General features: G+C 57.3%; 56 protein-coding genes (2 of these 56 only partly in view). 23 read left to right on the top strand and 33 right to left on the bottom strand.

Annotated elements, in window-relative coordinates:
* Positions 1-769, bottom strand: partial view of a methionine ABC transporter ATP-binding protein gene (locus KFJ24_RS16340; RefSeq protein ID WP_250832162.1) — the 5' portion only. 239 nt of this gene lie to the left of the window's left edge; the window shows 769 of its 1,008 coding nt (coding positions 1-769); it begins with the start codon at positions 767-769; its stop codon lies off the left edge, out of view.
* A 224-nt stretch (positions 770-993) separates the two neighbouring features.
* Here KFJ24_RS16340 and KFJ24_RS16335 point away from each other — a divergent pair, with 224 nt between their 5' ends.
* On the top strand, positions 994-2,382 hold the full coding sequence (locus tag KFJ24_RS16335) for an HDOD domain-containing protein (RefSeq protein WP_250832161.1): 1,389 nt from the start codon (positions 994-996) through the stop codon (positions 2,380-2,382).
* 81 nt (positions 2,383-2,463) lie between these two features.
* Here KFJ24_RS16335 and KFJ24_RS16330 read toward each other — a convergent pair whose 3' ends face one another.
* Entirely contained in the window at positions 2,464-3,075 is a 612-nt protein-coding gene (locus tag KFJ24_RS16330) for a hypothetical protein (protein WP_250832160.1), read from the bottom strand.
* Between the two features lie 128 nt (positions 3,076-3,203).
* The gene (locus tag KFJ24_RS16325) at positions 3,204-4,697 is read right to left on the bottom strand and encodes an amidase (RefSeq protein WP_250832159.1); all 1,494 of its coding nucleotides are present in this window, start codon (positions 4,695-4,697) and stop codon (positions 3,204-3,206) included.
* Between the two features lie 52 nt (positions 4,698-4,749).
* On the opposite strand from KFJ24_RS16325, the gene KFJ24_RS16320 reads away from it, so the two are divergent.
* Together KFJ24_RS16320 and KFJ24_RS16315 are read left to right on the top strand one after the other, a co-directional pair.
* Entirely contained in the window at positions 4,750-5,877 is a 1,128-nt protein-coding gene (locus KFJ24_RS16320; RefSeq protein ID WP_250832158.1) for a transglycosylase SLT domain-containing protein, read from the top strand.
* Complete coding sequence (locus KFJ24_RS16315) at positions 5,868-6,638, top strand: sulfite exporter TauE/SafE family protein (protein WP_250832157.1); 771 nt, start codon at positions 5,868-5,870, stop codon at positions 6,636-6,638. The genes KFJ24_RS16320 and KFJ24_RS16315 overlap by 10 nt, the downstream gene beginning before the upstream one ends.
* A 3-nt stretch (positions 6,639-6,641) precedes the next feature.
* Here the strand turns inward: KFJ24_RS16315 and KFJ24_RS16310 are convergent, their stop codons facing one another.
* Positions 6,642-9,008: a diguanylate cyclase domain-containing protein gene (locus tag KFJ24_RS16310; RefSeq protein WP_350455580.1), complete on the bottom strand. Its 2,367-nt coding sequence runs from the start codon at positions 9,006-9,008 to the stop codon at positions 6,642-6,644.
* 541 nt (positions 9,009-9,549) lie between these two features.
* Between KFJ24_RS16310 and KFJ24_RS16305 the strand changes: the two genes are divergently transcribed.
* Positions 9,550-10,053, top strand: a complete 504-nt coding sequence (locus tag KFJ24_RS16305; RefSeq protein WP_350455579.1) for a hypothetical protein — start codon at positions 9,550-9,552, stop codon at positions 10,051-10,053.
* Between the two features lie 410 nt (positions 10,054-10,463).
* Here KFJ24_RS16305 and KFJ24_RS16300 read toward each other — a convergent pair whose 3' ends face one another.
* Both KFJ24_RS16300 and KFJ24_RS16295 read right to left on the bottom strand, forming a co-directional pair.
* Positions 10,464-13,619 (bottom strand): efflux RND transporter permease subunit, encoded by a 3,156-nt coding sequence (locus KFJ24_RS16300; protein WP_250832156.1) that lies wholly within the window; start codon positions 13,617-13,619, stop codon positions 10,464-10,466.
* Positions 13,619-14,695: an efflux RND transporter periplasmic adaptor subunit gene (locus tag KFJ24_RS16295; protein WP_250832155.1), complete on the bottom strand. Its 1,077-nt coding sequence runs from the start codon at positions 14,693-14,695 to the stop codon at positions 13,619-13,621. Before KFJ24_RS16295 ends, KFJ24_RS16300 begins: the two co-directional genes overlap by 1 nt.
* A gap of 189 nt (positions 14,696-14,884) precedes the next feature.
* On the opposite strand from KFJ24_RS16295, the gene KFJ24_RS16290 reads away from it, so the two are divergent.
* Complete coding sequence (locus tag KFJ24_RS16290; protein WP_250832154.1) at positions 14,885-16,252, top strand: WS/DGAT/MGAT family O-acyltransferase; 1,368 nt, start codon at positions 14,885-14,887, stop codon at positions 16,250-16,252.
* On the opposite strand, the gene KFJ24_RS16285 is transcribed toward KFJ24_RS16290, so the two are convergent.
* The 4 genes from KFJ24_RS16285 to KFJ24_RS16270 form a co-directional block, all read right to left on the bottom strand.
* Positions 16,253-16,657, bottom strand: coding sequence for an NINE protein (locus KFJ24_RS16285; protein WP_250832153.1), 405 nt, complete (start codon positions 16,655-16,657; stop codon positions 16,253-16,255).
* A 142-nt stretch (positions 16,658-16,799) separates the two neighbouring features.
* Positions 16,800-17,582 (bottom strand): class II glutamine amidotransferase, encoded by a 783-nt coding sequence (locus tag KFJ24_RS16280; protein WP_250832152.1) that lies wholly within the window; start codon positions 17,580-17,582, stop codon positions 16,800-16,802.
* A 51-nt stretch (positions 17,583-17,633) separates the two neighbouring features.
* On the bottom strand, positions 17,634-18,740 hold the full coding sequence (locus KFJ24_RS16275) for a GGDEF domain-containing protein (protein ID WP_250832151.1): 1,107 nt from the start codon (positions 18,738-18,740) through the stop codon (positions 17,634-17,636).
* 106 nt (positions 18,741-18,846) lie between these two features.
* Positions 18,847-19,662, bottom strand: coding sequence for an SDR family NAD(P)-dependent oxidoreductase (locus KFJ24_RS16270; protein WP_250832150.1), 816 nt, complete (start codon positions 19,660-19,662; stop codon positions 18,847-18,849).
* 257 nt (positions 19,663-19,919) lie between these two features.
* Here KFJ24_RS16270 and KFJ24_RS16265 point away from each other — a divergent pair, with 257 nt between their 5' ends.
* Positions 19,920-20,378, top strand: a complete 459-nt coding sequence (locus tag KFJ24_RS16265; protein ID WP_250832149.1) for an NfeD family protein — start codon at positions 19,920-19,922, stop codon at positions 20,376-20,378.
* A 2-nt stretch (positions 20,379-20,380) separates the two neighbouring features.
* Complete coding sequence (locus KFJ24_RS16260; RefSeq protein WP_250832148.1) at positions 20,381-21,415, top strand: SPFH domain-containing protein; 1,035 nt, start codon at positions 20,381-20,383, stop codon at positions 21,413-21,415.
* A gap of 28 nt (positions 21,416-21,443) precedes the next feature.
* On the opposite strand, the gene yfbR is transcribed toward KFJ24_RS16260, so the two are convergent.
* Complete coding sequence (gene yfbR / locus KFJ24_RS16255; RefSeq protein ID WP_250832147.1) at positions 21,444-22,037, bottom strand: 5'-deoxynucleotidase; 594 nt, start codon at positions 22,035-22,037, stop codon at positions 21,444-21,446.
* A 107-nt stretch (positions 22,038-22,144) separates the two neighbouring features.
* Here yfbR and KFJ24_RS16250 point away from each other — a divergent pair, with 107 nt between their 5' ends.
* On the top strand, positions 22,145-22,969 hold the full coding sequence (locus KFJ24_RS16250) for a substrate-binding periplasmic protein (protein WP_250832146.1): 825 nt from the start codon (positions 22,145-22,147) through the stop codon (positions 22,967-22,969).
* On the opposite strand, the gene KFJ24_RS16245 is transcribed toward KFJ24_RS16250, so the two are convergent.
* Positions 22,966-25,773 (bottom strand): DUF748 domain-containing protein, encoded by a 2,808-nt coding sequence (locus KFJ24_RS16245; RefSeq protein WP_250832145.1) that lies wholly within the window; start codon positions 25,771-25,773, stop codon positions 22,966-22,968. The two genes, KFJ24_RS16250 and KFJ24_RS16245, sit on opposite strands and share 4 nt — an antisense overlap.
* An 85-nt stretch (positions 25,774-25,858) precedes the next feature.
* On the bottom strand, positions 25,859-27,142 hold the full coding sequence (locus KFJ24_RS16240; RefSeq protein WP_250832144.1) for an MHYT domain-containing protein: 1,284 nt from the start codon (positions 27,140-27,142) through the stop codon (positions 25,859-25,861).
* A 225-nt stretch (positions 27,143-27,367) separates the two neighbouring features.
* Here KFJ24_RS16240 and pdxH point away from each other — a divergent pair, with 225 nt between their 5' ends.
* The 5 genes from pdxH to KFJ24_RS16215 are packed head-to-tail and all read left to right on the top strand — an operon-like array spanning position 27,368 to position 30,152.
* Positions 27,368-28,003 carry a pyridoxamine 5'-phosphate oxidase gene (pdxH, locus tag KFJ24_RS16235; RefSeq protein WP_250832143.1) on the top strand — a complete coding sequence of 212 codons (636 nt, stop codon included), beginning with the start codon at positions 27,368-27,370 and terminating at the stop codon, positions 28,001-28,003.
* Positions 27,972-28,736 (top strand): 4'-phosphopantetheinyl transferase family protein, encoded by a 765-nt coding sequence (locus KFJ24_RS16230; RefSeq protein ID WP_250832142.1) that lies wholly within the window; start codon positions 27,972-27,974, stop codon positions 28,734-28,736. The genes pdxH and KFJ24_RS16230 overlap by 32 nt, the downstream gene beginning before the upstream one ends.
* A 20-nt stretch (positions 28,737-28,756) precedes the next feature.
* Positions 28,757-29,338, top strand: a complete 582-nt coding sequence (locus KFJ24_RS16225; RefSeq protein WP_250832141.1) for a DNA-3-methyladenine glycosylase I — start codon at positions 28,757-28,759, stop codon at positions 29,336-29,338.
* A gap of 56 nt (positions 29,339-29,394) precedes the next feature.
* Positions 29,395-29,700: a DUF6482 family protein gene (locus tag KFJ24_RS16220; protein WP_250832140.1), complete on the top strand. Its 306-nt coding sequence runs from the start codon at positions 29,395-29,397 to the stop codon at positions 29,698-29,700.
* A complete protein-coding gene (locus KFJ24_RS16215; protein ID WP_250832139.1) occupies positions 29,697-30,152 on the top strand; it encodes a DUF3429 domain-containing protein in 456 nt (151 codons plus the stop codon). The genes KFJ24_RS16220 and KFJ24_RS16215 overlap by 4 nt, the downstream gene beginning before the upstream one ends.
* 7 nt (positions 30,153-30,159) lie before the next feature.
* Here the strand turns inward: KFJ24_RS16215 and KFJ24_RS16210 are convergent, their stop codons facing one another.
* The 8 genes from KFJ24_RS16210 to KFJ24_RS16175 all read right to left on the bottom strand — a co-directional run bounded on the left by KFJ24_RS16210 (position 30,160) and on the right by KFJ24_RS16175 (position 40,746).
* Positions 30,160-31,158 carry a sigma-70 family RNA polymerase sigma factor gene (locus KFJ24_RS16210; RefSeq protein WP_250832138.1) on the bottom strand — a complete coding sequence of 333 codons (999 nt, stop codon included), beginning with the start codon at positions 31,156-31,158 and terminating at the stop codon, positions 30,160-30,162.
* Between the two features lie 252 nt (positions 31,159-31,410).
* Positions 31,411-32,862 (bottom strand): aspartate kinase, encoded by a 1,452-nt coding sequence (locus KFJ24_RS16205; RefSeq protein ID WP_250832137.1) that lies wholly within the window; start codon positions 32,860-32,862, stop codon positions 31,411-31,413.
* A 51-nt stretch (positions 32,863-32,913) separates the two neighbouring features.
* The gene (ectB, locus tag KFJ24_RS16200; protein WP_250832136.1) at positions 32,914-34,182 is read right to left on the bottom strand and encodes a diaminobutyrate--2-oxoglutarate transaminase; all 1,269 of its coding nucleotides are present in this window, start codon (positions 34,180-34,182) and stop codon (positions 32,914-32,916) included.
* A 196-nt stretch (positions 34,183-34,378) separates the two neighbouring features.
* Positions 34,379-34,894, bottom strand: a complete 516-nt coding sequence (ectA, locus tag KFJ24_RS16195) for a diaminobutyrate acetyltransferase (RefSeq protein ID WP_250832135.1) — start codon at positions 34,892-34,894, stop codon at positions 34,379-34,381.
* 149 nt (positions 34,895-35,043) lie between these two features.
* Positions 35,044-35,994, bottom strand: coding sequence for a hypothetical protein (locus KFJ24_RS16190; protein ID WP_250832134.1), 951 nt, complete (start codon positions 35,992-35,994; stop codon positions 35,044-35,046).
* A 9-nt stretch (positions 35,995-36,003) separates the two neighbouring features.
* Entirely contained in the window at positions 36,004-37,407 is a 1,404-nt protein-coding gene (locus KFJ24_RS16185) for a sodium:solute symporter family transporter (protein ID WP_250832133.1), read from the bottom strand.
* 93 nt (positions 37,408-37,500) lie between these two features.
* The gene (locus KFJ24_RS16180; RefSeq protein ID WP_250832132.1) at positions 37,501-38,475 is read right to left on the bottom strand and encodes a radical SAM protein; all 975 of its coding nucleotides are present in this window, start codon (positions 38,473-38,475) and stop codon (positions 37,501-37,503) included.
* 75 nt (positions 38,476-38,550) lie between these two features.
* A complete protein-coding gene (locus KFJ24_RS16175) occupies positions 38,551-40,746 on the bottom strand; it encodes an FAD-dependent oxidoreductase (protein ID WP_250832131.1) in 2,196 nt (731 codons plus the stop codon).
* 188 nt (positions 40,747-40,934) lie between these two features.
* Here KFJ24_RS16175 and KFJ24_RS16170 point away from each other — a divergent pair, with 188 nt between their 5' ends.
* From KFJ24_RS16170 to KFJ24_RS16160, 3 genes are read left to right on the top strand one after another with little or no spacing between them, the layout of a single operon-like run.
* Positions 40,935-41,555 (top strand): RNA polymerase sigma factor, encoded by a 621-nt coding sequence (locus KFJ24_RS16170; RefSeq protein ID WP_250832130.1) that lies wholly within the window; start codon positions 40,935-40,937, stop codon positions 41,553-41,555.
* Positions 41,549-41,809 carry an anti-sigma factor family protein gene (locus KFJ24_RS16165; protein ID WP_250832128.1) on the top strand — a complete coding sequence of 87 codons (261 nt, stop codon included), beginning with the start codon at positions 41,549-41,551 and terminating at the stop codon, positions 41,807-41,809. The genes KFJ24_RS16170 and KFJ24_RS16165 overlap by 7 nt, the downstream gene beginning before the upstream one ends.
* 27 nt (positions 41,810-41,836) lie before the next feature.
* Entirely contained in the window at positions 41,837-42,022 is a 186-nt protein-coding gene (locus KFJ24_RS16160; RefSeq protein ID WP_250832127.1) for an EthD family reductase, read from the top strand.
* A 24-nt stretch (positions 42,023-42,046) separates the two neighbouring features.
* On the opposite strand, the gene KFJ24_RS16155 is transcribed toward KFJ24_RS16160, so the two are convergent.
* The 5 genes from KFJ24_RS16155 to nrtS all read right to left on the bottom strand — a co-directional run bounded on the left by KFJ24_RS16155 (position 42,047) and on the right by nrtS (position 45,532).
* Positions 42,047-42,799 carry a DUF6969 family protein gene (locus KFJ24_RS16155; protein WP_250832125.1) on the bottom strand — a complete coding sequence of 251 codons (753 nt, stop codon included), beginning with the start codon at positions 42,797-42,799 and terminating at the stop codon, positions 42,047-42,049.
* A 67-nt stretch (positions 42,800-42,866) separates the two neighbouring features.
* On the bottom strand, positions 42,867-43,709 hold the full coding sequence (locus KFJ24_RS16150) for a c-type cytochrome (protein ID WP_250832124.1): 843 nt from the start codon (positions 43,707-43,709) through the stop codon (positions 42,867-42,869).
* Positions 43,710-43,824: 115 nt separating this feature from the next.
* Complete coding sequence (locus tag KFJ24_RS16145) at positions 43,825-44,772, bottom strand: DUF3179 domain-containing protein (protein ID WP_250832122.1); 948 nt, start codon at positions 44,770-44,772, stop codon at positions 43,825-43,827.
* Positions 44,769-45,131: a glutaredoxin family protein gene (locus tag KFJ24_RS16140; RefSeq protein WP_250832120.1), complete on the bottom strand. Its 363-nt coding sequence runs from the start codon at positions 45,129-45,131 to the stop codon at positions 44,769-44,771. The genes KFJ24_RS16145 and KFJ24_RS16140 overlap by 4 nt, the downstream gene beginning before the upstream one ends.
* 74 nt (positions 45,132-45,205) lie before the next feature.
* Entirely contained in the window at positions 45,206-45,532 is a 327-nt protein-coding gene (gene nrtS, locus KFJ24_RS16135; protein WP_250832118.1) for a nitrate/nitrite transporter NrtS, read from the bottom strand.
* A 152-nt stretch (positions 45,533-45,684) separates the two neighbouring features.
* Here nrtS and KFJ24_RS16130 point away from each other — a divergent pair, with 152 nt between their 5' ends.
* The 3 genes from KFJ24_RS16130 to KFJ24_RS16120 all read left to right on the top strand — a co-directional run bounded on the left by KFJ24_RS16130 (position 45,685) and on the right by KFJ24_RS16120 (position 48,631).
* Positions 45,685-46,440: a YiiX/YebB-like N1pC/P60 family cysteine hydrolase gene (locus KFJ24_RS16130; RefSeq protein WP_250832116.1), complete on the top strand. Its 756-nt coding sequence runs from the start codon at positions 45,685-45,687 to the stop codon at positions 46,438-46,440.
* 189 nt (positions 46,441-46,629) lie between these two features.
* Positions 46,630-47,325, top strand: coding sequence for a hypothetical protein (locus tag KFJ24_RS16125; RefSeq protein WP_250832115.1), 696 nt, complete (start codon positions 46,630-46,632; stop codon positions 47,323-47,325).
* Between the two features lie 82 nt (positions 47,326-47,407).
* A complete protein-coding gene (locus KFJ24_RS16120; RefSeq protein WP_250832114.1) occupies positions 47,408-48,631 on the top strand; it encodes an ADP-ribosylglycohydrolase family protein in 1,224 nt (407 codons plus the stop codon).
* Positions 48,632-48,671: 40 nt separating this feature from the next.
* Here the strand turns inward: KFJ24_RS16120 and KFJ24_RS16115 are convergent, their stop codons facing one another.
* The 6 genes from KFJ24_RS16115 to KFJ24_RS16090 all read right to left on the bottom strand — a co-directional run bounded on the left by KFJ24_RS16115 (position 48,672) and on the right by KFJ24_RS16090 (position 53,562).
* A complete protein-coding gene (locus KFJ24_RS16115; protein WP_250832112.1) occupies positions 48,672-49,370 on the bottom strand; it encodes an SDR family NAD(P)-dependent oxidoreductase in 699 nt (232 codons plus the stop codon).
* 46 nt (positions 49,371-49,416) lie between these two features.
* On the bottom strand, positions 49,417-49,629 hold the full coding sequence (locus KFJ24_RS16110; RefSeq protein ID WP_250832110.1) for a hypothetical protein: 213 nt from the start codon (positions 49,627-49,629) through the stop codon (positions 49,417-49,419).
* A complete protein-coding gene (locus KFJ24_RS16105; RefSeq protein ID WP_250832109.1) occupies positions 49,629-50,843 on the bottom strand; it encodes a YeeE/YedE family protein in 1,215 nt (404 codons plus the stop codon). Before KFJ24_RS16105 ends, KFJ24_RS16110 begins: the two co-directional genes overlap by 1 nt.
* Positions 50,844-50,854: 11 nt before the next feature.
* Positions 50,855-51,814, bottom strand: a complete 960-nt coding sequence (locus KFJ24_RS16100; protein ID WP_250832107.1) for a sulfurtransferase — start codon at positions 51,812-51,814, stop codon at positions 50,855-50,857.
* Between the two features lie 411 nt (positions 51,815-52,225).
* Positions 52,226-52,918, bottom strand: coding sequence for a TVP38/TMEM64 family protein (locus KFJ24_RS16095; RefSeq protein WP_250832681.1), 693 nt, complete (start codon positions 52,916-52,918; stop codon positions 52,226-52,228).
* Between the two features lie 89 nt (positions 52,919-53,007).
* Entirely contained in the window at positions 53,008-53,562 is a 555-nt protein-coding gene (locus KFJ24_RS16090) for a carboxymuconolactone decarboxylase family protein (protein ID WP_250832106.1), read from the bottom strand.
* Positions 53,563-53,679: 117 nt separating this feature from the next.
* Here KFJ24_RS16090 and KFJ24_RS16085 point away from each other — a divergent pair, with 117 nt between their 5' ends.
* On the top strand, positions 53,680-54,282 hold the full coding sequence (locus tag KFJ24_RS16085) for a TetR/AcrR family transcriptional regulator (protein WP_250832105.1): 603 nt from the start codon (positions 53,680-53,682) through the stop codon (positions 54,280-54,282).
* Positions 54,283-54,427: 145 nt separating this feature from the next.
* Positions 54,428-54,580 (top strand): hypothetical protein, encoded by a 153-nt coding sequence (locus KFJ24_RS16080; protein ID WP_250832104.1) that lies wholly within the window; start codon positions 54,428-54,430, stop codon positions 54,578-54,580.
* 246 nt (positions 54,581-54,826) lie between these two features.
* Here the strand turns inward: KFJ24_RS16080 and KFJ24_RS16075 are convergent, their stop codons facing one another.
* Positions 54,827-55,450 (bottom strand): YbhB/YbcL family Raf kinase inhibitor-like protein, encoded by a 624-nt coding sequence (locus KFJ24_RS16075; RefSeq protein WP_250832103.1) that lies wholly within the window; start codon positions 55,448-55,450, stop codon positions 54,827-54,829.
* Positions 55,451-55,625: 175 nt separating this feature from the next.
* Here KFJ24_RS16075 and KFJ24_RS16070 point away from each other — a divergent pair, with 175 nt between their 5' ends.
* Together KFJ24_RS16070 and KFJ24_RS16065 are read left to right on the top strand one after the other, a co-directional pair.
* A complete protein-coding gene (locus tag KFJ24_RS16070) occupies positions 55,626-56,057 on the top strand; it encodes an ankyrin repeat domain-containing protein (RefSeq protein ID WP_250832102.1) in 432 nt (143 codons plus the stop codon).
* 5 nt (positions 56,058-56,062) lie between these two features.
* Positions 56,063-56,422, top strand: partial view of a spermidine synthase gene (locus tag KFJ24_RS16065; protein WP_250832679.1) — the 5' portion only. It continues 381 nt past the right edge of the window; only the first 360 of its 741 coding nucleotides appear in the window; its start codon is at positions 56,063-56,065; its stop codon lies beyond the right edge, outside the window.

Raw genomic sequence — 56,422 nt, 5'->3', positions numbered from 1 at the left:
GATCTTTCTGCAACTGCTCACCGTCGATGCTCTCGCTTTCGAAGACAAAATCCCGGGTGGTTGGGTGCTGTGGGTGCAGGAAAACTTCGCTGACCGGTCCCATCTCCACTACGCGACCGGCATCCATGACCGCGACCCGGTCACACACCCGCCGTACCACGTCCATTTCGTGGGTGATCAGGACAATCGTCAGGCCCAGCTCCCGGTTGATATCCGCCAACAGCCTGAGCACTGATTGGGTGGTTTGTGGATCGAGCGCACTGGTGGCTTCGTCACACAACAGAATGGTGGGACGACAGGCCAGGGCCCGGGCGATACCCACCCGCTGTTTCTGGCCACCGGATAGCTGTGACGGGTATTTATTGGCGTGGTCGGCCAGGCTAACCCGCTCCAGGAGTTCCTGAACCCGGTCGCGGATTTCCGCTTTCGGATAGATGCCCGCCAGCTTCATTGGGAAGGCAATATTGTCCGCCACCGTTTTGGAGGACAACAGATTGAAATGCTGGAAAATCATGCCAACCTTGCGGCGGAACGCACGCAGTTCAGCGGCGCTGTAATCGGTAATGTTCTCGTCGTCGATCAATATGCGACCGCCGGTCGGCGGTTCGAGCCGGTTGATCAGACGCACCAGCGTGGATTTGCCCGCGCCGGAATGGCCGACGATGCCAAACACCTCGCCGGTTTCTATGGCCATATCGGTTGGATGCAGCGCGGGGATCGCCCGGCCGGCTACCTGATACGACTTCTGTACCTGGTCAAATACAATCACGGTCAGCGCCTTGTGGGTGCAGCATTAAAAGCCGGCGATTATAGCCCATTCGCGAGCCAAACCCGAACCGACCAGCTTGGTAGTTGCCCTTACACAAACGGTTACCTGACACCGCATCCCGGTGTGCACTAGACTGCCCTGTCACAAACAGTCATAACTTTCCGGCACGCGCTGCCCTGAGGCTCCCCCAAGTGACCAGCCATAACGACAGAATGCCTTCACGGATGAACTCGACCCAGGCATGGGTCAGCTATCTGAGCAAAGTGGAACTGCCGGTACTGGCAAATACGCTCCAGCGCATCGGTGAGCTGGCACACAGCCGCAATAGCACGGTCAATGAACTCGCCAGCGTGATTCTCAATGATGCCCAGCTCACCTCCCAGGTACTGCGGCTGTCCAACACCGTGTTCTATAACCAGACCCGGACCCAGGTAAGCACCGTGAGCAGGGCCATTACCCTGATCGGATTCGATGCTGTGAAATCCATGGCCATTTCATCCCTGATCGTGGACTCAATGCTGCAACGGAACGACCGGCCACACCTGCTGCGTTGCCTGGCCCGGGCTATTCACGCCGCCGTCCAGGCTCGTTGCCTGATGCCAAAACGCAACGAAACAGCACTGGAAGAGGTTTTTATCGGCGCCTTGCTGATGAATATCGGGGAGCTGGCGTTCTGGTCATGCGAGACCGAGCAGGCCACTGAACTGGAGCAGCGACTCCGATTGGAAGAGCCGCCGGTGGAGGCTCAGAAAGCGGTTCTGAGCACTACTTTTACTGAAATTACCCGGGGTCTTGTGGACGCCTGGTCGTTGGGGCCATTCATCAGGGATGTTGTTTCACCGGGGCAGGCCAACTCCCCTGCAGCCAGCCTGGTCCGAAACTCCGTGGAAATGGCGCGCCTTTCAGAAAACGGATGGCGCGGTGCCGAAATGGACAAGGTGTTGGAGCGCCTGGGCAAGGATATCGGTGAGACAACAGGGGCAGTGCGTGATCAGATCAAGGTCAACGCCACCGAGGCAACCCGGGTCGCCGTATCCCTTGGGATTCCGCAAGTCACCGCATTGATGCCCGGCAATCAGCAGGACACCGACAGCGCGGCCGGAAAGGCACCGGACATGGACCCGGAGCTTCAGCTTCAGATTCTCCGGGACCTGACCCAGAGCCTTGCTGAAAAGCCGGATATCAACGAAGTCTGCCAGTTGGTGATCGAAGGCATTCACCGGGCCATCGGCATGCAGCGGGTTGCCCTGTTAATGACTGACCGCAGCGGACGGGAGCTGGTCCCGCGCAAGCTCAGCGGTCGCGGCACAGAGGAGTGGGGAGGCAACTTTACAGTCAGCCGGGATGGCAACGGTCCACTGGGCAGTCTTTTGCCCGGTGCCAGCTGCTCCATTTACCGGCCTGGGCCCAATGCCAAAGCAATGGCCTACGACCGCTGGCTGGGCCGGGTACCCGCTCTGATCGGCCCATTAAAGGCCAACGGCCGTCTGGTTGGCCTGTTCTATGCCGATAATGCGGGCGGCGACTACGTGCCATCGGAACAGCAGTTAACTGCGTTCGGGCATTTTATCCAGAACGCCCAGCTGTGCCTCACGCTGATGGCTACCCATTAGGGAAAGATTTTTCTCGCAAATGATGTCTTGAGACAGAACTCCGACCGCCCCTGAGGAGTCGGCGGAGTTCGTGTTTTCAGGTCAGTGCAGTGCCCGCATCTGACGAGGATACAGCGCTGCGCTAACTTCCGGTTCCTCCAGAAGGTCGGCCAGTTCCCGGTCAACGGAGGTTTCCTCGCCCTCATCGGGAAGAGGCTCAAACAGGGTGCTGAGCCAGGAGGTGACAGACGGTGCCTCATGCCGTTTGTAGTCAGTGGACAGTGCCTTAATGCGGCGGAAGCCGATAATGCGCTGATGCTTTGGATCCCGAATCTGCTCAAAGCCACGCCAGTACACATGATCCCGTGTATGGAGCTGGACGAACAGGGTGTCTATGGGCCCGTTGCCACTTTCGTCAGAGTCCTCAGGAACTTTCTCCTCTGCGCTCTCGGCTTCCAGTTCAGGTTTTTTGTGACGGATGGTAGTCCAGGCCGGGTAAAGCACTGCCACCGCATCCGCTTCCACGTGCTCGCGGGCTGCGCGGAGGATCAATCCCCAGCGGGCCTTGTCGGCATCGGTTTCAAGAGAATTGATGGGCAAATCGTAGCTTTGCTCACTGGACAGGACGATGGCCATCATCGGGGCGTCAAGCTCCCCCATGGCCTCGGCCTGTGCTACTGATACCAGATCATCGATTGCCATCGGTTGGTTCATAATACGCTCGCCTCCTCGATGCCATCAGGGTCTGTCAGGAAGAAAGGGTCTCCCTGTCTGACAGCATAGCCTGTTCCGCACTCAAAGATAAACGTGGAGTTTCAACAAGCGGATCACAACCCCCCCCCCTAATCGTCGAACGCGGTCTCCAGCTTCTCGTAATGACCAAACCAGGGATTTGCCTCTTCCAGCTGAGCTGCCAGTTGCAGCATACGAGCCTCATCGCCATGGCGGCCTCCGAGCTGCACACCCACCGGCAACCCTGCGGCGGTCCAGTGCATGGGTACCGACATAGCCGGTGTCCCGGTAAGGTTTGCCAGCTGGGTGAACGGGGTACGCGCCAGGCTTTCCATCGCCATCTGGTCCACCTGTCCCGTCCGGTGCAACAGTTTGCCGGCTTTAAGGGTCAACATCAGCCGGGCAGTCAGTTTCAGGTGAGCTGGTGTTTCCAGTTCACCGATCCGGGCCGGCAGCTGGCCGGTGGTGGGGCAAAGGTAGAGGTCATAACCCTCAAAAAAGGCGCCCAGGGCTCTGGCAAAATCATTCCACTGCTGTCGACGACGAACATAGTCGGGCAGAGGCATGGTGTTGCCCAGCATGCCAATCAGACGGGTATCCAACTCGAAATCGTCATCCGCGGCGCCGAACTGCTCCCGGGCCCTGGCCATCAGTGCGGAAACCTCACCAAAATACAGCCCGAGGTAACAGCGTGCCAGAGCCATGCCATCAAATTCCGGACGGGCGTACTCCACCTGATGCCCCAGATTTTCGAGAATCCGCGCCGTCGATTCCACGGCGGCCACGCAGTCAGGTGCCACAGCTGTGTCGTATGGCGAAGAGGTGAACACACCGATTTTCAGGGTGCCGGGCGACTGCTGCATCAGATCAGCATACTTACCGGCCGGAGCCGGGATCTGGAACGGGTCACCGGAAGCGGGCCCACCAAGTACATCCAGCATGGCAGCGCTGTCCCTGACGGTACGGCTGACCACATGGTCCGTGGATGCTCCCGTCCAGGCCTCCCCGACAAACGGTCCGCTGGAGATTCTTCCGCGAGAGGGCTTCAGGCCAAACAGACCGTTGTAGGCAGCCGGAATGCGGATAGAGCCACCACCATCGTTGGCACCGGCCATGGGAACAATTCCCGCAGCCACGGCCGCCGCAGACCCGCCGCTGGAACCACCCGGTGTGAGCCCGGTATCCCAGGGATTTCGGGAAGGCCCCCAGAGCGCCGATTCCGTGACCGCCTTGAGCCCGAATTCCGGCGTTGCAGTGCGCCCCAGAAATACCAGTCCGCCTTTCCGCGCGCGGCGAACGAACTCGGAATCCTGAGGTGCAATATTCTTCACCAGACCACGGCTACCGTAGGTGCAAGGATGGCCCGCCTGCTCTTGCGCCAGGTCCTTTAAAAGCAGAGGCACGCCAGAGAACACCGACTGCTCCGGAAATTCCTGGCCCAGCGCTTCGGAAAACTGGGGGTAACAGATGGCATTCAGGGTACCGTTAACATGGGTTGCCCGTTCCACAGCAGCCTCGCATACTTCCCGGGAGGTCATTTCCCCCCTCCTGACCAGGTCGGCCAGTGCCGTCGCGTCGTATCGCAGATACTCGGATTGTTTCATGATCGATGCCATTTGCTATTGTGTTATCAGGAAAGTCAGCGGATTGCCATGTATGAACTGTAGACTCAAGAGCTTACGACAGCTTTGCCTGTTTTTCATCCTGGTTGGCGCTGTTCTGAATCAAGCCCGGGCGGAGCCGGATCCGCCTGAACCTGAAAATGACTGGACACAGGTCGTCCGGTCCTCGCCTTACTGGGTGAGCCAGGGGGTTTACAGCAATATTCTCACGATCCGGGGCTGGGTGCTGAAAGAGTCAGGGTACTGTGCCGAAATTGACCGCCACATCCTGTTCGATATGCGCGGACAGTTTCTCTCCTGGATTGCCGATGGCGCCAGTCGGGACGATACCCAGGCCCAGCTCAACGACACCCGTCGTTCGCTCTACGAGCGCGACCGCACGGATACCTGGGTACCGGGAAGCGAGTACCAGACCGGCTACCCGTTTGCCCTCGCCTGTGACCAGCCCCATGTCAACCTGGACGAGGCCGTGGCGCGCTACCTCGGAACGCTTCCGGCAGACCGTATCTGGGGGGCCTGGGACGACCTGTCATACGCAACAAGTGAGCAACCGGGCTCACTGCACGAAGCGCTGATGTACGTCTACGGTAAGCGTCTTGATGAGGGCCGCCTGACATTGCCGGACGCATTACCCCGCTATCTGGCCGGCCAGATTCTGATCGAGAGCGGAGGCCAGGCCCGTGCCCACTCCGGCGCGAACGCTCGCGGCATCTTGCAGCTATCGCCATCAGCCCTTTCAGACTGCCGGATCAAACCGAGGAACTTCTGGCACCGGCTGGCCCAGATCGATTGCGCTCTCAAACTGATGAACCAGAACGCCCGTAACCTGAGACCGGTGTTTGCGCAGCGATTCGGACACCTGCCCGACGACAAGCGCAACCGTCTTTTCACGCTGCTTCTGGTACAGGCTTATCATGGCGGGGCGGGGCGAGTTCAGTCACTGCTGGACGATGAGAAACTGTCACAACCGGCCGCCTATTTTGCCGAACATCACAAGCGGTTCACTGCCGGCGACATCGCCTTCGGTATGATCTTCCATAATCTGGGGCGGGACCGGCTCGGGCTGGCTTCGCTCTATTATGTTGCTGATGTGCAACTGGCCACCGAGGCGTTATGCCGGAGCGCCCGACTCAAACCAACGGACTTCTGTGCATGGAACTGACCCTGATACCCGACAGCCTCAGCCTTCCTGTTGCTGCCTTCCTGCTCGTCAGCTCCACAATCACCTCGATGATTACCGCCAGCCTTGGTGCCGGAGGCGGGGTACTGCTGCTGGTTCTCATGGCAACGTGGATGCCACCGGCGGCGATCATTCCCGTTCATGGCATGATCCAGCTTGGCTCCAACAGCGGCCGGGCCCTGTTAACCCGAAAGCACGTCGACTGGAAGGTCATTGCAGCTTTCGCCCCCGGCGTTCTGGTCGGCGCTGCGCTTGGTGCCTGGCTACTTATTGACCTGCCGGCTCACCTCTGGCAACTAACCATTGCTTTGTTTGTACTGTTTCTGTGCTGGGGGCCCGCCCTGCCCAAGGGATCATTCGGTAACACCGGCGTCTTTGTCGCCTCTGCACTCACCAGCTTTATCAGCCTGTTCGTCGGTGCTACCGGGCCACTGGTAGCCGCGTTCATCAAGCAGATTCACACAGACCGGTTCACCACGGTTGCCACTTTTGCCACCGCGATGACCCTGCAGCATGCACCCAAGGCGCTGGTATTCAGCGTGGCCGGGTTTGTATTTCCAAAATGGCTGCCTTTCATACTGGCCATGATTGCCTGCGGGTTTGCGGGCACCTGGCTCGGGCTACACCTGTTGAAGTCCTTGAGTAACCGCTGGTTCAGCCGTGTGCTAAATATCACCCTGACGGCACTGGCGCTGCGTCTTCTATGGCAGTCTGGCAACGCTGCCGGCTGGTGGACCGGGTAAAGATCAGGAACTCTCCTGGTAAGGATCATCAGGTGGCGCGGGCACCACAACGACGGCATTACGGCCGCGGGACTTGGCGATGTAGGAACCTTCATCAGCCCGAGCCATGACTTCCCGGGGGCCACTGTCACTGGGCGAAAGCTCGGTCAGACCAATACTGGCGGTCACGCCGAAGCTGCGCCCACCCTGCTCAATGCGCAGCGCCTCGACGCCAGCCCGAATACGTTCGGCCAGATCTTCCGCGCGGGCAAGACCACAAGCCGGCAGGATAATACCGAACTCGTCCCCGCCCAGTCGCGCCACGGTATCTGACTGGCGGACCGAGTCCTTGAACAGGTCCGCCAGCCGTTTGAGCAGGTCATCCCCCAACAGATGCCCGCCCTCGTCATTCACCGGCTTGAAATAATCGAGATCGATCAACACCAGAATCGAGCGCACCTGCTGACGAGGCGCCTCACTCAGACATTGCACCAGTGACGCGCTGAATGCCCGTCGGTTCAGCAACTGGGTCAGGCTATCGTGGGTTGCCTCCCAGGACAGGCGCTCTTCCTCGCGCCGGCGCTCACTGTCGTCACGCAAGACAAATACCATCCGCTCGTTGTGGTGTCCCTTGCGGACATGGAGCAGGGTCAGGTCAATATCAAAGACCTGACCACTGTCATTCCGGAGCGTAACGTACAGACCGTCCAGGTCTTCGCCAGCGAGGAAGTCAGTATGCGTCAGGGTCCGCTCTCCATCCTGGATTAGTGCCAGCTCAAAAAAGTTGTGGCGGAGACAGTCCCCCCGGGCCCCAAGGAACTGGCAGGCAGCATTGTTGGCGTAACGAATCAGCCCTTGAGAATCTACCATCAAAACCCCTTCCTGAAGCACACCAAGGATATTCTCGGCTCGCTGCTGTTCCTCCCGCAGCGCTTCTTCCACCTGCAGTTCATGGGAAATATCCCGAACCACGGTAATCGTACCCAGTGCCTTGTCCGGGGTTTCAATAACGGACGTCATGACATCAGCCCAGATTAACTGGTCATCGGCCCGACTGCGCAGACGGAAACGCCCCCGGAATACTTCATGATTTCGGAGTGACTGTTGCCAGCCCTTGAATGCCAGCTCACGATCCGGCTCATAAACCCCGGACATCAGGTAACTATGCTGTAGCTCGGAGGCAGGGCGGCCGATAAGCGCCTCGAAGGCCGGATTAACAAAATCGATCCGACCCAGAACATCGGTCTGAACAATTCCGATGGGCGCGCTTTGGGTCAGTGAGCGGAAAAAGGCTTCCCGCTCGGCGAGAGACCCCAGCACCTCATCCCGTTCATCCATGACGGTGTTGAAGATCTCTGCAACCTGCCGAATCTCGCGCCCCCCGGATACGTTTACCGGGTCGTTGCGAACCCCCAGGTGACGTTCGTTTATTTGCTGACCCAGCGTTTTAAGCGGAGCCATCAACCTCCGGAATACCCAAAGCGCCAGGGGGGCAAGAACGACAATGGCTGCCAACAGAATCCAGACAAAGGCGTCCGCCAGCCGGGTGATGGGGGCATAGGCTTCACGGGCTGGCCAGACTGCCGCCACAAACCACGGCACCTGGACCATCTGTTGCACCGACATGATGGTGGCACTTCCAGCGCCATTGTGGGTCTGCCGGGTGCCTTCAAAACCCTCCATGGCATCCCGGAGCACCGGGTTCTCAACCCTGACCGGCGCCATAACCTCCCCACTACGGCCATGGGCAAGGGTAATCCCGCTTCGAGTAGCAATCCCGAGGTAGCCGGTTTTCCCAATCCGGACGTTGCCATACTCCTCCATGAAATTCTCACCTTCCAGGCGAATCGCACCACCAAGAACCCCAATAAACTGTCGCTGGTGATCAAAAACCGGGGCCGCAATCATCACCGCCGGCTGATCCTGATAGTTGGACACATACGGCTCACTGATTACCGGTGTCAGGTACGACGATGCCGCCTGGAAATACTCGCGCTGACTGACATCCAGGCCTGTTTGTTCAAACGCTTGAGGATGCTCGGCAATGACCCGGCCGTCCCGGTCAATAAGGTAGATACCATCGAAAAAATGCTGGAGGGCTGTCCGCTGACGAATGAGCACCCGGGCCCTGGACTCAAACGCTTCGGCATCCATCGTAAAGCTCTGGGCAACATGATTCAGGGTTTTCAGTCGCTGGGCCAGTTTGTCATCAAGCTCACCGGCAACGAGGCGGGCGATAGTTTCCACCTGATTTCTTGCCTGCTGCTCCAGCTCGCCCCGGCTGAGCAGAGAACCTGCAACCGTTACCACCAGTGTGGATAGCAGAATCACGACAACGACTAGCGCCACCGCCCGGTTCACAAGGCTTCCGAACCAGCGCTTGATCAACACGGCGTTCTGTCTCCGGTATATGAGGCTTTTGGGTGGATAAAACGATCTCCGATGGCAGCCCGTCAGGGGCCAGTTGAGTTGCAGCCACCTAATCCCCCGATTTTAACAGACCTGAGGGCGTTATCGGATTAATCTCCTGCAAGCCTGCTGTGAATCCTGATCATTCACCTGCAATGTCTCATGCGCGAGACGACACCCCGTGAGATATCGACATAACCCCATTCAAAGCATTCCCTGAGGAGCCATCGGACAGTTTTCCGAGATGGGCGGCCGTTGTTTTTTTACCCTCGCGCTCACGAAGAGTATTATCAGTCCAGATGACAACCGATAAAGCACCTCCACGATGAATACCGTCCAAGCTAGCCAGGTTGGCCAATTGATGTGCGAGGCCACACACAGTGTTCTCTGGCAACCAGCCTCCAGTTGGGTCCGGAATCGGCTCCCCGGCAGCTCTATGGTGTGCCGGGTCGGGTCAGGCCAGGCCACCTACCACCGATTTGAGCCGCAGTTGAAACAACACCAGATCACCTACGGCGTAAGGATGATCAAAGCCAAGTACCATCCCGACACTGCCAGCGGCTGGCTGTCAGGCCGGGAAATCTTGAAGCGGGGTTATTTTAACGGTGAGCTAAGCCCACTCAACCTGCTGGCTCATACCTGCTGTCACGAGTTCGCCCATCTTTTGCAGCACAGTGCGGGGCAGAGATTTCGCGGCTCGGTCCATAACCGGCATTTCTACGCCATTCTCGACGAACTGCATGACAGCGGCGGTGCCGAGGCCACTCGGCAGGCACTGGCCAAACGGGCCGATGAACAAAACCTTACCTTGCCAGAAATGCCTTTTGAACTGCCGGATCCTCATCAAAAACGAACCCATTGGCAGGTCGGGCAGGCCATATATTTCGGAAATGCTTCCAAAGAATTCCATGGAGAAATCGTGCGGGTCAACCGCAAGACCTGCACCGTCGATGGCACAGGCAAGTCCCGGGGAACCCGTTACCGGGTGCCGATGCAGATGCTCCGTAAGACCCACGGGGACGACTAGCCGTCCAGCATACCAATAGCATCTCAGAGCACGGGCAAGAGGCCTCAAAGTCGTGCAGCCCGCCCCAGCACAGGGCAGATTATACGGCCCTCGCGCCACATCTTTTCTCTGGAACTCACAACTCTTTGATTTTTAATAGGCAAAAAAACTGGCACGAAGATCGCTTAGCGGAAGAGTAAGGATGAACGTCCCGGCCAAGGATTCGGCCGGACCATCAGATCATTGTTGTTGGCATTGGCGCCGGACCATCGATTCCCCTCGGGGATGAGATGCTCCGGCTTTTTTTGGTTGTTCAGAAAGTAAGGGGAACAGGTATGACCGGAACAGGGGGCTCACACTGGTCGTCTGTGGCCAAGGCATGATGGCGCAGCGGCTCCCCGCTTTGTTTGCCATCAGTCACGCCGATCCGTTCAGTGGCGTGAAAAGCGTTCCCGCCAGCCCAGCACCATAATGGTCAGCGCTGGCAGGAAGGTCACTGTCACGATGGCCGCGCCTACCAGCCCGAACAAGACAATGGCACCCACACCACGATACAGCTCCGTGCCCTCGCCGGGCAGGAACACCAGCGGCGACAGGCCACACAAGGTCGTCACGGTGGTCATGGCTATGGGCCGCAAGCGGGTTCTTACCGCGTCAGTGACGGCGTCCACCACCGAGCCACCCTTGTGCCGGAGGTTCTGGCGGGCCTGATCCAGTACCAGGATCGGGTTGTTGACCACTGTGCCCATCAGAATCAGGAAACCCAGCATAGTGATCATATCGAAGGGTTGGCGCAGCGGCTGCAACCCCAGCATCGGCAGCAGCCCACCGACCAGGTTCATCAGGGCCAGGCCGACGATGCCACCGGCCACGCCCAGGGGAATCGCGGTCAGGATCAGCAGAGGGAAACCCCAGTGTGCAAAGATGGCCACCAGCACCAGATAGACGATGGCGATGGCGATAAGGAAATTGCCGGTCAGAGCATCGCGGGTGGCGTTGAGTTGGTCGCTGGCCCCGGAGATATCGACGTTCACGTTCGCGGGTAGCATGCCCTCCTCGCGCATGGCCTGCAGCAAATCCGTTCGCACTCGCTCAACACCCGCCTCCAACGGAACGTCGCCCGGCGGGATGACGTTGAGGGTAACGGTACGGCGACCGTCCACGCGCCTTACCGTGCTGGTATCCACGGTTTCCTCAATGGTTGCCACGCTGGACAGCGGCAGAGTCACGCCTCCGGGCGTATGCACCATCACATCCGGCAGCCTACCCAACTGCGACTCCCGACCCTCGCGGCCGTAGAGGTAGATGTCAATCTTGTCGTCGTCCAGGAAGAAATCATCGATGTAGCTGCCTTCGGTGAGCGACGCCACGGTAAAGCCGATGGCTTCGGTGTCCAGCCCCAGTTCGGCCGCCCGGTCCCAGTCCGGGCGGATCTGGATTAGCGGCTGGGCCAACGAGAGGGTCGACGGCTGGCTCTGGATGCGGGGATTGTCGAAGATGTCCTCCGCTTTTCGGTAGGCGGCATTGGCCGCCCGGTAGACAGACACCAGATCGGGCCCGGAAATATCCAGATTAATACTGCGGGTGCCACCGTCATTGCTGGAAATGATCGACCCCTTGGCAGCAAACGCTCGCATTCCCGGGAACTGCTCGTAGACCCGGGTAATCTCATCCATCAACGCCTCAATGTGGGTGGGTTCCAGAGTTTCGGCGATAATACGCACACGGGTAGGGGAGACTCCCATGTTCAGGTAAGCCAGGGGCGGCACCCGGGTCTCACCCGCTGCATAAGCGGTACCGTCCGCGTCCACATGAGGCAGGAAATGGTCCTCCACCTGCTGGCCGATAGCCGCCATTTCATCCAGGTTGTAGCCGGGCGGGGCGCTCATGGCGGCAAATGTCTTAGGCTCCTCGCCCTCCGGCAGGTATTCCGCCGGGGGCGTCAGGACCAGGATAATCCAGGCGCTGACCATGACGGTCGCGGCAATCACCAGTATCCGGCGCAGAGAGCCGGCCACCAGCCAGCGCACGGCAACCATCACCGCCGAGGCCCAGCCGCCGGCGGTTTCATTACCGTATTGGTCGACTTTGACCGAGCCGCGCCCGAAATCGAGCCGGGCACAGAGCGTGGGAATCACGGTGATAGCCACCAGCATGGAGGCCAGGATGGCAGCGGAGATGGCAATGGCAACGTCGGAGTAGAGTTGTCCGGCTTCTTCATCGATAAACAGGATGGGCAGGAAAACCAGGATGGTGGTCGCAGTCGAGGCCAGTACCGCCGGCCAGACCTCCTTGACGCCCTTGAGTGCAGACTCGAACCGATCCAGCCCCAAACGTCGGTGGCGTTCGATGTTCTCCAGCACCACAATGCTGTTATCCACCGTCATTCCGATGGCGAAGGCAATGCCCGCCAGCGAGATCACGTTGATGGTGCGACCGGCAATCAACAACCCGATGAAAGCCGCAATGGCGCACAGGGGAATGCCACACACACCGGCCAGCGTCGCCCGGCCGGAGCGGAGAAACAGGTACATCACCAGGGTCGCAAACACCACACCAATGCCCAGGTTGGTCCAAACATTGGCGACAGACGCCTCAACATACCGGGCATCATCCGCCGTCAGCTCGAGAATCATACCCGCCGGTGCCAGAACCTCCTTATTGATCGCCGCCACCTCGTCCATCATGTCGTGCTTGATGTTGATAACGTTGGAGCCGCTTTCGCGCCGGACCTGCAAGCCAATGACGCGCTTGCCATTGATGATCGACAGTTCCCGGATGCGGGAATGGCCTGACTGCACCTGTGCGACGTCTCCCAGCCGGACGACACTATCGCCTTGCCGCCTTACCACAAGCTGTTCCAGTGAGGGGATGTCATCAAACCGGCCGACAGTGCGCAGCAGGTATCGGCGTTTGCCCGCATCGATCTCGCCTCCGGAAATATCCCGATTGCGATCAGTCACCGCATTACGTAAATCAATCAGGCTCAGCCCTCGCTGTGCCAGGGCGGCCTCATCGACGATGATCTGCATTTGCCGGTCAGCGCCGCCCCCGACCGAAACCTCAGACACACCGGTCACGCTCTCCATTCGCGGCCGCACGCGGTCTTCAATGAAATCGCGCATGAGTTCGATGTCCAGCTCCCGGGGGTTGCCCTCCAGGGTGGAGACACGCAGATACATGAACGAGTTGGAGGAGAAAGAGGCAGCGACAATGCGGGGCTCGTCCACGTTGCTGGGATAATCCGAAACCTGACTAAGGGCATTATTGACCTGGATGAGCGTCTCGGTGATATCGACGCCAAACGGAAATTCCAGTTCGATTTCTGCCCCGCCACTGGAGGCGGTGGCCATCATCCGGCTGAGGTTGGGAACGTTGCGCAGGTACCGCTCCTGCTCGATCAGGATTTCTTTCTCTATGTCCTGCGGCGTTGCTCCGGGCCATCGGGTCTCGACCGTTATGGTGCGGACCTCCAGGTCCGGGATCATCTGCACCGGTATCCGGAGCGCGGCGGCAGTGCCTAGAATGGCGACAATCAGAGCGATGACGGCAACGAGCGTGCCGTGACGGATGATCCCGGCAAACATCAACGTGCCTCCCGCTCGGCAATCCTTACGGTAATGCCCTCGGTGAGTGATTCGTTGCCCCGAACCACCACCTGTTCACCACCGATCAGTCCTTCGGTCACCTCAACCCGACCCTTGAAGACGGTGCCCAGGCGGATACGCTTCTCGCTGACGGCATAGGCGTCACCGTCGCCTCCGGTGGCGATCCACACTGTCACCCTGCCTTCCGGATAACGGTTGATGGCATCCCGGGACACAGTCAGTCCTTTCTCGCCGGTGCTCACCCGCAGCACCGCCTGCACCGCCATACCGGGCCAGAAACCGGTCGCTTCCGGCTGCAAGGCCCGTAACAGAAAGGTCCTGGACTGGGGATCGGTGACCGGGATTCGGGCGCTGATCTCCGCGTCGACGAGGCTCTGGCCGTCGCGCACCAGCAATCCCGAGCCATCATCCAGGCGGGTGAGGTATTCCTGGGGCACCTGGAAATCCAGACGCAGATTGGTGGTATCCACCAGCCGCAGCAACTCGTCCCCCGGGGTTACCCACTCGCCAAGGTCACTGCTGCGTTCGCTGACCACCCCATCAAAAGGCGCCTCTACGTGGTGCCGGCGAACCCGGACGGCCATGCGTTTGAGCACGGCCTCCAGCCGGGCAAGGGCTGCACGGGTGGCTACCACATCACTCTCGCGGCTACGCACTTCGGTGGCGGCAATGTTCCGTCCGGCGCCCACCGAGCGAGCCTCCGCCAGACGCCGCTCGGCTTCGTCCAGCAAGGCACGGGCCTGATTGGTTTCTGCCCGGGCGGCCTCGAGTTCGAACACGGCCTGCTCGTCATCCAGCTCAACCAGGACATCGCCTTTCGAGACCCGGTCACCGGCTTCGACCCGCACTGTATCCAGCAACCCGGCTACGGCTGGCGAAATCCGGGACACCCTCAGTGGATTGACGGTGCCATTGAGGGACACTTCCTGGATGATGGTCTCTTCGGATACGGTCTCAAGCTGAACCCCAGGGGCCTGCTGCGCCCATGCCGGACCGGTCAACAGGCAGGTCAACACCAGGCCCCACATTCCAATCGCAGTATAAGCGGTCTTCAAACCTTGCCCTCCCGACGTTCGCACCAAAAATCCCCCTGATATAATTAGTACCATGAATCAATTGCTACGACAGGAATGCCGGACCGGACCTGACTGGCAGGAATAGCCGATTTCTCATACCGGCCAATTCAAACCGGGGTCAATTAAGCTACTATCGAGGGCATAAATCCCAACAACAAGGATGTCAGAGTGAAACCTCTAAGCCCCACCGACCAACTGTTTCTCTGGCTGGAAAAGCGCCAGCAACCCATGCACGTAGGTGGATTACAGCTATTTTCGTTTCCCGAAGATGCTCCGGACGATTACGTGGCGCAGCTCGCAGATCAGTTACGCCAATATACCGAGGTAACATCTCCCTTCGACCGGCGTCTGGACACCCGGCTGTCACAACCGGTGTGGGTGCACGATGATCATCTCGACCTGGAACATCATTTTCGGTTTGAGGCCCTGCCCACCCCGGGGAGAATCAGGGAATTGCTCACCTTTGTCTCCGCCGAACATTCCCACCTCATGGATCGGGAAAGGCCACTGTGGGAATTTCACCTGATTGAAGGTCTTGGCCACCGCCAGTTTGCGGTCTACATCAAGATACATCATTCGCTGGTAGACGGGATTTCGGCCATGCGTATGATCCAGCGAATGCTGTCCACCGATCCATCGCAGCGGAACATGCCACCAATCTGGGATCTGCGAGGACAGGTCACCCGGGATAATGATGGCGACGGTCTATCCATTTGGCGGAGCATGGTCCATCTGCTTGGAGAATCGGGAAAGCAACTGGGTACGGTGCCGACGGTGGCGCGGGAGCTGCTACGAACCATCAATGAAGCCCGCAAGGACCCGGCTTACGACTCCATCTTCCGCGCTCCACGCAGCATTCTTAACCAGAAAATTACCGGTTCGAGGCGCTTCGCCGCGCAGTCCTATTCCATGAAACGCATCAAGGCGGTGTGTAAGGCCTTCGGTGCCACGGTGAACGACGTAGTCACCGCCATGTGTGCGACGGCTTTACGAACCTATCTGATGAACCAGGATGCCCTGCCGGAAAAGCCGCTGATCGCCATGGTGCCGGTTTCGTTACGTAAGGACGAGAGCTCAGAGGGGAATCAAGTGGGCGTTATCCTCGCGAACCTGCACACGGATGAGGGCGACGCCGGCGAGCGCCTCAGGAAGATTCATCAGGGCATACAGGAAGCAAAAGATCGATACGCCAAAATGTCGTCCGATGAAATCATCAACTACACCGCACTCACCCTGGCTCCGGCAGCTTTCAATTTTCTTACCGGCATGGCACCAGGTTGGCAAACTTTCAACGTAGTGATATCCAATGTGCCAGGCCCGAAGGAAACGTCTTACTGGAACGGTGCCAAGCTTGAGGGCATGTACCCGGTTTCTATTGCTATGGACCGCCTGGCCCTGAACATGACGCTGACCAGCTACAATGATCAGATCGAGTTCGGACTGATCGGATGCCGCCGCACCCTGCCGAGCCTGCAGCGCATGCTCGATTACCTCGAAGATGGCCTGGCCGAGCTTGAGCAGGCGGCAGCGCTGTGATCAGCCGAACCGCTGCTCCTGGTTACGGATGGATACCTGTTCGTTCATCGTCCAGAAATCGTAGAGCACACCGAGCAGGAACAGGCCACCGGTAAGCAGGTAGATAATGCCGCTGATCCATTTGCCCATGTACATGCGGTGCAAGCCAAACACGCCAGTAAAGGTCAGCAGCAGCCAGCCAATGTTGTAGCTGACTTCACCTTCCCGGAATCGCAGGTCCGCTTCCCGATCCATCGACGGAATCAGGAACAGGTCGATGATCCAGCCAATGAAAAACAGCCCCAGGGTAAAGAACCAGATGGTACCGGTGACCGGCTTGCCGTAATAAAAACGATGGGAACCCAGGAATCCGAAAATCCAGAGCAGGTACCCGAAGAGTTTGCTGTGCGTGTCCGTTCTGTCCATAGTTCTCCCGTTTTCCCCGGTAATTAATGAAGTGCCGGTTATTCACAATGTGGTGCTTGCTTTCGATTTCACAAGTGTTTCAGGGTATGGCGCCGGGCCCGGCATTATTCTCAGCGCATTGCGGTCAGGTATGGCTCAGGATCTATCCGGGACTTGCCTGCCCCTTCACTATAACCTCACCTTTTCGCCACAACCGCCATTCGCCCGGCTGGTAAATATCCCAGGTTTCATCCGTGGTAAGCGGCTCGGTGACGATCACACTGACCACATCGTCCGGCGTGGTCTCCGATTCGAAGTCGACGATGACATCCGCATCTTTAAGCCGCGCCGGCCCGAAAGGAGCCCTGCGGGTAATGCTGGCCATCTTGGTGGAGCAGTAGGTAAAGAGCCAGTCACCGTTGCTGAGCAACAGGTTAAACACACCTTCTCTGGCGTAGGCCCGCGACAATGCGACCAGACGTTGAACAATCTGCTCGGTGGCGGTGTCACGATCGCAGTGGACCCGGAGGTGGTTGAGAATATCGCAGAAGAGTGACTCGCTGTCAGTGCTCCCGACCGGTTCGTAAAACCCCGGCTCCGGCCGAAACCCTGAAATCTGGCCATTGTGGGCAAATACCCAGTAGCGCCCCCAGAGTTCACGCATGAAAGGATGGGTATTTGCCAGACAGATTTCCCCGACATTGGCCTGGCGAATGTGGCAGACCGAGACCTCGCTCTTGATCGGATGGGTCTGCACGACCTCGGCAATCCGGGAGTTGGCGCTGGCGTCGCAATCATGAAAGCTGCGGACACCCTTGCCCTCATAAAACGCCACCCCCCATCCGTCCTTGTGAGGGCCGGTATCACCGCCACGTCGGGTCAGACCGGTGAAACTGAAACAGAGGTCGGTAGGGGTGTTGGCACTCATAGCCAGTAATTCACACATGGAACGGGTATTTTCCGGGAGGTTGCGAGCGATGTTCCAAGGGTACCGGATTCAGCAGGCGCTGCCAGTCAGAAGATCGCCCTGATTGGGATTAATTCCGCCACCGGCCCGGGCCACCTGATTACGACCTGCCCGCTTGCCGCTGAACAGGCAACGGTCTGCAACGCGGAACAGTGTCTCGGCCTGACGGCCGTGTTCAGGCCACTGGGCGATGCCAAAAGAAGCAGTAACCCGGACTTTCGCCTCGCCATAGGAGAGTTGGCAATCGGCAATACGCTGGCGCAACTCATCCATGAGGTCAAACGCATCGGTAGACTTCACATCCCGGAGTATAAGACCGAACTCCTCGCCTCCGAGGCGACCAACAAAATCCGTGATACGCAAACGCTCGGTCAGGCACTGGCCAATATGCTTCAGGACATGGTCACCGGCATCATGGCCGAGAGTGTCGTTAACCAGCTTGAAGTGGTCAATGTCCATAATAACGAGAGCAAAGCCCGCACCACTCCGCTCGCACTCGGCAATGGTCCGGTTCAGGGTTTCCTGGAAATTGCTCCGGTTTGCCAGCCCCGTCAGGGCATCCGTCTGGGCCATATTCACCAGCCGTTGCTCCGCCTCCTCACGACGCATTTCATACATGTGGATAAAGGCAAGCATCAGGGCTCCGCATAGCACCATGTTAAGCAGATCAATCATTGCGTGAGGATTATCAATACTGCCCAGGTAAAAATAGTAGATAACGCCGCCTGCCAGCATGAACGGCACACTGAGAATCATGCCCTCGTGTTTGCCAAGCAGCAGGTAAGCCAGCACCGGCATCATCAGCACCCAGACAAAGGCGGCTACGGAAGCCTCCGGCAACACCATGATGACCAGGAAGAAGAAAAACAGTGTAACCAGGTAGGCGTAGATCCACTGTTGCAGGTGGGCTGTGCTGCGCAGTCGCCAGACCCCCAGGTAAAGGATCGCACTGGCTGTGAGCTCACCCGCAGCAACCCACCAGAAGCCATTAAGAATCTGCAGGCCGGCAAAAACCACCAGAGCGGAGCCGGTTACAGTAAAGAGAAGCCGCATCAATGAACGGCGGTGGCTATCGTGCAGGCCTGAGCGGCTCTCTTCCAGAGTGGCCCCCAGGTCAGAATGATTAGACGTATTCATGCTGTCTCTTTCCCTAGATGAACAGCAAGTATAAGACGTTTTGACTGTATGTAAAATGTACAGGAGGTTGTGACCGGGTCACAACCTGTCGCTATTTTCTCGCGCCTCAGATATACAGATTCTTTTTAGAGAAACGTTCTACGAGGGGCTGGTAGCCCGAGCCCAGTAACCGGTTGATAGCCTCGATGCCCCAGGCATCCGGGCCGACCAGAATTCGCGACTCGTCTTTAAGAATACCCTTAACAATGGTCTCCGCCGCTTTTTCCGGGGTCGTCATCGCCAGCTTGTCGAACCCTTTGCGTTGTGCGGCGGCATTCTCCGACTTACCCATCCGGGCAGAATTCGCGATATTGGTGCGAATTCCGCCCGGATGCACGCAACTAACCGAAACCGGCTGATTTTCCAGTTTCATTTCCTGGCGCAGGGACTCGGTAAAGCCCCGGACCGCGAACTTGGCTGCGTTATAAGCGCTCTGCTTGGGCACGCCAATCAGGCCAAAGACACTGGAAATATTCACCACATGGCCATCCCCGGACGCAATCAGGTGCGGCAGGAAAGCACGGGTGCCGTGGGCAACACCCCAGAAATCAATGTCCATGACCCACTTGAAGTCGTCATCGGTCATTTCCCGAACGCTGGCAGACAATGCGACCCCGGCGTTGTTTACCACCAGGTTAACCTGACCAAAGTCCTTCACCACTGCCTCTGCGTGGGCATAGATTTCATCCCGGCTCGACACATCCAGCCGATAGCTTTTTACATCAGAGCCTTTCAATGCCGCCACCGTCTCCGCCAGCCCGGTTTCATTCACATCCGAGAGCGCCATCCGACAGCCCCGAGCCGCCAATGCCAACGCAAGGGCACGTCCAATGCCCGAGCCTGCGCCTGTGACAACCGCAACCTTGTTTTTCAGATCCTTCATGGTCCAAGACCCCTTTTTGTGGTTTCGTCCGAGAGCAGCCAGCGCTAACCTGTCGACTGGTGATTCAAAGCACTCCGGCCACTGCTAATTAAAGCAGATACTCTAACAGTTGCCGGAGCCCCTGATATGGCTAAAGCAGATCCTGCCCGGAGGCATTACCGCCGGCCTCTGACGCGGCGGCCGGATTTGGGTACAATCGATGTCCGCTGACAGGCAACCCGCCTTCAGCTTACTACCCTGGATCAACGGTACCTTGTATGGAATGGAGTCTTACACATTTCTGGCTGATTCTCGCCCTCGTCCTGAGCCTGGCTGAACTCACCTCCGGTGTCCTGCTATTGCTCGCACTGGGCTTTGCAGCTGCTCTCACGTCTCTACTTGCGTTCTTTGAGGTGCCTTTTGAATGGCAACTGGTGGGCATGGGTGTGTTTTCCGGCATTCTGATTCCTGTTGTCATCCGCTGGATACGCCCACGGTTTTCGCCAAAAGGCGTTGCCTATGGCACCACCGGCACCGGAGTGGAACAGGGCGAACGTTATCGGACAGTCAAACGGGACTTTGATGGCGCCTGCGGCATCAAGATCAATGGCGATTTCTATCGCCTGCGAGTCGCCAATACGGGATCCACGGATCTCCCCGAAGGCACCGAGGTTATCTTCAGCCAGTTCGACGGCACGACCGCCGTCGTCGAACCGATCACACACAAGGAGCAGTAAGCATGGAATCGTTTATCACACCAGGACTGGTTCTCAGCCTGGTATTTGTTGTCATCGGCATTTTCATCATCGCCAAGGGCCTGGTTATTGTCCGCCAGTCCGAGGTAATGGTAATTGAGCGTCTGGGTTCCTTTAACCGGGTTCTGGAAAGCGGCGTTAATATCATCATTCCATTCATCGAGCGTCCACGTCCCATTACCATGATCCGCTATGTTCGTATGGGTGAGGAATATCACCCGGTCAGCAGCGACGAAACGCGCATCGACCGCCGGGAAACGGTCATGGATTTCCCGGGCCAGCCAGTGGTCACCACCGACAATGTCACCGTGAAGATCAATGGCGCGTTGTACTACCAGATCATCGATCCCCGTCGTGCGGTATATGAAGTCGCCAACATGAGCCAGGCGGTGGAAGTCCTCGCCAAGACCACCCTCCGCTCTGTGGTGGGCAAGATGGAACTGGACAAGCTGTTTGAATCGCGCAGCGAGGTAAACAACGCCATTCAGGCGGAGATGGAGGAGCCGGCTTCCAAATGGGGTGTGAAGCTTACCCGGGTGGAGGTTCAGGACATCAGCATGCCGGAGGAAGTGGAAGAAGCCATGCGCCTGCAGATGGCCGCCGAGCGGAAGCGCCGGGCGACGGTAACTGAAGCGGAAGGTGAAAAGACGGCAGCCATCGCGATGGCCCAGGGCCAGCGTGAATCCGCCATCCTCAACGCCCAGGGCGACAAGGAATCGGCGATTCTGCGAGCCCAGGGCGAGCAGGAATCCATCCGCCTGGTACTCAGCGCCATGGGCGACTCCGAGGACAATAAGCAGACAGTTATTGGTTACCTGCTGGGCCAGAGCTACATCAAGGTGTTGCCGAATATGGCGAAAGACGGCGAGCGAGTCTTCGTTCCCTACGAATCCTCCGCTCTGCTGGGCTCCATGGGTATGTTCCGGGAGCTGGCTGGCAGCCCCGAGGATGCTGTCCGCCAGTCACTGCGCCGTGATGGCCTGAAAGGCGGTCTGGTCGGCTCCGCTGCCGACGCCTGAGGCAAAGCACCACAGCCTGCTGGGGGTGTCACGCCAGCAGGTTGTCCAGTGGCTGTTCATAGCTGGGCGCAAATACCTTCATGAAATACGCCACCTCTCGCAGGCCTTCCTCTTCCAGGCGGGCCCGAATCTGACGCGCTGCTGGTTCAAATTCCTTGTTGCCGGCACGTATCTCAGCCTGACACTTGAGCCATGCGGACAAGCGATCCGCGGCCTTGATCAGCTCCCGGTCTTCTGCCGGCAATCGGGACTCCCGCACATAGGGGGAGAAATCATCTCTTAAATCTTCTGGCAAAAGCGCCAACAGTTCCGCCTCCGCCTTGTGCTCGATGTCACCAAAGGCCTCCCGCATAACCCGGGAATGGTATTTCACGGGCGTAGGCATATCTCCGGTAATCACTTCCGTTGCATCGTGATAAAGGGCTGCCGCCGCAATGCGATCGGCATTGACGTTGCCACCGAAATGCCGGTTACGAATCAGCGCCAGTGCATGGGCAAGCGTCGCCACTTCCCACGAATGAGTTGCGACGTTTTCGTCAATAGCGTTGCGCATTAGCCCCCAACGCTTGATCCAGCGCAGGCGGGAGACATAGGCAAAGAAATGGCTGAGAGACTGGGCCATGGCAATCATTCCTGTTTTGCATAACTTTATAATCTTGAGCTTCCAGCGATTAGCATTGCAATGGTAATCTGAACGCGTATTCAATTGTTACATGTTTGGGATCCAGCGTGTCAGTCATTCAAAAAACAACAAGAAAACTCGCGTTGCTCCCCATTGTGCTCCTGGTGACATGGGCGTCTGCAGCACATCCGGAAACGGAGATCAGGGTCGGCGTCTACCATTTTCCTCCGGTCGCAAGTGTCAGCCCTGATAAACAACCGACCGGCCTGTTAGGTGATCTCCTCGAAGAGCTCAAGCAGATTCACAACGACGTTTCCTTTCAGATCGTTTACACATCCCCCAAACGCCGCTACCTGGATTACGAGGCCGGCCTGTATGACGTCATTTTTTTTGAAAGCTCCAGCTGGGGCTGGTCAGATCGGGAGGTAACCGTCAGTCGTCCGATCCTGACTGATGAAGAGCTCTATGTCGCCCTCAAAAAACCGGGACGAGACCAGTCTTTTTTCGATGACGTCAGCAATCGCCATATCGTTGCCATGTCGGGCTACCATTACGGTTTTGCCAACTTTGAAACCGAGGCTCAGGTTCTGCGGGACAACTTCCACATCGAGTTTTCCGACAGCCACAGCCGCAACCTGCAACTGATCATGGCGGATCGCCCCTCAGTGGCCGAGGTTGCCATCGTCGGCCGCTCCTATCTGCAGGCGCATCTGTCCAAACACCCCGAGGACCGGGAGAAACTGCTGGTTTCGGACAAGCCCGATCAGCACTACAAGCTCAGGATCATCGCCCGCAAAGACGGTCCTTTGAACGCCAACGATATGATCGACCTGCTCGCCCCCCTGGTGGAAGACGGCTCATACCGCCGGATGGTGGAGAAATGGGGCCTGCAACTGCCTCCCGAATTTCCTACCGGTTCCGAGACGCCCTAGCGCACATCGAGTGTAAATCCGACCGTCACCTCGCCAGTGTCGTTAACAGCGGCCTCTCGGGACGGGTCCAACAAAAACAGCTGGTCTTCGGGCACCTCATGGGTGTCCTGCAAAACCTTCCTGACCGCAAGGCCCCGTGCGGTCGCCAGATTGTTCAGCGCCTCCGGCTCCAGCTCGCGCTCGCCAGCAAGATAGGCCTCGCGGACAGCCGCCCAGGCCTCATCGGAAAGCTCTTTCTGCCCACCGCCAGTCAGTTCCTCGCGCAATAACGCCAGTCCATCCGCCTCCGGTGCAATACCGCCACGAATGTTCAGCAGCAGATTCGGCCGTTCCAGGAGGGCATCGGCGAGCGCGGCAAGCTTGGCAGGTTCTCCTTCCGCCAACTCAACGCTGCCAGGCTGAAAGCTGACCTTACCCAGTTCTTCGCCACTCAGCCCCGCCATCTCGGCAATGGACCCAAGCACACTGAACGGTGATGTCGCTGCCTTGACGAGAAGATTCACAAAAGTGCGCATAACCACTTTGCCAACACGGAAATCCGGATCGGAAAGATCGCCGCTGATCGGCAGGTCCACCTCAATGACGCCGTCCTGATCCCGGAGTAGTGCCAGCCCGAGCTTTACCGGTGCGTTCACCGCGTCTTCACTGGCAATCGCCTGGCCCAGTTCCAGCCGATCCATGACAACCAGATTATGGGCATCAACACGGGTGCCGGCTATCTCGTATTCGAGATTCAGGTTCAGCTTGCCGCTATCGACCCCATAACCGATGTAGCGACCGAAATAGGGCGAAAGCACAGGCAGTGACAGGTTTTTCATGGCCAGTTTCAGATCACTGACATCCTCGGTTCCCAGTGTCCCAATGGTGCCCTGGAAATCGACGGTGGCAACCTTGCCAACACGACCGGTGATGGCCACCTTACCCTGCTGTGGTGGAATATTGCTGAGCCCGGTGACTGATCCGGTCAGCTCATCAAACGATGTTGTAAAAGCGGGACTGATGGTCCGGTCGGTGTAGGCGAGCGAACCGTTCTCAAGTATCAGCTGTCCGATCCGGAAGATGAAGGCAGACTCTTCATCGCCATTACTGGCCGAGCCGGCTGTGTCAGACGACCCTCCGGTTCTGGCAATTTTCTGTACGTTATGGACGTTGTCAGATCCGCGGATAATGCTGACCGCAGGTTGGCTCAGGGTAACGGTGCCGATCTCAAGCCGGGCAGGGTTGACGTTATATTCAATCGGCGCAAGGCGCAGGGAATTGTAGGAGACCATCTGGTCATCCGTTCCGGGCAAGCGCAAAGAGAATCCGGCAATTTCCGCGGTGCCACTGAACGTGCCGGTCAGGGGGTCCTGTTGACCATCCAGATCCAGATTGCCATCAACACCCACGCTACCGCCGCCGATAGTCAGATTGGCCCCCTCCTGAATATAGGGCTCGAAGGCCGCCAGGGCGATATCTGATCCTGAAACAGCCGCCGCCAGGGTAAAGGGTTGCGGTGTGACCTGACCGCTCAGAGACAACCGACCGCCACTGGCCAGTGTGGCATTCGCCTTGTAGGTCACCGGCTCTTCGAGCTGATGGCTAATCCTGCCGGTCGACAGCGACAACTGTTCAAGTGCCAGATCCGCCTCAGCTTCCGGCTGACGGTCCTGCCAGTGAACACGACCGTTGGCAACAGACACGCCTTCGACAGACCAGCGGAAAGGCTGCGTCGCGGCCGCTGTTTCCGGAGCCGATTCCGGTTCATCATCAGCCGCGGCGAAAGGCGCCAGCCAGTCGATATTACCCGATGCATCCCGGGCCAGAGTGGCATCAAGGTTGTCCAGGCTGACCTGACCGACATTGGCCTCCATGGCGTTGAGATCGAAGCCGATCTGGTCCACACCGATGGTACCGGATGTCAGACGGGCTTCCTCGCTCCGTTCGTCAATGGCGATGGCCAGATCATTCAGTGCCAGGGTGCCATTGCGAGTGGTCAGATGAAAAACCTCGCCGGCCTGAAGTTCGTAATCAGAGCTCAGGGTGACACTGCCCCCACGAATATCGTAGGGCACGTAGGAGGCCAGGAAGTGTTTGAGCGTCTGATACCCGACCTCGGAAACGCGAAGAGAGCCTCTGGAATAGAGCGGCGTAACACTGAGATCCCCCTCCCATTCAATCGTCTGACTGCCAATAGCCGCCAGCAGGGAATAATCGCTGTCGCGACCATCCCGGCGCCAGGTAGCAAGATCATTCAGGGTCAGATCCAGCGGCGTTATCTGAAACTCTGCTGGCTGTTGCTGACTGAAATCCCGGAACAGCAATTCGCCACCACTGATAGCAATCTGCTGGAAGTAGAGCCGGGGTGGTGCAGATTCGCTGTCTGGCTGTTGATCTTCAGATTCCGGCTGCGCCGGCGGTGGGTTGTTGCTTTGCCAGTCCCGGACAAAATTGACACTGTAATCATCCAGCAGATCCAGCCGGATGTAGGGTTCCTGCAGCTCAATGGACTGAAAACCAACAATACCCCGGAACAGCTGAAAAAAGCCCAGATTCACGAACAGACGGTCAAACCCGACCACCTTTGTGCCATCCGCTTCCTGAGCAGACAACCCAACGGTCTCGACACTGAGGGCGAAGGGATTCACCTGGACGCTGGCAACCTCACTCTGCCACCCCATACGCTGGTTGAGCTGCTCCGGTATGGCTCGCTCCATCCACCAGGGAAGCAGCAGGAAACCCGCTAGTGCGTAGAGAACAACGAAAATGAGGAGCCCGATGACCAGGTTCCTCATGAAATGACTGCGCTGACGGCTCTCGGCCACAAACCTCTCCTCATGGACGGCGGGTTCCGGAGGCCATCTTGGCCCCCTGCCTGATTACAAGGATAGTCGGCCGAGCGCCATTTTGTCAGCTGTTGATCTGACCGGGCATCGCCAGTTCCGGGTCGGCCTTCATGCCAGAGAAGTGCCCGATCCTCTCCGGATCGCGGGGAATCATGGCGGCACGAATCAACTTGCGGCTGGAGTTACCGGTCAGCGGGTACATTGATTGCCCAACACGCCAGGTTATTGCTCTATCAGCAGCCTTTATCTTCCCGTCCAGATGGCGTAGGCGCTTGTACATGAACGCATGGTCGGCATTCTGGGGGTCCGGGACCAGCGCAAAGAAGGAGCTGGCAGAATAACGGGCAAGGAATACGCTTTCGGTCAGACTCTCCTGGAGCACGCCAGTAACTTCGCGAATGGCTCCATTGAGCGTCAAGGCGTCAAGTTTTTCGGAAAGCTCCCGGAAATTGGCGATATCCAGATAGATCAGGGCAAAAGAATACTTGCGGGAATTTTCCCGGGCGAGGGTATCCAGTATTTTCTGTTCGAGTCCCGACCGGTTGGGCAGGTTGGTCACCGAATCAACGAATGCCATCTGCTCAACCCATTCGTTTTCCCTGGTCTTGCGTTCCTCGAGCAGGCGCCGGGCCCGAATATCCATGACCGTAACCACCAGCGCCACCGCAATAAGGGCAACACAGGCGACCGCCAATGGAATGCCGATCCATTCCCCGGTCAGGCCATTGTCAGCCGCCGGAACGGCACCGGCCGGGAACATCATCGCCATCATACCGGTGTAATGCATGCCGCAGATTGCGGCCGCCATGACCAGCGCGGCAACAAACTGGATCACCGTGGCACTGCGGCCATTCATGGTCTGGAGTTTCCGGCACATGCCCAGCGCAGCCCCGGAGGCCAGTACAGCAATAGCAATGGAGAGGGCGAAGAACCCAGCATTAAAGACCGGGTCGGCCGACATGCGCATTGCGTACATACCCAGGTAATGCATAACCACAATCCCCCCTGACATGGCGAGGGCCGCGCCGGTGAACAGGCCGCTGCCTATTTGCTGGCGCCCGATGATGCCAAGAGCCACACCCGAAGCGACAACGGCCGCCAGCCAGGAAATCAGTGTCATGGTGGTATCGAAAGATATGGTGGCTTCCATCGGCATGGCACGCATGCCGACGAAGTGCATGGTCCAGACACCAGTGCCCATGACCAGCGCGCCGGTAACCAGCCACCAGCGCCGCTCACTTCCCCGAGCGCTGTTCAGCCGGGTACCAAAATACAGAGCAGTATAAGCCGCGAGAACAGCAACCACGTATGACGCAATCACCAGTGAGAGATCGTATTCAGCCATCATCGTACCCAACTCTTTCACTAATTAACGGACGTGTCCGGCAGGCAGCTTTTCAGGCCCAGACCGGTCGATGTGATGGCATTTACGCTTCAAAAGTGAACGAGGTCTCATTCTTTTGTGGTAGTTATGTAACCAGCGAGGTCATGCGCGGCACTGACAGCGACGCTCGAACCCGATATGCTCACCAGTCGTAATAGCTCCAGGTATCTGATCTTGAGGGAAGGTGTTATGGACATCGGCGATATGCGTCGGGATTTCGAAAGCGAGGGGCTAGACCGCGATGCCCTTGATAACAACCCGGTCCGGCAGTTTCAGGGCTGGTTTGAAGATGCGCGGGAGGCAGGGATCCTGGAGCCCAACGCCATGTCACTGGCTACCACCGGCAGTAGCGGCATGCCCGACCTGCGAACTGTCCTGCTGAAGTATTTCGACGAGCACGGCTTCGTATTTTATACCAACTACGGCAGCCGCAAGGCCCGGGAGATCGAGGAAAACCCGCGGGCTGCTCTGCTGTTTCCGTGGCTCGGACTGAACCGCCAGGTCCGCATCCAGGGCGCGGTAGAGAAGGTCAGCAAGTCGGAATCGCTACGCTATTTCGCATCACGCCCCCGTGGCAGTCAGATTGGCGCCTGGGTGTCGGAACAGAGCAAGGCCATCACCTCCCGCGGACTTCTTGAACAGAAGGTGGCCGAAATCAAGCGCAAGTTCACCGAGGGGGAGGTACCACTGCCAAGTTTCTGGGGTGGCTATAGGGTCGTTCCGGAACGCATCGAATTCTGGCAGGGCCGCCCAAGCCGCCTGCATGACCGCTTTGAATACGTGAGAGAAGGCGATGCCTGGCTCATCCAGCGACTACAGCCCTGATCAATCGCCCGCGATCTGGCTCTGCCACGAAGGTGAGGGGGATCCGTCCCGCTCGCCCGGCTGGCTGACGTCCTATGAACGAAATACCTCAGAGAAATTCAGCGGCCCGCGGAAACGGGAGTATCTCTCCAGCCGCTGGCTGATTCGCCAGGCCATTGCCGGTGCCAGTGGGCACAAGGCGTCATCCTGCCGACCGATAAACGGCCGGCCCGTTCAGTCCCAAACCCCGGCCGGATGGAGCCTGTCACTAAGTCACAGCCACGGACTCTCTGCCTGCGCCACCAGCTGGGGCCAGCCGATCGGTCTGGACATCGAACCGTGCCACCGTCACCCGCAATGGCAGAAGGTAGCCCGACGCTGGTTCACGCCACAGGAACAGGAATGGCTGCTACGCGAGGACAGCTCGGATACCTTTCTGAGAGTGTGGACACTCAAAGAGGCGTGGCTGAAGGCGACTGGCCGTGGCATCGCCGGTAACCTGCAAACTCTGGAAGTCAGGCCAGGATTTGAACTATTTGGCGATCAGCCAGAACCTGACTGGCAGGCCTACTGTTGCTATGTTCGGGGCTTCCTGGTGACGCTGGTGTACCGGCATTCGGTTCAGGGTCCGGATCGGCCGATGCCGGAACTGACGTTGCTGGCAGCGCCACCCGGAGATCTCGCCCTGTCATGCCCCTCAATTCTTGCCGATTCAGAAACCCCGGTATTACACCGCTTCATACACACTCAATAGGAAAGGAGAAACCAAAGCCGATGGCAAGCCCGCAACGCTGTCCGTGGTGTGGAACCGATCCACTCTACGTTCACTATCACGATACGGTATGGGGAAGACCGGAGTATGACGACCTGGCACTTTTCGAAAAGCTGTGCCTGGACGGCCAGCAGGCAGGGTTGAGCTGGCTGACCATCCTCCGCAAGCAGCAGGGCTACCGGGACGCCTATGATGGTTTCGATCCCGAGAAAATTGTGCACTATAACGACGAAAAAATTGCCGAACTCCTGAAAAATCCGGGCATTATCAGAAATCGTCTAAAAGTACACTCCATCATCAAGAATGCGAGGGGATTTCTCGAGCTTCGGGAAAAAGGCATCCATTTCGGCGAATTTTTGTGGTCGTTTGTGGATGATCGCCCTATACAGAATCACTGGCACAGTATCGAACAGGTGCCGGTAAGCACTCCGGAGTCCGCCGCCATGTCGCGGGAGCTGAAACGGGCCGGCTTCAATTTTGTAGGTCCAACCATCGTTTATGCTTTCATGCAGGCAACCGGAATGGTCAACGATCATCTGGTGAATTGCCCCCAGCATCGGGAGTGTCTTTTACTCGGCGAATGATCCCAAAGCGCTCCGGAGTCGTAAGTCTGGCAGTACAATAACCCCGGAGCTTTACTGTGAGAATCACCCTCGAAGAACTCAGGAACAGCACTGACCCGGTCATCGATTTGCTGGAGATTTTTTCCCTGGAAGGTCAGCATTACATGGCACGGCTTAGCATGGGTGACCAACTGTTTCTGCTGTCCGACAAACAGGGAATAACCAGCCTGTTCCGAAGTGCCTGGCAGGTCCAGGACACCCTGGCCTCGTTCAAGATCCGCGAAACTGAAGTGGTACACCCTTCCGCTTATCACGAGATGGTGGGAATGGCGCCCTCCGACGTTGAACCTATGCGTATAAGGGTCCAGAGGCAGAAAACGTGATTTCGGTAGCCAGACTTGCCATCCTGGTGGGCATCGCCGGGCTCATTCCTTTCCTGATCGGCGTCGCAGGCCTGTTTCTGGTGCCGCAACACAGTGTGACGATCCTGTCATGGTTTTACTTGTACAGTGCCGGGATCCTCGCCTTCATGGCCGGTATTTACTGGCCTATCGCCATGCAGCTGGACAACTGCAGTTATCCCCAGTCTCCGCTGGTTACCATGCTCCTCAGCCAGGTGTTTTTTGTGACTGCCGGACTGGGGCTGCTGCTCGCGACACCAGGCCAGATCGTGTTATACACAATCGCCTATATCGGCTTGTATATAGCAGATGCGAAGTGGATGCGGCTGTACTGGCCAGCGTGGTACCTGAAGATGAGACTGGTACTGACATCGGTAGTGATGGCGTGTCAGGTTACCGTAGGGGTCTGGTATTTCATGATTCATGGCGCCTGAGCAAGCATCAGGCGCCGAACGCATCCCCGGGATTCTCGAAGCGGCCCTGTAATTTCTTCAGGGCTGATTTTTCAATTTGGCGAACCCGTTCCCGGCTTATGCCCAGGTCATCGGAAATGACCTGCAGCGTCTCTGGCTCAGGTAGACCCAAGCCATAGCGACGAGAAAGAATGTCCTGCTCACGAGCTGACAGCTCACCCAGCATGGCAGTCAATGTCCGGCTCCGGTCCCTGTGGGACATCGGATGATCCGGCGTCAGTTGTTCCCGACCCTCAAGGCTGTCACCCAGCGTGACCGAGCCGTCATCGACCAGCGACACGTCCGTGGACAGTTCTCGGGTGGCAAGCGCTCTTAGTTCGCCAATACGTGAAGGTGATGCCTCCATTTCCCGGGCCAGCTCCGCCTGGGAAGGCGTACGGCCAAGGTTCTGATGCATCTTCAGAGACACTTTGTGAAGTTGCCGAATCTCGTCAACAACGTTTTCCGGCGTGTGCACCAGGCGCGTTCCCCTTTGCAGGCAACGCTTTACCTCTTCACTTATCCACCAATAGGCATAGGTGGAAAAACGAAAGCCCTTGCCCGGATCGAAGCGCTCTACAGCCTTTATCAGGCCGACATTCGCGTCCTGGATCAGGTCCGACATCGGGATGCCGTGCTGACTGTACCGGCGCGCGATATGTACCGCCAGACGAAGATTGCTCTGGATCAGTTTGCGACGACACGCGGTTGCCAGGTGGAAAGCCCGACGGCAGCGCGTCGAAAAGGCACACGCGTCGCCGAGGCTGCCAACCACCTCCCGAAAGGTCTGCGGCGTTTCGGCCGGCAGTGCCAGCTCAGTGCTAATGATTCGGTAGCAGAGTATCAGTTTCCGGGAGAGACGACGCTCAGCCCCATCACCTAACAATTCATACCGGGACGCATCCCTGAAGTACAGTCCAACCAGGGAATCCCTTTCGCCATCGTTGGACGTGGTCGGAGACGGTCCCAGCCTGTGGGTCTTACGCATGGCTATGGTACCGGTCTGGAATTTACAGAGAATACGTTAGCCAGGCGGCGATGGATTTACATCAGGGCAGGCGGGCGGTTGCCCGGGGGCTGCCAGAACAGGGGCTGGGAAAAAGTGGGGAAGGTGATCGGGCTTTGCCCGGTTGAGCAACCCGCTGAAGCGGATCGGCCAACCGGGCAAAGCCCGATCGGGAGGCAAGACACCCTCCATTACCCGGAAGCGGAGCGACCGGTTCCGCTTGCGGGTAATCCTTTACTCGATCGAGGCCGCAACAATAGCGTACTCGTGGTTGTGAGGCTCAATAAGAACGCCATGAAGGGCAGCGATCGCCTTCTCGAAATGATCCTCATCCACCACAAACTGAATATCAACCTGGCGCATACACTGGTGGATTGCCAGGATACCGATTTCCTTGTCGAACAGTGATTTTACGGAACGGGCCAAAATGCCGGGCACCTTCATATCACTGCCGATTGCGGACACCAGCGACACTTTGCGAGTGCTGATTTCCGCATTCGGGAATTCTTCCTTGAGCGCCTTGACCACACGCTTGACGTGCTTAAGCGTGCTGTCCACATAGTGGGTGATGGTGTTGGCATTGGTGTCTTTGGCCATGAAGCGCACCTTGAAACGGCCCAGCACATCCAGGATCCGGCGGTCAGAACCCGGCTCACCCTGCATATCCTGATCGAACACCTCAATGGCAAACACGCCTTTGGCTCCTGCAATGATCTCTACCTGTGGCGTCTCACTGATGTAGTCACCCGTGATCAGCGTACCGGTGTGCTCCGGCTCGAAGGTATTCATCACCCGCAGAGGAATTTCGTTCTGGCGCATGCCTTTACCGGCACGGGGGTGAATGGCTTCCATCCCCAGGTTTGCCAGCTGGTCCGCAACGTCGTAGTTGGTGCGACCCAAAGGAACCACCTTGTCTGCACCCACGATATTGGGGTCAGCGGAACTCAGGTGATATTCCTTGTGGATGATCGCCTCACGAGCCTCGGTGATCACTGCGACCCGGCTAAAGGTCATTTCGCTGTAGCCCCGATCAAAGGTTCGCATCAGACCTTCCCTGCACTGGGCATAGCCAGTCACAATCGGCAGCTCACGGGTCAGATCAACCGCGTCGAAGGCCTGCTTGAGCTTCTCGTCCAGCGGAAGAAGCTCTGCGTCGCGCCAGCCGGTAAGATCAACGAAGCGGGCGTTAATACCTTCCTGCTGAAGCTTCAGGGCGGTGTTGAATGCACTGTGAGCCTCACCGATACCGGCCAGCATTTCCCGCACGGTCAGCAAGTGCTCTTCAAGCTGGAACTGGCCGTAAGAACACAGACGCTGGAGGTCAATCAGACAGCCACGTACGCCTTCAATACGGTCGGTGATGAACTGATCGGCCTGCTGCTTGAGCATGGAATCCTCAAACAGTTCACCGTTAATGTCAGTGAGAAACTTCACCAGCTTGGTGAGATCGTCGCCCCACGCCCAATCCGATTCAGCATCGGCAAACAGGGCGTAAACGCCCGGCTCACCCGTCTTTTTATGCTCCAGCAGTTCGTTGGTAACACCACTATAGGCGGAAACCACGAATATACGCTGGTAGAGGTCGTCCTTGGTGCGATTACCAATGATGATGTTATCGCGGACAGCCTCGTAGTTGCTCATTGAAGTACCGCCGATTTTCTCAACGGTATGTTGTTGGGTAGTCATAATTTTGCCTTCGCTATCCTGCGGAATGAATGTCCTGAGTTGCGGGGCGCCTCAAGACGCCTCGCTGATTCCTTCCTGCATGATCTCGTTGACGCTTTCCTCCAGAAGTGCGGCACCTTTCTTCAGGTCTTCCTCACTGGTGGTAAGCGGCATCAGGCACTTGATGACCTCGTCGTTCGGACCGCTGGTCTCGATAATCAGACCACGTTCAAACGCACGCTTGGTTATCGGACCAGTCAGGTCGGCATTCTTCGCCTCGATACCGCGCATCAGACCACGGCCTTTCATTTTGAACTCGCCGGGATACTTATCGCAAATCGACTGCAGCGCATCGCCGAGGACCTTGGTCTTGGCCTTCACTTCGTTGGCAAACGCGTTGTCTTTCCAGTAGGTTTCCACCGCGGTGCGAGCCGTGATAAACGCCATGTTGTTACCACGGAAGGTACCGTTGTGCTCGCCCGGGTCCCAGACATCCAGTTCAGGCTTGAACAGAACCAGCGCCATCGGCAGACCGTAGCCACTCAGGGACTTGGAAACGGTCACGATGTCAGGCTTGATACCGGCAAACTCAAAGCTGAAGAACTCACCGGTACGGCCGTTGCCTGCCTGAATATCATCCAGGATCAGCAGGATATCGTGCTTCTTGCACAGCTCGGAAAGACCTTTCAGCCATTCCGCGCGACAGGCGTTAAGACCACCCTCGCCCTGAACCGCTTCTACAATTACGGCAGCCGGCAATTCAAAACCGGACGAACCGTCGGTGAGCAGCTTGTCCATAATGGCCAGGCTGTCTACGTCATCACCCAGGTAGCCGTCATAAAACATGAAATCAACGTTGCCCAGCGGCGTACCGACTCCACCCCGGTGATGCTTGTTACCGGTGGCTGCCACAGCCCCCATGGTCACACCATGAAAACCGTTGGTGAAAGAAATAATGCCATTACGGCCTTTGACCTTGCGAGCCAGTTTCAGGGCTGCTTCCACGCAGTTGGTACCGGTCGGACCGGTGAACTGCATTTTGTAGTCCAGGCCACGGGGGTCAAGAATATGCTTCTTGTACGATTCAATGAAGTCGTGTTTGGCCGTGGTAAACATGTCCAGGCCCTGGCTAACACCGTCCGCTTCAATGTATTCAAGCAGAGCTTTCTTCAGGATATCGTTGTTGTGGCCGTAGTTCAGTGAACCAGCACCGGCCAGAAAATCCAGGTATTCCTTGCCGTCTTCGGTGTACAGGTGCGCATTCTTCGCACGGTTGAAGATCACCGGAAATGCACGGCTGTATACACGTACTTCGGATTCAGTTGAATTAAAAATTTCCATTGTCTTGCCTCTTAGCATGTCAGGTTCGAGGTAGATGCGCGGGGGGCCTATCGGGCAATTTGGATTCGGTCGCGATAAGCCCGCCGTGCGTTGCTTAAAGCCTCATGACGGACCTACCTCAGTAGTCCGCCGGCTAGCCCAAAACACAGTCTCTCAGTCGATCGGGGCCGGCTTTCACCGGCGTAGACCGGGGCTCTCAGACAGGCTTCGTAAAGGGACCAATACGCAGCAGGAATTCGGGGTCGTGCTTCCCGCCAAAATGGGTCTCTTTCTCGAAGTGCTCGTGATAGGTGAGCTCAGCTCCCATGTCACGTGCAAATGAACGGAACAACGCCCAGGAGGCCTCGTTGTCTGCGGTAATGGTCGTTTCCATGTGCGTCACGTCTTTACACGCATCACGGCCGACGATTTCTTTCAGCATCCGCTTGGCGAGGCCCTGTCCACGACCTTTCTCGTGAACCGCCACCTGCCAGACAAACACGGTCTCGGGCTGTTGGGGAGGGATGTATCCGGAGATAAAGCCGACCAGATCGCCTTCCTTCTCCGCGGCCACGCCGGTTTCGGCGAAGTGGCTGCACTGCAACAGGTTGCAGTAAATCGAGTTGGGGTCCAGCGGGGGGCATTCTGCAACCAGCTGGTGGAGCCTGAAGCCATCATCCTTCGTCGGTGTGCGAAGCGTGATGGCGGTGGTATTCGATCCTTTCGATGTCATAACGTGATCAATTCGCCTCATAAAGTTAGTGCTGAATTATATAGACCACAAAATATATTTCAAGTCAGGCCCAAAATACACACGGCAAATCTCCCCGGCTCTTTCTTCAAGAATAGACCGGATTGAAGCTTTCGCCAGTGACAAATTTGTTAGGCGCCGGAAGGGAAAACGACCTGCCCGGCAGCCAGGGAGGTCCCGTTCAGGATACGCTGACGATAGGACTCCGCAGCGTCCGAACCCGCCGGCCACAGCTGGTCAAAACGGGACAGCCAGGCCGCCGTATCAAAGGCGACCGGCAGCAAGGAAATTTGAACACCCTGCTGCTCACAACCGGCCACTGGCTCAGTGGCCGGATCGGACAAACCTATCCGGGTAATCAGGCCGCGGGTATCCGCCCGCAAATTACCCATACCCGCGGAGCCGTTGTTGACCACAGCCCGGGACCGTTTCCCCAGCTGCGCAGACCAGAGCAAAGGCAGACAGGTATGAGTGCAGGCAATCACATCGGCGCCGGTGGCACCCAGCCAGTCCAGCACAGCCGAATCGTTAGCAGCACTGAAGGATTCATGTGCGAGCCCCCAACCAGCGAGCGATTCGGGATCACCGTGCAGAACCAGAACCTTTAGTCCTCCAAAGATCAGGCACCGATAACGTGGCAGAAGCGATAACCGTTTCTGAATATCCGGGTGCTGTTCGGCAACCCCTTGCAGCCGCTCCATAATACGGTTCGAGCGTTCGACGACACCCTGATCAACGCACTCCGGGTAGGCACAGCCACAGCCGGCACCCGCGCTGGCATTTGCCAGCTCGTATTCAACATTGCCAAGACTGGCGGTATGACCCAGCACCCGATTGTTGATTTCCCGGAACAGGCTGTCACTGGCGTTAAACCAGTTGAAATCGCCATTAAAGACCAGCTTAACCCGGCGGCCCTGGCGCTCTTCGGCAAGCGCCATTTGCTCGATTTCATCAAGTGCGAAAGGGTTTCCGTAAAGCCCACCAATGATATAGAGCACATCTTCCGGTACTTCCTCCGGCGACTGACACAGAGACTCAGGCGAGTATCGGTAGGCCAGGGGGCAGCTACGACCTTCAGTCATCGTGACTCCTCATACTTCTCCGGCCGCCAGCGACCGCCTTGCCAAACGCCGGAATGCCAGCGGCAGGAAAAAGCCACCCGTGCAAATCAGGAAGCCATAGGCATTCACCCCGAGCAACATGGCGTACTTGCCATCCCCGATCGCCCAGCTTTCCGGAATCAGCCCGACTGCCAGCAACACCCCAAGACCGAGCCCGGTCCAGAAACTCAGATGGAAGCTCCAGGGCGACCATCTGGTAAAGCCATAGAACAGGAACACCGGTGCCAGACCCATCACCATCGTGCCCGAAATCGTGGTGGCCTTGAGGATATCGGTACCAGCAAACATCGGCAGATTGCCCGCGAATGCGAAGATGATCATCACCACTGCGCCGACACGCACACTCGGCAACCTGTCCTTGGCCCGTTGCGCCAGACGCGGAAGATCCACCGCCAGCGACTTGGCCAGGGATGTAAAGGTGGAATCCAGCGTCGAACCCGCCGATGTCATCATCACCACACTCATAAAGAACAGCGCCGCAAGGCCCAGTGACTGCCCGACCGCTGCCGGCGCATTCCCCATCGCATCAATACCGTTTAGCCGTGCATGCACGCCCACCAGACTGAAAATAAAGACCGCCACAAACCCCAGCAAACCGGCGACCACAAAACTTTTGAGCATGGTCTTTTCCTTGTTCACGAAGCCCCGGTCAGTCAGGACCGGATCATGGAACGGATAACTGAACATCTGCAGCAAAGCCACCAACAACAGATCAAAGCCCGCATCCAGCTTGAACTCGCCGCTGCTCAGCAACACGCTGGTGTCGTTGGCTGGAATAATCAGGAGCAGCACCGCGCCGACAAAGAACACAAATACAAACGCCTGAATTACGTCTGTGAAAATTGATGACCGCAAGCCGCCTTTGAGGCTGTAGGCAAGGGTAAACACGGTAAACAGCATGGCCGCCGCGTAGTACTCCCACTCACCCGGCAGACCAAAGTAACCGCCCACCACCGCAGTGTTGCTCCACACCTCGTTGTACAGCCGGATCAGAATCGCCGCCGCGAAGGCCAGGGCTGCCAGCCGACCAAAACGGGAGGTCAGAAAATCCTGCAGACTCCGGGCCCCGGTCTGGGTCCGGATCAGGTAGATGATGTAGCCGGCTACCGGAATCGACAGCCAGTAGCTGGCATAGGCCAGACCACCGGTCACGCCATAGGCGGCGCCCAGGTTCGCCGCGTTGGTCACCGACTTGGCAAAGATCCAGCTGATAAAGATACTCGCCGTCAGCGACCACTGACTCACCGGATTGCCCTGATCATCAGCACCCTTGTAGAACGAATTCGCGTTCTTGCTCTTCGGCGACAACACGTACATCAAAATGCCGTAAACCACCAGAAACCCCCAGAACAGGGCACCTTCAAATGTCGTCATCACAAAAATCCACATCGTTATTAGCGAACAGCGCGGCGACCGGTGTGGTCTGTGGGCCGCAGGCCACCAATGCCCAAGCAGCAGTCCTGAAAATCAACCAGGCGCAGAACAACTGGCCCCGAACCGATAACAGGAAAAGCACCGGTGATGCCGCAACATAATGCGCTCATCCATGCTCTCCGCCAGCGAACTGCCCAGATCGTACTGAGGGTCGTCATCCACCAGGGTGCAGGCATAAACCCGAACCTTGTCAGCCTTCTTCACCAGCATCCGCGTATAGGTACACATAAAGTGCGCCCGGCTCTCCTCGGTCGGATACTTCTCCATGCAGGTTTCGGTAACCTCGGGGCTGCCATCTTCAGAACCCGGTGTGCCCAGATCCGGAAATGCCGTAAAGCCCAGATCGGTGGGAATCTGCCAGTCCTGAAAGATGTCACGGAACGCCGCCTCCACATTCGCCGGAATCTCCTCCGGGTCCGTCTGACGAGCAATGGACACCTTGAAACCCTGCTCAATCAGCCAGTGAATGCCCTCCAGAGCCTGATCGAAACTGCCTTCACCACGGTCCTTATCGTGGCGGACACGATCCGGGAAATCGAGGCTGACACGGAAATGAATCGGGTACGGATTATCCAGCAGCGGCAGCACCTGATGACGGCGCTTCAGCAATGGCTCGGTCGCGTTAGTGAGCACGAAGCAGGGACGGTGCTGACTGGCGTAATTGAGGATATTGACAAAATCCCGAATCACAAACGGCTCACCACCGGTAAATGAAAACTGCTCCACCCCCATATCTATCGCTTCGTGGATAAACGGCTTTACATCACTCAGTTTCATACCCGGAATGCGGCCATCACCGGGATGGGAGCCTTCCAGGCAGAACGGGCACGACAAATTGCAGGCGGTACCGGTATGGATCCACAGCTCTTTCAGCCGGTCTGCATCAATATAACCACGGGGGTCACCGTTGCGGGTGTGAGTCCAGCTGTCGAACGCCCTGGGCTCCAGGACTTCGACAGCCGGTATACGTTCACTGCGGACCGGTCGGGGGGAGTCGGTCAGGGGCATAAATGCTCCTTGATGTTATTGGCATTGGGACACGGACACAGGCGGTGCTGTCCTGTTGCAGCCACCACCTGTTATTCAGCCTGTAGTCACTTCTTTATGTTTCACCTGTTGGCCTCGGCCTTTTCCACGACGCCAGCCGTGCAGTTTTTCGAGCAGTTTCAGAATGCCTTGTGGCGCGTGAGCGCGCTTCCACTCGCCCGCAGCGTACTTGGCGGACTCGCTCCAGGTCGGATACGGATGGATCGTACCCAGAATCTTGTTCAGGCCGAGGCCGTGCTTCATCGCCAGGGTAAACTCGGACAGAATTTCACCGGCATGGGAACCAACCACTACAGCACCAAGAATTTTGTCCTTGCCCGGTGGTGTCAGCACCTTAATGAAACCATAGTCCTCGCTTTCAGCAATAGCCCGGTCCAGATCGTCCAGACCATACTTGGTGACTTCAAAGGCAATACCTTTCTCACTGGCTTCGGCTTCGCTCAGCCCGACACGGGCTACTTCCGGTGAGGTAAATGTCACCCATGGCATAACCCGGTAATCCACCTTGAAGCGCTTGAACTGACCAAACAGGCCATTCACCGCGGCATACCATGCCTGATGTGCGGCGGCATGGGTAAACTGATAGGGCCCGGCAACATCACCACAGGCAAATACATTCGGATAGCGCAGGCTCATGTCGTCTTCCACCGGCACGGTGCCATTGGGCAGAGTTTCGATACCGATTTTGTCGAGCCCCAGGCCTCTGGTGTTCGCGGCGCGGCCCACGGCAACCAGGACCTCATCAAAGGCAATACGCACCCGCTCACCCTCATGCTCGCAGTAAACCACTTTCTCGCCCTCTTCCATGACGAACTCTCTGGCCGCATGCTTGAGGCGAAGGTCCACACCATCATTTTCGAACCGGGTTTTCACCAGCTCTGATACGTCGCTGTCTTCTTTGGCCAGCAAACGATCACCCATTTCCACCTGAATCACCTGACTGCCCAGGCGGGCAAAGGCATGGGCCAGCTCGGAACCGATGGGACCGCCACCCAGCACCAGCAAACGCTCCGGCTGCTCCTGTAACTCCCAGAGATTGTCAGAGTTCAAAGGCTGCATGTCTGCAAGCCCTGGGATCGGGGGCATGGCCGGTTTGCCGCCGGTGGCGACAATTATGCTTCGTGCCGTCAGCCGTTCGGTGTGACCATCGCTGTGCCTCACCTCCAGCTCCCAGGGCGATACGAAGCTCGCCTCGCCAGAGATGCAGTCCACCCCCAGCTTGCGGTACCGCTCGGGGGAATCATGGGGCTCTACTTTGGCAATGACGTTCTGGACACGGTTCATGATGTTCTTGAACGAGCCTTTTACCGGTACCGAATCAAGACCATAACGATTGGCGTGACGCAGGGTGTCCGCTGCCTTTGCGCTTCGGATAAGTGCCTTGGAAGGGACACAGCCGGTATTCAGACAGTCACCGCCCATTTTATGCTTTTCAATCAGCGCCACTTTAGCCTTAACGGCCGCAGCGATGTAGGCAGAAACCAGACCGGCCGAGCCACCGCCAATCACCAGCAGGTTGTAATCAAAACTCTCGGGCTTCTGCCAGCCCGCATACACCTTGCGACGGCGGATGAAACCCACCACAAATTTGGCAATCAGGGGGAAGAGGCCGAGCAGGGCAAAGGAAAGCAGAAGATCTGCAGAGACGATATCGCCGGTGGACTGGATCTGACCCAACTGGGTGCCCGCGTTCACATAGACAAAGGTTCCCGGCAGCATGGCAATCCAGCTCACCAGAGCGTAGGTGCGCAGCTTCATCGCTGTCAGGCCCATCGCCAGGTTGATGAGAAAGAACGGGAACACCGGGACAAGTCGCAGGGTTGCGAGATAGAAAGCGCCATCCTTTTGTATTCCGCGATCCATTTTGGCAACCGTTTCCCGGTAGCGCTTACGCAGGGTGTCACGCATCAGGAATCGTGCCACCAGAAACGCGAGGGACGCACCCAGAGTTGATGCAACGGAAACCGCCGCCAGACCATAAAGGTTACCGAAAAAAGCGCCACCGGCCAGCGTCATGATGGTCGCCCCTGGCAGAGACAGGGCGGTTACTACCACATAGATTGCTGCATAACCGGCAACCGCAACCAAAAGATGCTGCTCGATCCATTGCGCCAGAGCATCCTGGTTCGCCTGAAGATTCTCCAAGGTCAGCAGCTTGTGCCCGTCGAAGCCGAGAAAAATACCAACGATCACGGCGATAACAAAAATGAGTAAAAGCTTGCTACGATTCATATGCGTGCCTATAAAAAGTGTATAAACCAATACGCTGTTATCGCTAAGACACGATCACCTACTGGATGTTACATCACTCCTCGATTAAAATTTTTGAGCACTTGCTCCAGAATACCGGAACTTTTCTGGATTCCGAAACACTATAGAAACATAACGACCCCGCCGAGACTGATAAGGGACGCAATCTCATGGACACAGTGGTGAATCCGGAAACCGAAGTTTCATTAATCGACGAGCTGAAAAGAGGCGATTCGTCTGCCTTCAAAAAAGCCGTTCGAGAATACTCTCCGGGCATGCTGGCCGTCGCCCGTTTTTACCTGGACCACTCGAGCGCGGAAGAAATTGTCCAGGACTGCTGGGTCACGGTGATCGATGCCATTCAGAAGTTTGAGGGCCGGTCCGGCCTGAAAACCTGGTTGCACCGAATTGTCGCCAACCGCTGCAAGAACAAGCTCCGATCCAGCAAGCGTGAAGTGGCCACCGATTTTTCAGAGAATCTGGAACCGGAGCTTGCCGAGCGCTTCAATGCCACAGGACGCTGGGACCTGCCGCCAAAGCTGCGTTTTGATGAATCTGCAGATACCTTGTTGGAGAACGGAGCGCTCAGTGATTGCCTGGATAAACACCTCTCCGCATTACCAGAAACCCAGCGCTCAGCCCTGATGCTGTACGAAGCCCATCAACACAAGTCCGAAGATGTCTGTAACATTCTGGATGTCAGTGCCTCTAACCTTCGTGTACTTTTACACCGTGCGAGGCAGAAAATCTTTCTCATGGTGGAAACCTTCCAGGAGACGGGCGAATGTTAATGTGCAGGGACCTGGCTGAAATTGCCAGTGATTACATTGATGGTGAACTGAACGTCCAGAAGAACCTGTCCGTGAAAATGCATCTGATGATGTGCAGGGACTGCCGTTCTTTTATCGGCAACCTTCGCGCCAGCACAGAACTTATGAAGGCACATTCCTCCGGCAATCCGGACGAGGAACTCATGCGCCGGATTGATGAACGGGTAGCGGAAGCACTCAAGAGCCGGAATGCCCATGACAGCAATAATGAATGATGATTCAAATTTCATTCTAAAGTGCCATTGGCCACCTGCCCCGGAGGCGCTCCGGGCGAAGCACCCACCTACATTGCCATGGGGCACCTGTACTTTGACTCGGTGAATGACTTCGAGGCGGCTTTCGGGCCACACGCCAAGGAAATCCTTGGCGATATCCCGAACTTCACCAATGTCCAGCCTACGGTCCAGGTCAGCGAAGTCATCGAATAAACCTCGGTTGCTTCAGGGGCGCTCTCAGTGCCCCTGTATGTTTTCGTAATCTCGAGTGCTTTCCAGCCGGGAACCTTGATTACGCCTTGACTGCTCCGCTTTCAGCCTGTCTGCCCAGCTTTCCACATCGACCGGGATGGTCCCGGTGATCTCCAGAGAACGGTCCTCAAGCACCTGCTCAAGACCCTTTTCCTGCCGTTTTGAGATAACCTCGTCCCGGTGATAAAGCAAGGCTTCGATCTGCGGTCTGAAACAACGCACCATCGCCGTCAGCCAACGATTCACCGGCCAGCTCGGATAGGCGTGGTCCATGGCAAACTCCTCTAATACTGTCACAACCGTCTCTGCCGGTAGCCAGCTTTCGTCCGTCACCCAGCGGTTTACCGAGAACAGGTCGGTGGGGTAACCCCAGGCGTCCATTGAAATCGCGACCAGATGAGCTACCCGGTCCTCGCCCGCTGGTCCCAAAACCGGTTCCGCACCTTCGGGTAAGGCTGCGTTTCTGAGAAACAAATGGAAATGACCGTGCTCGGCATGATCCTCGCGATGGGCGTGATAGTAATACTGGGACGCCGTGTCCCGGTCATAGACGTCCTCTTTCGGGTAATGATCCATCTCATAAAACGGGCCCTGCCCCTTGAGTACTTCACCAACAACATTCAAGCCGCCTTTCTCCAACACCCGATAGCATTCCCGGATATCAGCAATGGCGGCCAGGCTGGCCGTCAGCTGACTGTCGCTAAGACTCGCCAGTTTGGGAATCTGAAGCTCTGTCATAATCTCTTATCTCCTGCCAGCGCGGTTTCCGGAATATCCGGAAACCGCGCGTCAGACATAGGCTGCCTTATGCAGCTGCGTTCGCCAGGTTTTTTCCCGCATTGGCTGAACAGGGGTTCTTTGCCGCACAGGGATTCTTGGTAGCGCAGGGGTTCTTACCCGCACATGGATTGCAGGCACCGCATTTGCCACCCTTGAGTGCGCACGGATTACTCGCCAGCTGTTTATGAACCTTCCCCATATAGGTGGTTAGAGCCGCCAATTCCTCGCTGTCCCATGGCAAAGGTTCCGACGCCATAGGCTGGACCATGCAGATCTGAACCATCTCATCCAGGTGGACAGAGTCTATGCCAAAAATATCCCGGGCCATGGCCACAGAGTGCGGGTAGGCATTGGCAAAGGTGGCATTGTAGCCGGCGCCATCGTTGTGGCAGGTCGAACAGGACAAGCCATTACTGCTAAGTGATTGATCGTTAAACAGTTTCTCGCCCATCGCCATCAGTTTGCAGGGATTACCCTCATAGGGCTGATAGTTGGCGGGCCGGCTCACCTTTTTAGCCGCACAGGGGTTGGGTTTGGCACCACACTTACCTGCAGCAGCGCACGGGTTACAACTTTTCACGGCGCAGGGATTACAGCCTTTGGTGGCACAGGGATTTTTGGCAGCACAGGGATTCTTGGTCGCGCACGGGTTTTTCGCTGCGCACGGATTACAGGCGGCCTTACAGCCAGCTTTGCAGTGTTGCCCGGCCTTGCACTTGTTTTTGCAGGGGGAACACGGACTGCAGGCGGCAGTGGCCAGCCCGCCGGTGCCGAGCATGGCGGTCATAACTGCGGCGGACCACCAGGTGGTGCGACGGTGTTCATAGGAACTGCGAATGGCTTTTCTCAGAGGATGTATTGTGGACATTGTCTCTCTCCTGATCCTGGAGTTATCGGATAGACCGTCAGGGTCCCTTGCCGCTCGAAGGGGCGGCTAGGACAGAGACACATGAGTTCCACAACTATTACATCCATTCATAATTTTAATCAGTTTCGAAGATTCGGGTTTCCGGATGAAAGGTGTACCAGGCAAACCAGAAAGCCCGGATTGCCGGAAGCAGCCTGCCAGACTCATCACGCAATTCGGCCGAGGGTACATCCGGATTATAGTGGATGCTGACGGTCTTGCCCCCTATCTGATCTTTGAGAACGGCATCATGGGCGGCCAGTTCCGGAAACGGCCAGGCCTTACTCTCGCCGTTGTAGGTCCAGCCAAGCACCCAGGTTTTCGGGTGATATTTCCGGCTGGTGTGGGTCACCGGAAAATAGAGCCGTTCCGAATGATCATAGTCACCGTAGGGCGACATTCGATAGTTCCGGCTGTGGCCGGTGTCAGTCGAAAGCACCTGACCCGCAGAGCCAACGCGTTCCCGCCAGCCTTGCCAAAGTTCGTGGCGAATGGACACGGGCTCCAGTTCTGTGCCTGCCAGGGGACCGGAAACCGCCCGCCCCTCAATCTGCGACCACAGTGACTCTGTCTGGTGGTCGTACATCAGCAAGTCACTGTTGTAGAGCAGGCCCGACACACCGAAAGTCAAAGACCGGCCATCCACCAAGGGGTCGAACGCAATGCCTGTACCACACAGCGGACAGAAGGTGATCAATACCTGTTCCCCATCAATGGCGTGATTGACGATTTCATGCCAATTAAGAATGCCGACAGGGTAGGCGAACCGGCTGTCTCCATGGTCGTAGGTCAGCATCAGGTCATCAGCACGCCAGGGCAGTGCTTTCGATGGCCGCTCAAATTTCGGCTCGTTTATTGAGGGGATGCCATCACGGGGCGGGCCACCACGGAGGATTTTACTCACCGGTATCCGCGCGTTGCTGATATCAAATCCGTTTTTCCCCTCGGCGATGGCCGGTTGCACTGCTGCAACCAGGAGAGCAACCAGTACCGAAGCAACAATATTATGCATGTTCATCATCATGGAACTCCTGATATACCCAGCTCCATCAGAAGGTGCTCCAGCCTGGGAACGGAAAAGCCGTGCATGGGCTCACCACCGATTAGAAAAAATGGCGTACCCCGACCGCCCAGACGCTCAAAGGCATCCATGGCGGCTCTGGACGAAGAGATGTCTAATTCGAGGTACGGGATCCGGTGATCGTGAAAATAGTACCGTGCTGCCTCACAACCAGCGCAAAAGGGCTGCGAAAACAGAACAACATTCCAATCCGGCGTATCCGGTGGTTTTCCAGAAATACTGTCGGCCAGCAGCACACCGGGCCAGCCAACCACCAGCAACAGGATTGCGATCGTGCGTATCATTTCAGTCAGCAACTTCATGATAACCACCTCGTTCGCGGGAAATTCAGGCCCGACGGCCTACTAGAGTATGAGACTCCTGAACAACCCGAGTGTTACGAAGGATCTTCCTGAAACCGTGTTTTTTGTGCTTCCTCGTGCACCGACTGCTCTGCCGCCTCGGCTTCACGGCGCAGATACAGATCCTTGCTGACGCTGGTATATGTCGACACCATGTACGGAACGCAATAGGTCAGCGCCACTTTCATCCAGTCCATGGAAGCTGCAGCGACCACTGCCTCCCACTGATTGATCAGGACCAGAAGCGTACCAACCACTGCCGCCAACCTGGCCGCGCGGCGGGGCGTGCCGTAACCCAGCGCAAGCTGGCAGGCCTCTCTGAACTTTGGAAAAGGGCAGCGCAGACTTCCCGAGCAAGACATAAGGCAATCCGTAGTTTTTAATAATTGAGAAGAAGACACGGGCGCGTCTGAATTGTTACGCGGGATAGACCAGCAAACGGGCCTGCTGTAACAGTCGTCTCCGTCGATTGTCTCGTCTGTATGGTCTCTCTTCACTTTAACGGGGCATCGTCATGATTCTGAACTGGCTGTCGAAGCGACTTGCCGCTTATCTTTCGAAACAGATCACGCAGCATTCCATCAGGACGTCAACCTGGGACGCGCTGGAAGAAACCCTCCAGCCCGGGGACGTGCTTCTGGTGGAGGGGAACACACGAGTCAGTGTCGCCATCAAGTATCTCACCCAATCCACGTGGTCTCACGCAGCCCTTTACCTTGGCCTGGATGCCCACCTCGGAAAAGCCAGTAACCATGAGCCCAACGTTCTCGTTGAGGCCGATCTTGAGGAGGGTATTCGCGCACTGCCGTTATCTTTTTACCGACATTCCCACACGCGAATCTGCCGGCCGGTCGGGCTCAGTGATCAAGACCTCCAGGAGTTGACGGATTACTCCATCAGCCGGCTCGGCCACCAGTACGACATGAAAAACGTGTTTGACCTGGCGCGCTACCTTTGCCCGACACCGCCAGTACCTGCAAGGCACAGGCATAAACTGCTCACATTTGGCAGTGGCGATCCTACCCGGGCTATTTGCTCAACATTTATTGCCCAGGGGTTCCAGCGTCTGCGCTATCCCATCCTACCGATCGTGAAAACGCGACCCGCAGGAGACCCGGACTGTGAGGACTGCGTTCAGGAGCGTTTCCGTATTCGGCATCACTCTCTGTTTACCCCGCGGGATTTCGATGTCTCCCCCTATTTCCAGGTCATCAAACCCACCGTTAAAGGCGACTTCGAATACAGAACCATCGACTGGGAGGACCGGTAACCTTCGGGCTCCGGACGACCCAGCGGCCCCCCCTGAAGTTCGTCGCATCCGGCGCTTTCATGGTCCAATCCCACGTTTGGCGTTACATTGAATTCCAAGTACCATCGGCACATCAGGTTTGCGATTGTTACCAGCCATACACCCGCATTTCCAACGCTGTACCAGAATAATCAGACTATGGGTGCGCGTATGAAACTCCCACAAAAAGCCGACCTGATGCCATGGATGGCGCGAGTGATTTCCAGCCCGACAACCCGACACTGCCGTCAGGCGGTTTTTCGCTGGAAGGCACAACTCAAAGGCGAAGGAACAGTAGTTGACGTCTTCATCAACCCCCGTGACCCTTTCAGTTTCGTCCTGCTACAAGCCTTGCCCAACCTGACCAACCGGTTCGATATTCAGCTTTGTTTTCGGACTGTCTGGCATCAGCCCGCAGATATGTTTCCGGAACCTGCCATGTGGGCAGACTGGGCGATCCGGGATGCCGCCCGGCTGGCCGATTTATACGGGCTGGAGCCCCCCGGATTACACACACCACCCACCGAAGCAACGCTGATTGCCTGCCGGGATTACCTTCTGGGTCTTGAACGCGCCGGAAGTTACCTGGCCCAGGCCTCCGCCATCATGGGGACGCTCTGGCAGACCGGAAAACCCGGCGCTATCGAAGAAGGCGCGCCAACAACGCCCGAACTGGAGGAAAGGCTTGGGAGCAACGAGCAACATCTGATCAGGCTCGGTCACCATCAGGGCAGCATGCTGCATTTTCGGGGTGAGTGGTTCTGGGGCGTTCCCAGTTTCCGTTATGGAACCGTCAGCTGCTGGGGCCAGGACAGGTTGTGGGTGATCGAAGGTGAGATCGCGAAAGAGATGAAGCCCCATGAATAGGGCACAAAGCAAACTTATGAGTATCCGGTTCTGAGACTGTTCAGACTCGCTTACAAAGACCACGCTATCAGGAGGTATCCGCATGAATCATCCGTCCAGGTCCGGGGAAAACACACGTCTCATCAACGCCCTTGCCGGCGGCTGGGTAGCGGACGCGGCCAGCCTCGGTCTGCACTGGCTGTATGACAGTCAGCGCATCGATGAGATTGGCGGCCGGTCACCGGAGTTCCTGCCGCCCCGGGCCGACTATTTCACAAGCGGGTTTGGGTATTTTGCTCATAAGGGCAAACACGCCGGCGACGTTAGCCATTATGGCGCCGCCACACGGGTGCTGACAGACAGCCTGCTGGCCACTGAAGGGGCCCTGAATATTCGTGATTATCAGCGGCGCTTTCGCACTTTCTTTGGCCCCGGTGGCCTCTGGCAGGGTTACATTGACAACCCGACCCGGGTCACACTCGACAATCTCAACAGCATCGAAAAGGAAGCCATTGAGCAGGCCAGGTCGACAACCACAACTGAACTGACAGACAAACAGAAGCGCGTGCTGGTTCAGAAGGTCTTGCCCTACACCCGGTACCTGAGCGGCGCTCAACTGGCGGAACCGGTCCGCAACGCTATCAACCTCACCTATCACGAACCGGAGGTTCAGGAGGCGGGCGTTCACCTCGCCGAAACCATCGACCGCAACCTGCTGCCGGAAAGCGGCGCCGACGACATGCAACTGCCGGCGGTTTCCAAACTGCCACCACTGGTAGCCAGCTATTGCGGCCAGAGCAATCTGATGGAAGTCACAGAAGCCGCGGTCCGGGTGACCAATCACAACGACGAAGCCGTAGCCTGGGCCCGATGTGCCGCCCGACTCCTGGATCACCTGTACCGGGGCGACTCCCTGTCAGCGGCTCTGGACGCGGCCACCCGGGAAGCACCAGACCCGAAAAGCCTGGCCAACGTCCGTTCAGGCTCCTCGCTGGATGCGCCAGGTGCCGGCGATACCTACGGACGCACGTGTTACCTGCACGAAGCCATGCCGGTGATCTTTCATATCCTGAGCCATGCCGACAGCTTTACCGGGGCCGTGCGCGCCAATATCCAATGCGGGGGTGATTCCTGCGGGCGGGCCTGGATCATCGGGCCGGCGATGGCAGCCCTGCACGGCGTTGGTGGGGAATACGGCATTCCTCTGAGCTGGCTGGCACGAGTGACCGATGCCCCTGCCATCCTCGCGGATATTGAGGCGCTGGTTAACCAGACATGGACGCCGACGGAGCAGACCCATGAACGCCCCGGTTGCCCGGCGGATTGAGCATGCCCTTCGGGGCATGTTCATCAAGCTGGAGAAGTTTTTACCAGTTTTCCCCGAATGGCCTGATATCCAGCTCGAAGGTCCAGGCTGAAGGATCCTGCTGGCAGAGGCTCCAGACAGCATCAGCCAGGGCGGCCGGTTTCACGAAAAAGTCGTCCGGTTTGTCCGCCAGCCACTCACGGGTCCGGGGAAGATCCACCACGCCATCAATCACCACATTGGCGACATGGATTTTCTCGGGCCCAAGCTGGCGCGCCAGTGACTGGGTCAGGCTGCGCTGAGCTGCCTTGGCCGAGGCAAAGGGTGCGGTATTGGCCCGGCCCCGGGTTGCCGCCGAGGCACTGGTGACAATGATACTGGCAGTGTCGTGCTGGCGCAGCTGCGGCAACGCCGCTTTTGTGGCGGCCACCAGGCCTCGCACATTGATGCGCCAGTTGGCTTCGAAGTCCTCGATGCTGGCCTCTTCCACGTTCTTGAAGACACCGCCGCCCGCGTTGTAGAGCAACACCGATACAGGTCCCAGCTGTTCCTCAATGTCCTGGAACGTCGACTCTACCTGGCTCAGATCCGTCGCGTCGCACTGAAACACATGGGTATCCGGGATACCCTTTGCCAGAGACTCGAGATAATCCTGGCTTCGGGCCAGCATGGCCACCCGATAGCCCTCCTGGCTGAAACGGCGAACCAGTGCTTCGCCGTTTCCGGGCCCCACACCAACCACCACGCAAACGCTACTCATCATATGCCTCCCGCCAGGCAAACTGGCTTCGTGTGCCTGAAATTGTTCAGTTCCTTGTTGACGGGCAAGGCGCCCCGCAAGGCGCACAAGCTGTTTCATCCCGCTGGCTCAATGCTGTTTCAACATTGCCCTGCCCGGAATTGAATGCAAAGGTCGGGCTGTTCAGGTGATCCACCAGGATCAGTGCCAGAATGATCCCCAGCATCACCAGGATACGGGTACGACTGTAGGCTCGCTCCATGGTTTCAGATTCCCCCATCAGTTTGGCAGCCGGAACCAGGGCCGTAGCCGGATACCAATCAGCGACCCGACAAAGGCGCTGGCGAACCATATCCAGGCGTGCAGGCTGGCCGAGGCAATGCCGGAAAACAGCGCTCCGATGTTGCAGCCAAAGCCCAGCCGGGCACCATAGCCGAGCAGCAATCCACCCACCACTGCCGCCAGAAACTGGCGGCCTTCGGGCCTGTTTCGACTGGCTTCATTGAACCGGTTCGCCAGGCCCGCAGCGAGCATGGCACCGAGCAGCAATCCGAAGTTCATCACCGACGGAATGTTGGTGAGCACTGAGTCCTTCAGTGCCATAGCCGGGTAATCCCACTGCCAGAACTCGAACTGGGACATGTTGACGCCAACCACTTCCAGGGCCTTGGCACCCCATACGTTGAACGCGAAGGTAATACTCCAGGGTGCGCCACCGATGGCCAGGGTGAGGGCATTACCGGCGGCCAGAATCAGGATCGCCCAGGTGAACGGCCAGCGGCCGCTGAGCAAGGTACGCAATACGCCGTGCCCCTGGCTTTTCCAGAGCAATTCATCCCGCTCAACGGTGCCATGGGTTTTGCGCTCTATGCGGTTGACCCACCAGGCAATGAGCCCCAGCCCAACAAACTGGGTAATAATGGCACCACTGATACCAAGGGTACTGACCAGCGGCACCGGATCGAACCCAGGCTGATCCAGCCACCAGGGCAGGTGAATGGAACCGAGAACGGCGCCGGCGATAAAGAACACCAGCGTCACCACCATCCGTATGTTACCGGCACCGACGGTAAACAGGGTGCCGGAGCCACAGCCACCGCCCAATTGCATACCAATACCGAACAGGAAAGAGCCTACAACCAGGGAGGTGCCTACCGGTGCCACCGCACCCACCAGACCCTCCTGGCCACTGTGCAGCATGGGCACCATGATCACAGACGTCACTGCGAACAGCAGCAACTGGGCCCGCATGCCGGCACCGCGCCTGTTGACCACAAGGTTGCGCCAGCCGGCAGTAAAGCCGAAAGCGCCGTGGTAGAGCGCCATGCCAAGCACCGTGCCCAAGACAAACAGCGCCACCATGAACGGGGCCGTCTCCAGCCAGATCAGCCCCCCCAGCAGGGCAAGACCAAACAGGGCCGTGGAAACAATAAAGCGGTCCACCTGCCAGGCCGGTTGTTGAAGACCGGAACGGAGAACAGCGGAATCAGTCATTACGTCTCCAGTCAGTTAAACAGGTCCAGGAGTTTACCCAATCCTTTTCTGGCAACCTGGAGCGGACGATTGCTGTCCTGGGACCACTCCGCCATGGAGCCGTCGTAAAGTGCAACCTCCTGGAAGCCCGCCAGTTCGCTCAGCACGAACCAGTCCGTGGCCGCCCAGTGACCGGTATTGCAAAAGGAGATTGTCCGGGCCTGGGGGTCCAGCTCCACGGCGTTAACCTTCTCGGTGATAACTTCCCGGTTCAGGTAAAACACCTGATTTTGCTGATTGATAAACGAGTGATGAGGCAGATTCTTCGATCCGGGAATGGTGCCGGGTGCTTTGGCGGCCGGGGACTTGGTCTCGCCACGGAAATAATCCACAGGGCGGGCGTCCACGAGCTGCGCCTGGGTTTCCCGGGCGGCCTCGACTTCTTCCAGGCTGGCAATCAGACGATCCTGAAGCTCAGCGTCGAATTGTGCCACCGGCAATCGCGCACCCTCGCCCTCGGCAACCTCATAGCCCGCAGCTTTCCACCCGGCAAGGCCGCCATTCAGGATGGTGACTGACTCATGCCCCAGTACCTTGAAGGTCCAGTAGACCCGGGCGGCACTGCCGAAGTCGGTGACGCCAGTGCCGGCCGGAACCAGAACGACGGTATTGCTGTTGGTAATCCCCAGGCTGCCAATCAGGCGCTCCAGGGAGCGGAGCGGGGGCATCAGACCGGTCACACCGTCCCGACTTTCCCGCCAGCCATCATTGGTATAACTGCTGTAAACAGAACCGGGAATATGGCCCTGCTGGAAGCTGCTACGGTCACCGCCGTTATCAATGCCCGAGCGCACATCCAGCACTACAATCTTTTCCTCGTCCAGGCGCTCATTGAGCCATCGGGCATCCACCAGGGCAGGGACTCCCGGCTCTGCTCCATAGCAAAACGCACTAAACATCAGCAGGACAAACAATGTCGTTAAACGATTCATGGAATCATCTCCAACTTGGAGTTCATTTTTGACTGAATCATTATCGATTTTTAAATTGGTTATGCATAGACTCCCTACTATTCTCTTTTAATCTATGCAAATCAAAAAAATGTCCATTACTAAATGCGCGCCCCTCTGTAACGGACCGCCAGCAGTAGCGGGATCCATCCTCGCCACTTTTTCCGGGAAGTACACCAGTCCCGGTTTTCACATCAGTCGAGATCTGCCACCCGGCGTTAGCAGGCCGATTGAGAGAGCACAGTTCAAGGCAAAGTGGACAGGGCAAGAACGCCTGACACGAATCCATAACCACGCATAATCACTCCAAGGTCAGTCAGATCGGTAACAATTGAGAATCATGACTACAGACCAGGACAACGCCGTTCTGTTACACAGACAATGGCTGAAACCTCAGGCTTCAGCATTCAGGTGCAGCCAGCGGGCCAGCCGGGAGTGGGGACGTCTGCTGAGGTACAGGGGTAACGTACTCATAACCACCAGGATGAAAACCGCGGCCACAACCGTCAGCATCGGATTGAGTTCAAAGCTGTTGCCCAGTCCGGCAAACACGAAGGTCATGGGTAGCATGCCAACGGTTGTCGCGAGCGCATAACGCCAGAGAGAGATCGCCGTGACACCGGCGGCATAACTGATCAGGGCAAACGAAAAGAGCGGGATCAAACGCGTCAACATAACCGCTACAAACAGAAAGCGCTGGGACCCCTGGGCTGAGAACACCGGGTTATCAGCGAGCTTGCATCGAATCGCTTCACGCCCCAGGATCCGCGCCAGGTAAAACGCAATAATGGATCCCGAGAGGGCGCCCACGACCGCGATCGCGGTTCCCGTAAACATGCCGAAAACGAGCCCTGCGGCTGCACTGACAGGAAGAGTGGGGATTGGCCCGACAACCACTGCGAGGATCATCATCAGCATCAGAAGCACTGGTCCGAACATACCCTGTTGATTCAGCCATTCAGACAGCGCTACGGGCGCCAGACTCGCTGGCATACCCAGTTGGCGAAGCACCAGCCAGATCACAGCCATCACGAGCGCGACGATAACCAGCACGGAAAGACGGAAAACCCATTTTGAACGGTTCATCGGGTTATTGTACCCGTCAGGTGGGAGGCAGGAAGAGTCGGTGAGAATTTGCAGACCGCGCGGAACTTCCCACGCGGTCTGTGAGGCCATTACTGGTTCTTGCTCCAGGCAAACTTTTTAAAGGGCTCGTCGACCGGCGTTTCGGCGATATGGTTGACGTAGTTACTGATCACTTTCTGTGACAACACCAGAATCACCTCCAACACCTGGCGGTTGTTGTAACCGGCCTCGAAGAATGCGGCCATGTCTTCCTGGCTGACGTTGCCCTGTTTGTTCATAACGGCCAGCGTGAAGGTCCGCAAAGCTTCCAGTTTTTCGCTGGGCAGAGGCGTTTCATCCCGCAAAGGATTGATAATGTCGTCGGACACGCCCATCATTTTCGCAATCCCGGTGTGTGCCGGCACACAGTAATGGCAGGCGTTCTCAACGTTGATGGTCTGCCAGACCACGGTTTTCTCGTCGTTGTCGAAGCTGGTTTCCAGCACTAGCTGATGCAGCTTCTGGTATCCCTCAAGCAACTGGGGTGATTCTGCCATAATCCCATGAAGCCCCGGAATCCTGCCCATGTTTTTCTGTGAGTTTTCCAGCAAAGGCTTTGCGCCTTCCGGCGCGGTGTTCATATCGTGTTTTTTAAATTCCGCCATGTGTACCTCCAAATTAATGAGCGATCATTCAAGTACTCCTTAACCCTATCTGTTAATGAACGATCATTCAAGATATAATTGAGTGGACATTCAAAATCGCAATCAACGGTGACACTCATGGCCAGAAGTCCCAGTTTTGATCGGGAAGCTGCTCTCGGCGAGGCCATTGGCCTGTTCTGGAAGAGGGGCTATCACGGCAGCTCAATGAAACAGATTGAGCAAGCTCTGGATATGCGCCCCGGCAGTATCTACGCTACCTTCGGCAGCAAGGATGGCCTCTATTCCGAGGCCCTGGTCCGCTATGCCGAGGCCGGCGGCAGAGAGTTGGCCGAGCATATGACCCATTACGATTCCATTCTGAGCGGGCTCAAAGACTACCTCCGGAAAATCGCAAATGGCTGTACCGACAGTGAGGACGTGCCGTCCCGAGCCTGTCTCATCGTTAAAACCCTGCTGGAGTCGAGCAATACACACACGGGGCATTCAGACCAGGCCCGGGAAATCCTGGGCGCAATAGAGCAATCATTCTCGGAACTGTTGGAAGAGGCTAAACGACGGGGCGAACTGAAAGAGTCAACGGATTGCAGCCGTCTGGCCCGACTGCTACAGAGTCAGATCATGGGCCTGCGTTCAATTGCGGAGCGAAACCTCTCTGCTGCAGACCTGGAAGCGCTGGGCAACGACATGGCACAGATTCTTGACGCCTACAGCGCCAAATGACGTTTCGTCATAACCGACTCAACTTTGACCTGCAAATAATCTGTAATCCTTCGTTGGATCGCGTGTCCAAATAGCGAAAGCCACCTCCTTTGGCTCAAGCCACGGCAAAAGGGGGACGGCCGTTACCAACGAAGAGGACAGAATCATGAAAACCCTGACACTGATAAGCGCTCTTTTCGCCTTCGCATTGGGAGCAACAGCCCACGCAGAAGGAGTAAGTATCGACGACATGGAAGCCGGAAACCATCCGGCGAGTGTCCATAGCATGGCAAAGGACAACAGGGGATCATCCAGCTAACCGATTGACCTGCTAAACGAACCCGGCCGGCAAGATAACAAGCCCCGGCCGGGTCTCTCCGCAACGCCCCGGATGGAATCTCAGACCTCCTGGTGCTCTCCCGGCTGTTTTACGGCCAGTTTGGACACCGCAGAGAGCTCCAGACCGGTGCACCGAACGCCTTCACGAACTGCCGGGCTATTTCCCGGAACCGGGGTGAGATGGCTCCGGCAATAACGTGGCTATCAGCAAGCTATTGCTAATGAATTAACGCAGTTCCGGATTGAGAGTGTAGGTTCCCGTCACCCGGGCACTCGCCAATACATGCCCGGCCATGGCTTCCCGGACATCATTGCCGTCGAACTCGCCTTTGAGGCCAAGGCTGTCCACATCAAGTGCATGTACTTCGAAATGGTAGTGGTGAATAATCTCGTCATTCCAGGGCGGGCAGGGGCCATCATAACCGCCATAGGTTCCAGCCATATCCGGATTGCCGGCAAGGAACTGGGTGTAATTGTTCACACCGCGAATGCCGATGGGGCCCGGGCCTGGCTCTTTACCCTTGGGAATCACACCATCGCTGTCCTCACCCTCGGGAATGCGGCTGATGTTGGCGGGTATATCCACCAGAAGGCAGTGGAAAAAATCCACTCTCGGCACGTCCGCAGACACGGTTTTACCTTCCTGGTTCACATTATCTGCCACACTGGGCACATCCGGATCAAACACCATCACCACAAAGCTTCTGGTACCTTCTGGCGCAGCTTCCCAGATGATTTCGGGGTTACGGTTAGGCCCGAAACTCATGTGATCTTCTTCGTTGTAGACGCCAAATGCGAACTTCTCCGAAATTGGCTGACCCTCTTCAATACCTCGAACATCTAGCTTCACGCCGCTGCCTCCTGTAAGTCGTTGGCTATTGTCTTGTTACCTGTCTCTGGAACAAACCAGATCTGTGATACAAAGGTTTTAACAGTGGTCTTGTGCCTCTGTCCAGATTAGCAGACAGGGTGTATCTGAACGTACACTCGCACACACCCGACAACTCACTGTCCACGGAGCCACCATGAGCGACCAGAAACCCGGCCAGCCACAACAGCCCGAGAACCAACAGGATGAAGACGCTATCGCCTTTGCCAGGGGCATCTTTGAACTGGCCCGGAACGGCGGTACTACCATGCTTCACCCATTGCTGGAAGCGGGTGTGCCGGTAGATATACGCACCAGTGAAGGAGACAGCCTGCTCATGCTCGCAAGCTGCAACGGCCACAGGGAAGCCGTCCGAATGCTGCTTGAAAAGGGCGCAAGCCCGGACCTGGCCAACAACCAACAGGAAACACCGCTGATGATGGCCGCCAGACACAATCGCGGAGATATCATTGACCAGCTGCTGGAAGCGGGCGCCGACCCGGAAGTATCTGACGCAGACGGCAACACGGCACTCAGCCATGCGAAGACCATGGGTGCAGAGGATGCGATCACCAAGCTGAGCCAATGATCGCCGTGTTCAACCAGGGAGAGATTGTTCACCACACCCGCGATTCACTCGGCAGTATTCTGGTGGTCGATTACCGCAAACACCGGGTCCTGACCTTCAATTCGATCTTCGAACAGAGCAAGATTGACCGGCGCTGGCCGTACCTGCCCGTCCACGAATACAACCGGGCCATGATGCTACCGGCAGCGTTCAAAAAACCCGGGCACGTGACTATCCTGGGGCTTGGCGGAGGTGTCATGGCCAGCGCTTTCCATCACCTTTACCCGGAGTGCCACGTCCATGCGGTGGAGTTACGGCAAGCCGTGCTGGACGTTTCCCGGGAGTTCTTCGACCTGCCGGAAAGTGACCGACTGACTGTCACCGTC

The sequence above is a fragment of the Marinobacter sediminum genome, from assembly GCF_023657445.1.
GTDB classification, from domain to species: Bacteria; Pseudomonadota; Gammaproteobacteria; order Pseudomonadales; family Oleiphilaceae; genus Marinobacter; species Marinobacter sediminum_A.
The sequence above is the reverse complement of the archived record's forward strand: the minus strand, read 5'-3'. Positions and strand labels throughout refer to the sequence as shown.

Bases quoted from the DNA above. Each gene is read 5' to 3' on its own strand.
- ectA (WP_250832135.1), bottom strand. From the start codon at position 34,894: ATGACATCGAAAGGATCGAATACCACCGCCATCACGCTTCGCACACCG.
- KFJ24_RS16155 (WP_250832125.1), bottom strand. From the start codon at position 42,799: ATGACAGAGCTTCAGATTCCCAAACTGGCGAGTCTTAGCGACAGTCAG.
- KFJ24_RS16190 (WP_250832134.1), bottom strand. From the start codon at position 35,994: ATGACTGAAGGTCGTAGCTGCCCCCTGGCCTACCGATACTCGCCTGAG.
- KFJ24_RS16305 (WP_350455579.1), top strand. From the start codon at position 9,550: ATGATCAAAGCCAAGTACCATCCCGACACTGCCAGCGGCTGGCTGTCA.
- KFJ24_RS16105 (WP_250832109.1), bottom strand. From the start codon at position 50,843: ATGACTGATTCCGCTGTTCTCCGTTCCGGTCTTCAACAACCGGCCTGG.
- KFJ24_RS16100 (WP_250832107.1), bottom strand. From the start codon at position 51,814: ATGAATCGTTTAACGACATTGTTTGTCCTGCTGATGTTTAGTGCGTTT.
- KFJ24_RS16325 (WP_250832159.1), bottom strand. From the start codon at position 4,697: ATGAAACAATCCGAGTATCTGCGATACGACGCGACGGCACTGGCCGAC.
- KFJ24_RS16095 (WP_250832681.1), bottom strand. From the start codon at position 52,918: ATGAACCGTTCAAAATGGGTTTTCCGTCTTTCCGTGCTGGTTATCGTC.
- KFJ24_RS16140 (WP_250832120.1), bottom strand. From the start codon at position 45,131: ATGAAGTTGCTGACTGAAATGATACGCACGATCGCAATCCTGTTGCTG.
- KFJ24_RS16265 (WP_250832149.1), top strand. From the start codon at position 19,920: ATGGAATGGAGTCTTACACATTTCTGGCTGATTCTCGCCCTCGTCCTG.
- KFJ24_RS16125 (WP_250832115.1), top strand. From the start codon at position 46,630: ATGAAACTCCCACAAAAAGCCGACCTGATGCCATGGATGGCGCGAGTG.
- KFJ24_RS16175 (WP_250832131.1), bottom strand. From the start codon at position 40,746: ATGAATCGTAGCAAGCTTTTACTCATTTTTGTTATCGCCGTGATCGTT.
- KFJ24_RS16150 (WP_250832124.1), bottom strand. From the start codon at position 43,709: ATGTCCACAATACATCCTCTGAGAAAAGCCATTCGCAGTTCCTATGAA.
- KFJ24_RS16335 (WP_250832161.1), top strand. From the start codon at position 994: ATGAACTCGACCCAGGCATGGGTCAGCTATCTGAGCAAAGTGGAACTG.
- KFJ24_RS16320 (WP_250832158.1), top strand. From the start codon at position 4,750: ATGAACTGTAGACTCAAGAGCTTACGACAGCTTTGCCTGTTTTTCATC.
- nrtS (WP_250832118.1), bottom strand. From the start codon at position 45,532: ATGTCTTGCTCGGGAAGTCTGCGCTGCCCTTTTCCAAAGTTCAGAGAG.
- KFJ24_RS16115 (WP_250832112.1), bottom strand. From the start codon at position 49,370: ATGAGTAGCGTTTGCGTGGTGGTTGGTGTGGGGCCCGGAAACGGCGAA.
- KFJ24_RS16330 (WP_250832160.1), bottom strand. From the start codon at position 3,075: ATGAACCAACCGATGGCAATCGATGATCTGGTATCAGTAGCACAGGCC.
- KFJ24_RS16240 (WP_250832144.1), bottom strand. From the start codon at position 27,142: ATGATGGCTGAATACGATCTCTCACTGGTGATTGCGTCATACGTGGTT.
- KFJ24_RS16180 (WP_250832132.1), bottom strand. From the start codon at position 38,475: ATGCCCCTGACCGACTCCCCCCGACCGGTCCGCAGTGAACGTATACCG.
- KFJ24_RS16080 (WP_250832104.1), top strand. From the start codon at position 54,428: ATGAAAACCCTGACACTGATAAGCGCTCTTTTCGCCTTCGCATTGGGA.
- KFJ24_RS16205 (WP_250832137.1), bottom strand. From the start codon at position 32,862: ATGACTACCCAACAACATACCGTTGAGAAAATCGGCGGTACTTCAATG.
- KFJ24_RS16270 (WP_250832150.1), bottom strand. From the start codon at position 19,662: ATGAAGGATCTGAAAAACAAGGTTGCGGTTGTCACAGGCGCAGGCTCG.
- KFJ24_RS16170 (WP_250832130.1), top strand. From the start codon at position 40,935: ATGGACACAGTGGTGAATCCGGAAACCGAAGTTTCATTAATCGACGAG.
- KFJ24_RS16260 (WP_250832148.1), top strand. From the start codon at position 20,381: ATGGAATCGTTTATCACACCAGGACTGGTTCTCAGCCTGGTATTTGTT.
- pdxH (WP_250832143.1), top strand. From the start codon at position 27,368: ATGGACATCGGCGATATGCGTCGGGATTTCGAAAGCGAGGGGCTAGAC.
- ectB (WP_250832136.1), bottom strand. From the start codon at position 34,182: ATGGAAATTTTTAATTCAACTGAATCCGAAGTACGTGTATACAGCCGT.
- KFJ24_RS16070 (WP_250832102.1), top strand. From the start codon at position 55,626: ATGAGCGACCAGAAACCCGGCCAGCCACAACAGCCCGAGAACCAACAG.
- KFJ24_RS16210 (WP_250832138.1), bottom strand. From the start codon at position 31,158: ATGCGTAAGACCCACAGGCTGGGACCGTCTCCGACCACGTCCAACGAT.
- KFJ24_RS16130 (WP_250832116.1), top strand. From the start codon at position 45,685: ATGATTCTGAACTGGCTGTCGAAGCGACTTGCCGCTTATCTTTCGAAA.
- KFJ24_RS16315 (WP_250832157.1), top strand. From the start codon at position 5,868: ATGGAACTGACCCTGATACCCGACAGCCTCAGCCTTCCTGTTGCTGCC.
- KFJ24_RS16145 (WP_250832122.1), bottom strand. From the start codon at position 44,772: ATGATGATGAACATGCATAATATTGTTGCTTCGGTACTGGTTGCTCTC.
- KFJ24_RS16225 (WP_250832141.1), top strand. From the start codon at position 28,757: ATGGCAAGCCCGCAACGCTGTCCGTGGTGTGGAACCGATCCACTCTAC.
- KFJ24_RS16230 (WP_250832142.1), top strand. From the start codon at position 27,972: ATGCCTGGCTCATCCAGCGACTACAGCCCTGATCAATCGCCCGCGATC.
- KFJ24_RS16090 (WP_250832106.1), bottom strand. From the start codon at position 53,562: ATGGCGGAATTTAAAAAACACGATATGAACACCGCGCCGGAAGGCGCA.
- KFJ24_RS16185 (WP_250832133.1), bottom strand. From the start codon at position 37,407: ATGACGACATTTGAAGGTGCCCTGTTCTGGGGGTTTCTGGTGGTTTAC.
- KFJ24_RS16300 (WP_250832156.1), bottom strand. From the start codon at position 13,619: ATGTTTGCCGGGATCATCCGTCACGGCACGCTCGTTGCCGTCATCGCT.
- KFJ24_RS16120 (WP_250832114.1), top strand. From the start codon at position 47,408: ATGAATCATCCGTCCAGGTCCGGGGAAAACACACGTCTCATCAACGCC.
- KFJ24_RS16085 (WP_250832105.1), top strand. From the start codon at position 53,680: ATGGCCAGAAGTCCCAGTTTTGATCGGGAAGCTGCTCTCGGCGAGGCC.
- KFJ24_RS16165 (WP_250832128.1), top strand. From the start codon at position 41,549: ATGTTAATGTGCAGGGACCTGGCTGAAATTGCCAGTGATTACATTGAT.
- KFJ24_RS16285 (WP_250832153.1), bottom strand. From the start codon at position 16,657: ATGGACAGAACGGACACGCACAGCAAACTCTTCGGGTACCTGCTCTGG.
- KFJ24_RS16110 (WP_250832110.1), bottom strand. From the start codon at position 49,629: ATGGGGGAATCTGAAACCATGGAGCGAGCCTACAGTCGTACCCGTATC.
- KFJ24_RS16280 (WP_250832152.1), bottom strand. From the start codon at position 17,582: ATGTGTGAATTACTGGCTATGAGTGCCAACACCCCTACCGACCTCTGT.
- yfbR (WP_250832147.1), bottom strand. From the start codon at position 22,037: ATGGCCCAGTCTCTCAGCCATTTCTTTGCCTATGTCTCCCGCCTGCGC.
- KFJ24_RS16275 (WP_250832151.1), bottom strand. From the start codon at position 18,740: ATGAATACGTCTAATCATTCTGACCTGGGGGCCACTCTGGAAGAGAGC.